The following is a 56,973-nucleotide window of genomic DNA, read 5'->3' as shown; positions in this document are numbered from 1 at the left end:
GAGCGCTCGAAGCGCTCCGATGTTGCGACGCGGCACAGCTGCGATTTCCCGAGGAAGAGGTGAAGGGGCCGGGCAATTCTAGGGGCGGGTTTCATTGGCGATAAGCGCATATTCCTGCGAATCTTTGTTACCAAAACAGCGATAATCCGGCTTTGGTCGGACGTTCTTTTTCGTCACTTCATGTCACAATTTTGTCCTCTAGATCGAGAGTGACCCATGGACACCCTGCAAAACATGCGTGCTTTCAGTTGTGTAGCCCAGCTCGGCAGCTTCACCGCCGCCGCTGCGCAGCTGGATACGACCACCGCCAACGTGTCGCGAGCGGTCTCCAACCTGGAAGCCCATCTGCAAACCCGCTTGCTCAATCGCACCACACGGCGCATCGCCCTGACCGAAGCGGGCAAGCGCTACCTGATGCGCTGCGAACAGATCCTGACCTTCGTCGAGGAGGCCGAAGCCGAGGCCAGCGATGCCCACGCCCGCCCGGCCGGGCAGCTCAAAGTGCATTCGATGACCGGCGTCGGCCAGCATTTCGTGGTCGATGCCATCGCCCGCTACCGCGAAACGCACCCAGACGTCACATTCGACCTGACCATGGCCAACCGCGTGCCCGACCTGCTCGACGAGGGCTATGACGTGTCCATCGTGCTGGCCAGCGAGCTACCGGATTCGGGGTTCGTCTCCCAGCGCCTGGGCATCACCTACAGCATCGTCTGCGCCTCGCCCGACTACATCGCTCGCCACGGCATCGCACACAAGCCTGCCGACCTGCTCAAGCACCAGTGCCTGCGCATGGTCAGCCCGGTGATCCCGCTGGAAAAATGGTTGTTCGACGGCCCGGAAGGTCAGGAGATGGTCAACATCACCAGCTCGCCGTTCCAGGTGAACTCCGCCGACGCGATGAAGACCGCGATCCGCAGTGGCATGGGGGTGGGCGTGCTGCCGATCTACTCTGCCATCGACGGCCTGCGCGACGGCAGCCTGGTGCGGGTGATGCCCGACTATCGCCTGCAGGAGCTGAACCTGTACGCGATCTACCCGTCGCGCCAGTACCTGGATGCCAAGATCAAGACCTGGGTCGAGTACCTGCGCAACTCGCTGCCGGAAATCCTGGCGGCGCATGAAGCGGACCTGAAGACCCATGAATTGCTGATCGCCACCTGAAAAAGCTGCTGCATTGAAGGTGGGGACAATGGTAGGTTGCTAACCAATCGTTGATTCGCGGCGGCCTCTTCGCAAGGCCGCCATCGTCCCACCGCCTTGCAGAGAAGTAGCCCGATGAAAAAGACCGTCCTGGCCTTCAGCCGTATCACCCCGGCCATGGCCGAGCGCCTGCAGCACGACTTCAACGTGATCCTGCCCAATCCCAAGCTGGGCGACATCAATGCCCAGTTCAACGAAGCGCTGCCTGAGGCCCACGGCCTGATCGGCGTCGGCCGCAAGCTCGGCCGCGCGCAGCTCGAAGGTGCGGGCAAGCTGGAGGTGGTGTCGAGCGTGTCGGTCGGCTACGACAACTACGACCTGGACTACTTCAACGAACGCGGCATCGCCCTGACCAACACCCCCGACGTGCTCACCGAAAGCACCGCCGACCTGGGCTTTTCGCTGATCATGGGCTGTGCCCGCCGTACCGCCGAGCTGGACGCCTGGACCAAGGCCGGCAATTGGCAGGCAACCGTAGGTCCGGCACATTTCGGCAGCGACGTGCACGGCAAGACCCTGGGCATCGTCGGCATGGGCAACATCGGCGCCGCCGTGGCACGCCGTGGTCGCCTGGGCTTCAACATGTCGATCCTGTATGCCGGCAACAGCCGCAAGAGCGCGCTGGAGCAGGAACTGGGCGCGCAGTTCCGCAGCCTGGAGCAGTTGCTGGCCGAGTCCGATTTCGTCTGCATCGTGGTGCCGTTGTCCGATGCCACCCGCAAGCTGATCGGCGCCCGTGAGCTGAAGCTGATGAAGCCGAGCGCCTTCCTGATCAACATCGCCCGCGGGCCGGTGGTGGACGAGGCGGCGCTGGTCGAGGCGCTGCAAGCTGGCACCATCCGTGGTGCAGGGCTGGATGTGTACGAGAAGGAGCCGCTGGCCGATTCTCCGCTGTTCAAGCTGCCCAACGCGCTAACCCTGCCGCACATCGGCTCGGCGACTGCCGAGACACGCGATGCCATGGCCAACCGGGCGATGGAGAACCTGCGCGCAGCGTTGCTGGGCGAGCGACCGCGGGACCTGGTGAATCCGCAGGTGTGGAAGGGCTGAGTCTGGCCGCTGACTGTACCGGCCTCTTCGCGGGCAAGCCCGCTCCCACAGGTAACACCACCGTATTCAGAAGCTATGTGGGCTGTTGTGGGAGCGGGCTTGCCCGCGAAGAGGCCAGCACCCATCCAACAGGCTCACCGCGGCTGGCGCCGCCTGCCCAGCACCTTGCGCACCACATACCGCGGCCGGTGCTTGGTCTCCTGGTAGATCCGCCCGACATACTCGCCCAGTATCCCGATCCCGATCAGCTGCACCCCGCCCAGGAACAGGATCGCCGACAGCAACGACGGATACCCTGGCAGGTCGATCCCCCACAGTACCTTCTGCACGATCAGGTACACCGCAAATACCAGCGCGAACAGCGACACCCCCGCGCCGATGTAGGTCCACAACCGCAACGGCACGGTACTGAACGAGGTGATGCCGTCCAGCGCCAGGTTCCACAGCCGCCACAGGCCGAACTTGCTCTCCCCCGCCACCCGCGGCGGGCGGTCGTACTCGATGATCTCGGTGCGAAATCCTACCCACGACAACACGCCCTTCATGAACAACTGCTGCTCCGGTAACTGGCGGATCGCGGCGACCACCTTGCGGTCGAGCAGCCGAAAATCACCGACGTTCTCTTCGATATGAGTGGAGGCGATACGGTTGTGCAGCCGGTAATAAAGGCGTGCGCTCCAGCGCTTGAGCGGGGTGTCGGCATCGCGGCTGCGACGCTTGGCCAGGACCACGTCGGCGCCCTGCTGCCAACGCTCGACCATCTGCGCGATCAGTTCGATGGGATCCTGCAAGTCGACATCGATCGGCACCATGGCATCGCCATCGGCATATTCGAGCCCGGCGAACAGCGCCGACTCCTTGCCGAAGTTGCGCGAGAAGTTGATCACCGTGACCCATTCATCACGTAGCGCAAGCTCGGCGCAGATCGCCTCGGTCTCGTCGCTGCTTCCGTCATTGACGAACAGGATCTCCACCGTCATGCCCTGCAGCGACGGCTCGGCACGCACGGTGCGGTAGAAGTGTTCGAGGGTGTCCTGCTCGTTGTACACCGGCACGATGAGGGTGATGTTCATGGCGTCCTCCGTCTGAAGACCACACTGCGCGAGTAGCTGTAACCCGCTACAAGGCTGACCGTGGAAAAGATCACGAGGGTCAGCCAGGGTGACAGGCGCGCCCAGTCGGAAAGCGCACCCACTGCCACACTCACTGTCCCCATGCCCAGCAGGAACAGCAAGTAGCGCCGCTTGCTGGGCCTGGCCGCGAAGGTGTAGCGGGCGTTGACGTAGTACGACAGGCTCGCCGCAACGGCAAACGCCAGCAGGTTGCTTGGCGCCTGGCGCAACCCCAGCAGCAGGTGCAGCAGGAAGAACACCGACCCGTGCGCCAGGGTGTTGCCCAACCCGACCAGCACATAGCGCCGCATCTGGCCCAACACCCCGCCCGCACCGGCGTTCAAGGCAACGTCCAGGGTTTGGGCTGCGGCTTGGTCACCACATAACCCTGGTCGCCGATGAGGTAGATGCTGTACAGGCGGTTGTCCACTAGCGGTGTGCCGCCGCGGGCCAGCAGGTCATCGGCGCGCCAGGTCGGTGCCGGGCTCTGGTTGGCGGTGCTGTTGATATAGAACTGGCCGATACCGACGCGCGCCATCATCTCCGGCAAGAGTACGAAGTCCGAACTGCGGATGAACTTGAGCAACGGTGCCCGGGCCTGCGCGCCAGCGGCCGCAGGCAACCAACCGTCGGCCTGGTTGCGTTCGAGCAGGTAGAAGGCGCGGGCCTTGTCCAGCGCGGGGTGGCTGAGGATGTCCTGACCGATGTACTGACCGATCGCCGCGAACTGCGCCTTCTGCGCCTCCAGCAGGCGGCCATGGGCGTAGGCCAGCGACAGCATCGACAACAGCGGCAGGCAGAGAAATAGCGCACGATCGGGCGCGCCGTCACCCAGCCCGCGCCTGGCCAGGTAGAGCAGTAGCACCAGCACGCAGGCAAAGCCCATCAGGGTGCGTGCGCCATGAATGAAATAGTCGAATGCCAGCATCACGCCGCTGGTCATCACCACCAGCACCAGCACCGCCAGCAGCAGGCCGGCGACGCGCACGAGCAGGCCTGGCAGGCCGTGCTGCCGATGGATACCTCGAGCATCGCGCCACAGCCCAGCGGCGGCCAGCAGCGCCAGCCCCACCGCCAGGACCAGGTTGCCGGGCGTCAGCAGCAGGGCGACATGCTCGAATGCCGTGCCCAGGCGCGTCATCACTTCGCCCGGCAGGGCAGCATCCACTGCCAGCATGGTCAAACGCTGCGCGGACATCCACGGCATCGCCACCAACAGATACACCAGCGCGCCCAACAGCATCTGCACCACACGCAAGGTCACCACCTTGCCCAGCCGGGCCAGCGGATCGCCGCGCAACAGGCCACGCACCGCGTCGATGCAACACAAGCCGATGAATACGTTCAGCGTCACCTGGTAGAAACCCAGGCCGCAGGCAATCAAGACGGTGCCGGCGAACAACCGGCGTGGATCAAGGCTCGCCGCCAGGATCATCACCGCCAAACCCAGTGCCATGGCGGGCCCGTCGTACTGGTATGCCAGGTTCTGCAGGAAGAACGGGCTGTACCACAGCGGCAACACCACCAGCAGGTCGGTCGGGCGCGGCTGGCCGAAGTAGTGAATGGCCAGGCGCGCCAGGGCATAGGCCGCCACTGGCAGGCTCAACAGCAGCGGCAGGGGGAACAGGTTGATCGCCCCGCCGGCGAAGCTCAGCCCTGCATGCAGCCACTGGGTGAGCAGGCGCCCTTCGGCGGTCCAGTTCCCCGTGGCGGTCTGCGCGCGCCAGACATCGTCGAGGTACATCGAGTCGGCGAGAATCAGCGGCAGCACATGCAGGGCAAGTGCGAGCAGGCAGAGCAGGTGCGCCTGGCGCGGTGTCAGGGGGCGGTTCCACGGCTGGGCTGTCGGCATGGCCTACCTTGCAGGATCAAGGGGTTTGGCCAAGTGTAGACAGCGCAGCGCCAGCGTCTTCTGCAACGGTGTCGGGCACAGGCCTCACTTCATGGCCAACGCTGCCTGGGTGGCCTTGCCAACCCGGGGCTTGCGAAACACCAGCACGTTACCGGCCATCACGGCGACCAGCCCCAGCAATGCCGGTGCCGTCCACTGATAGCCTTCGGCGAATGCCGACACGTTCAGCGCTACCAGCGGGAACAGCACCGTGCAATACGCCGCCCGCTCCGGGCCCATGCGCCCGACGAGGGTAAGGTAGGCAGTAAAGCCAATCACTGAACCTGGAATCACCAGGTACAGCAGCGAACCGATATAGCGGGTGTTCCACTCCATGGCGAAGGGCACGCCATTGACCAGGCAATACACCCCCAGCAGGGTCGCCCCGTACACCATCCCCCAAGCGTTGGTGGTCATCGGCTTGAGGCCAGCCTTCTGTTGCAGGCTGGAAAGCATGTTGCCGGCCGAGAAGCACAGGGTGCCCAGCAACGCCTGGCCCAGGCCGACCAGGGTTTCACGGCCGGCGGCGTGTCCGGACAGTTCGGGCCAGAACAGCAGGCCCAACCCCAGCAAGCCCATGGCGCCACCGCCCAGCACGTTGGCGGCGATCTTCTGGCCGAAGAAGATCCGCGCGTTGAGCGCGTTCCACAGGGTCGCGGTGGAGAACACCACGGCGATCAGGCCGCTGGCGATCCACTGGCTGGCGGTGAGGAAGCACATGAAATTGACACAGAACAGGCAAAGCCCCTGGGCCAGGCAGATCAGGTGCCCACGCCGATTCATCGGTTGCAGGCGACGGGTCAGCAGCAGGATCGCGAACAGGATCAGACCTGCCAGGGCAAAGCGGTAGACGATCGATACCGGGATCTCGACCACACCCAATTGCAGCTTCAGGGCGATCCAGGTGGTGCCCCAGATCAGGACGGTGAGCAAATAGAGCGACAGATTCATGGGCGGGGTCCTTGGGGCTGGCGGTGGTCTGCGGGAGCGGCGGTGGCAGCGGGCTTGCCCGCGAAGAACCCACCGCCGCTCACGAAGTCTGTCCCCCTCGCCCCGCCCCGCGCTTGCACAAACTTGCGCTTTTCCGTCGGCAACCACTCCCCTTGCGCTCGCGCCGCAGTACGATAGCCCTCCAGAGGAATCGCCCATGCCGCCACTTCATCAGTTGCAAGTCTTCAACGCCATGCACAGCTCGCCCAACGCCCGCCTGGAAGCCAGCGCGCAAATGGGCGAGGGCCTGGCCGCAGCCCTGTGGCGCAACCGTGACGATGCGCGTGACTACCTCGCCCCCAGCCACCACACCCTGTCGTGCTACATCGCCGACGGCACCGGCACCTTCCGCCGCCAGCGCCCGGGCGACAAGGGCGCGCCGAACAAACTGTGCATCATGCCCGCCGGTCACGAGTCCAACTGGGTGGTCAACGGCACCATCCGCCTGGCGCACCTGTACATCAGCGAAGAACAGTTCGCCCTCGGCTGCATTCGGCTGCTCGACCGCGAGCCACGGGAAATGCAGCTGCACGAAGCCACCTTCCTCGACGACCCACAGCAGGCCCTGCGCTTTCACCAACTGATCGGGCTTGACTGGAACGAACCTGCCGAGCGCCTGCTGGCCAGCAGCCTGGCCCACGCCATCATCGACCATGCCGTGCTGGGCCAGGCCGGCCTGCGCCAGGGCCTGCGGCTCAAGGGCGGGCTGGCGCCGCACCAGCGTCGGCATCTGGTGGACTACATCGAGGCCAATCTCGACCAGCCGCTTTCACTGAACGAACTGGCGCTGCGCTGCAATCTGTCCGAATACCACTTTGCCCGGATGTTCCGCGCAAGCTTCGGCCTGCCGCCGCACCAGTACCTGCTGGCGCGCCGGCTGCATCAGGCGTGCCGGTTGCTGCGCCAGGGCGACCTGCCGCTGGGGCAGGTGGCATTGCTGTGCGGGTTTGCCAGTGCCAGCCATTTCAGCAATCGCTTCAGGCAGGCGATGGGCGCAACGCCCGGGGAGTATCGTGCTGCGTTGGGCAGAATAGAACTTGCGAGCCGATAAACCTTCGCCTGGGTACCTGATAATTCTGCTAGTTGTGGGCTCCTGATCATGTGTCTAGTTTCAGCAGGCACCTATCGCCCTTCACTGAATCTATCGCCCAGGAGAAAACAATGGAAAAAATCACAGAACTACCCGACAAATCTTATGGTTCATCTGCGCCGGATACATCGCAGGAACCTTACTTTAATCTGAGGTGGTATGGCTTCGAGAGCGAACATACCTCCGAGACCTCGAATGCCAAGATTGATTATGAGTTCTTCGCAGGCTTCACTCAGATCATAGCGCGTATGGCCCTCTCGCTTGACCGGGTCGTTCTGAATGTTCCCAATGGTTCCAAAGATGGGAGTTACCCTTTTGTCACCATGGATGAACATCAAGGCGGGAAAGTCGGCATCATCCCCGGAATCATCCTGGGAGGAACCGCCCTCCGTTCAATAAAAGGTGTTGTCGATCTGAACAACATCGACGGAAGGTGCATCGTCAGCTTCTCTGGAACGGCAGACGGGTTCATCCTCAGAAAAGGGTATTTCAACTTCCCTTACCCGCGTGAACCACGTTGATGATTGAAAGCACTCTAGTTCGCCCTTGAAGTAGAGTGCTGCTGACCTGCCTCAGAACTCCAACGTACTCGATACACTCACCTGCCGTGCGTCGCCAATAGCCACGAAGTACCGGTTCACTGCCGAGCTGTAGTACACCTTGTCGAACAGGTTCTTCACGTTCAACTGCAAACGCACCTTGTGCGCATCCAGCTTGGTCTCGTAGCTGGCGAAGGCGTCGGCCACGGTGTAGGCCGGCAGGTCGAAATCGTTGGTCGGGTTACCTGCCCGCTCACCGACATAACGCGCACCGGCTCCCAAACGTAGACGATCACCACCGAACAGGCTGCCGTAGTCGTACACCGCCGACAGCGAGCCGGTATGGCGCGCCACGTTCTGCAGGCGATTACCCTTGAGGGCCGGGTCCTTGGTCACTTCGGCGTCGGTGAAGGCATAGCTGCCGATCAGGCTCCAGCGTTCGCTGAGCTGGCCGCTCAGGTCCAGTTCGACGCCACGCGAGCTGACTTCGCCGGCATTGCTGTACAGGGTTTCGCCGGTGCGGGTGTCGAAGTTGGCCACCAGGACATTGCGCTTGGTGATGTCGAACAGCGCCAGGGTGCCGGTGATCTGCCCGGGAATGTCGAGCTTGGCCCCCAGTTCCCAGGCCTTGCCCTCCTCCGGGGCAATGGAGGAATCGAGCACCAGCCCGCCGCTCAGCGGGGCGATGCTGGAGTTGGGCTTGAACGACTCGCTGTAGCTGCCATAGAACGACAGTTGCTCGTCGACCTTGTAGACCAGCCCGGCATGCGGGGTCCAGGCGCGGTCGCTGGTGTCGGTGTTGGTGGTGAACGGTCGGCCGCGACCGGCGAGCTGGTCGTACTGTTGCAGGCGCACACCGGCCACGGCGATCCAGTGCTCGTCCAGGTGCACGGCGTCCTGGAAGAACAGCGAGTCGGTGCGCAGCTTGTCGGTCTGGTCGCTATCGCTGGCACGCACGGTGCTGCCTTCAGGCTCCTGGCCGTAGACCGGGTTGAGGTAGCTGAAGGTCGAGCGGCTGGCCTGGCGGATCAGGTCGGCGCGGTAGACCTTGCGGTCTTCATGGTCGAAGCCCAGCAGCAGGTCATGTTGCATCCCGCCCAGTTGCACATTGCCGTTCAGGCTCAGGGTGGCGAACTGGTCGCGGCTCATGGCGCCGTGAGTGCCGTCGATGCTGCGGGTCAGGGTGCCACGGGCGTCGTTGACGCCGGTCACCCGCACCTGGCTGGCGTCGTAGGTTTCACGGTTGAAGCTGTAGCCGAAGTGCAGTTTCCAGTCGTCCGCCAACTGGTGATCGACCTCAAGGCGATACAGGTCCGAGCGGCCTTCCATGTCGTTGAACGGCTCGTCCAGGCGGCGAGTGGCCGGGATGTCCAGCGGGTGATTGGTGCGGTTGCTGATCGCCGTGCCACGGTCGAACGGATACAGGAACTCGCGGTGCTCGTAGGCCAGCAGCACCTGGGTGTCCTCGCCAAACCAGGCCAGCGACGGCGCCACCAGCGACTCGCGGTGCACGCCGTAGTTGCGCCAGTAGTCTTCATCTTCATGATCGACGATCAAGCGATAGGCCAGGTTGCTGTCGCCCAGTGCACCGGTGCTGTCGAAACTGCCACCGCTGCCATTCTTGCCGCTGCCGTAGGTCGAGCCGCGCAGGGTCAGGGCGTTGTATTGCTCGAGCTGCGGGCGCTTGCTGACCACGTTGATGACCCCGCCCGGATCCTGGATACCGTACAGCAGCGACGCCGGCCCCTTGAGCACTTCAACGCGCTCGGTGGTGGCGTTGAGGCTGCGCCCCTGCACGATCGGCATGCCGTCGCGCATGATCGAACCGTCGCGGTTGTCGCCAAAGCCGCGCTTCATCACCGTGTCGGAGGTGCCGCCAAAGTTGTTGCCCTGGGTGATACCGCTGACGTTGGCCAGGGCATCGTCGAGGTTGCGCGGCGCCTGGTCGCGCAGCACCTGGGCCGGAACCACGTTGATGGCGTGGGGCGTTTCCAGGTTCGTCCCCTGGCCGCGCATGATCGAGGGGCTGGCCGGTGGCTGGTAGCTGAAGCTGTCCATCTGCGAGGTCACGGTGGTGGCTTGCAGGTTCAAGGCGCCGGACGTGTCGAGAGGTTCCAGGGTCAGGGTGCGCGCATCGACGCGGCGCCAGGCCAGCCCGGATTGGCCAAGCAGTTGCTGCAAGGCCTGCTCGGCGCTGAACGAGCCGTTGAGCGCTGGCGCCTGCTGGCTGGGGAGCTCGAAGGTGTACACCACGCTTTGCCCGGTAGTGCGGCTGAAGGCGTTGAGGGCCTGGGCCAGTGGTTGGCCCGGCTGGGCGAAGGTATACACCTGAACCTGCTCGGCGGCGCGAGCCAGGGGTGTCAGCGCCACTGCGGACAGGGCGCAGAGACCGAACCAGAGAGGGACGCAACGCGGGGTGAACTTCATGGACGCTGACCTGTGAGAGAACGGATTTATTGCGAATGAATCGCACTTTCACTCACTACACGGATGCCGCGCCGGGTTACCTCACCCCCCCGTGAAAAAAAATTGCGCACACCACCCCCGATAACGGCAAAAGGCCGCTCCCGGGTATCACGCGCCCATCGGCGCATTACCCGGAAGCGGCCTTGTGCCGCAATCTTGCAGGGGATCAGTGGTGTTCGCGGGTCGCGCGGAACTGCACGTCAGGCCAGCGCTCTTCCATCAACGACAGGTTGACCCGGGTCGGTGCCAGGTAGGTCAGGTGGCCACCGCCATCGATGGCGAGGTTCTCCATGGCCTTGTTCTGGAATTCCTCGAGTTTCTTCTTGTCGTCGCAGGCGATCCAGCGTGCCGACCAGACGGTGATCGGCTCGTAGGCACACTCGACCTTGTACTCTTCCTTCAAGCGGCTGGCGACCACATCGAACTGCAGCACACCGACCGCACCGAGGATGATGTCGTTGCTGCGCTCGGGGAAGAACACCTGGGTCGCGCCCTCCTCGGCCAACTGCTGCAGACCCTGGCGCAGCTGCTTGGATTTCAGCGGGTCTTTCAGGCGCACACGGCGGAACAGTTCCGGGGCGAAGTGCGGGATACCGGTGAAGCCCAGCGCTTCGCCTTCGCTGAAGGTGTCGCCGATCTGGATGGTGCCGTGGTTGTGCAGGCCGATGATGTCGCCGGCATATGCCTCTTCGAGCTGTTCACGCTCGGAAGAGAAGAAGGTCAGCGCATCGCCGATGCGCAGGTCCTTGCCCAGGCGCACATGGCGCATCTTCATGCCCTTCTCGTACTTGCCCGAGCAGATACGCATGAAGGCGATACGGTCGCGGTGCTTGGGGTCCATGTTCGCCTGGATCTTGAACACGAAACCGGTGAACTTCTCTTCCACCGGCTCCACGGTGCGCTCGTGCGCCACCCGTGCCAGCGGGCGCGGTGCCCAGTCGACGACGGCATCGAGCACATGGTCGACACCGAAGTTGCCCAGGGCGGTCCCGAAGAACACAGGCGTGAGCTGGCCGTTGATGAACTCGTCCTGGTTGAACTCGTGGCAGGCGCCCTGCACCAGCTCCAGTTGCTCGACGAAGCCATCGTACTGGTCGCCCAGGTGAGCGCGGGCCTCATCGGAATCCAGCTTCTGGATGATCTTGGCTTCGGTGCGCTCGTGGCCGTGGCCCGGGGTGTAGACGATGATGTAGTCACCGGTGAGGTGGTACACGCCCTTGAAGTCGCGGTAGCAACCGATCGGCCAGGTGATCGGCGCGGCCTTGATCTTCAGTACCGCTTCGATTTCGTCGAGCAGTTCGATCGGGTCGCGGATGTCACGGTCGAGTTTGTTGATAAAGCTGACGATGGGCGTGTCGCGCAGGCGGCACACGTCCATCAGGGCGATGGTACGCGGCTCTACACCCTTACCGCCGTCCAGCACCATCAGCGCCGAGTCCACGGCGGTCAGGGTACGGTAGGTATCTTCGGAGAAGTCTTCGTGGCCGGGGGTGTCGAGCAGGTTGATCATGTGCTCGCGGTACGGGAACTGCATCACCGAGGTGGTGATGGAGATGCCGCGCTGCTTCTCCATTTCCATCCAGTCGGAGGTGGCATGGCGGTCGGACTTGCGCGACTTCACGGTCCCCGCGACGGAGATTGCCTTGCCCATCAGCAGGAGCTTCTCGGTGATGGTGGTCTTACCGGCGTCGGGGTGGGAAATGATTGCGAAAGTGCGGCGCTTCGCGACTTCGGCGGCCTGGTTGGTCATGGGAAATCGCCTGAATGGGGATCGAAAAATGGGGCGATATCATACCTGAACTCGGGCCTGGACCAAAGCCGGCTGCACGAGTGATTGCAGAACCGACCTCTTCGCGTGGCACGCCCGCGCCTACCGGTTGGCGATGCCCTGCGAAGAGGCCTGCCTAGTCACTCTAAATTCGTGGCATCGCCCAAAAGCCCTCCACCTTAGTGTTTTCAACGCCTGCAGCGCGACAAATCGCATTTTTCACGCGCCTTTATCCTGCTTAGCCAGTGATTAACACTGGCCAAATGCCGCCTCAGATGGGAACCTTTACGCCCTCGGAGACGTCCACTCCCCTGCAACCCGTTTCGGTTCAGGGCTGGTTTCACCAGCATTCACGAGCCTGACGGGGCTCGACTCATGGCATGAACGCACTGCCTCGCAGGCGTCACGCTGCTACTCGCGAACACACCACCCGCCTCCCGCACGGGCCGGCTACGAAGAAGTGTGTCCGCCGACGACATAAGGAGTCCACCTGTGGCGAAACGCTACGGAAAAGGGCTGATGGGATGGGCCTGCGTGCTCGTCATCCTGGCCCTGCTGATCCACTGGATCGGCACTGACACGATCGCGCGTTACCGCGACGATCTTGGGTTCTACCTGCAAGCGCACCTGGTACTGGTGCTGGCTTCGATGGCGGCGGCGCTGGCCGTGGGCATCCCCGCCGGCATTGCGCTCAGTCGACCGCACCGGGTCGACAAAGCCGAGCGCTTCATGCAGTTCTTCAACGTTGGCAACACCATTCCCCCCCTGGCCGTTCTGGCCATTGCCCTGAGCATTCTGGGCATCGGCGCAGGTCCTGCGATCTTCGCGTTGTTCCTCGCCTCCCTGCTGCCCATCGTGCGCAACACCTACGAGGGCCTGAAAAACGTCCCCGCCTCGCTCAAGGAAGCCGCCACCGGCATCGGCATGACCCCGCGCCAGCAACTCTGGCAGGTGGAGCTGCCCAACGCCGTGCCGATCATCGTCGGCGGCGTGCGCGTGGCCCTGGCGTTGAATGTGGGCACCGCACCACTGGCGTTTCTGATCGGCGCCAACAGCCTTGGCAGCCTGATCTTCCCCGGCATCGCCCTGAACAACCAGCCACAGCTGCTGCTGGGCGCCGCCTGCACGGCGCTCCTGGCCCTGGTACTGGATGCCCTGGTGAGCTTCTCCAGCAAGCGCTGGCTGGAACGCGGCCTGGCCGGATAACAAGAGGGAACCCATGAAAAAGACAATCGCCTTGCTGCTGGGCGCGGCACTGCTATGCGCAGGTTTTGCCCAAGCTGCAGAAAAACCCCTGGTGCGCATCGGCGCGCGGGTGTTCACCGAGCAGACCGTGCTCGCCGAAATCACTGCCCAGTACCTGCGTGCCAACGGCTTCCAGGTCCGAGTCACCGGCGGGTTGGGCAGCAGCCTGGCGCGCCAGGCCCACGAAACCGGGCAGCTCGACCTGATGTGGGAGTACACCGGGGTATCGCTGGTCTCCTACAACCACATCGAGGAGCGCATGCCCAGCGCCGAAGCGACCTACAACAAGGTCAAGGCCCTCGATGCGAAGAAGGACCTGATCTGGCTGACCCCCTCCAAGTTCAGCAACACCTATGCCCTGGCCCTGCCACGCAAGGTCGCCGAAGCCTACCCGCAGGTCACCAGCATCAGCCAGTTGAACCAGGTGCTGCAGGACGAACAGGCGCGCAAGCACCTAGTGGCGCTGGATACCGAGTTCGCCAATCGCCCCGACGGTCTCGATGGCCTGCAGGCGATGTACGGCATGCAACTGGGGCGCGCCAACATCCGCCAGATGGATGCGGGCCTGGTCTACACCGCCCTGCGCAACAACCAAGTGTTCGCCGGCCTGGTCTACACCACCGACGGCCGCCTCAGCGCCTTCGACCTCAAGCTGCTGGACGACGACAAGCACTACTTCCCCGACTACACCGCAGCACCGGTGGTGCGCAAGGCCGTGCTCGACGCCCATCCACAACTGGCCGACCTGCTCAAGCCTCTGGCCGAGACGCTCGACGACGAGACCATGCGCCAGCTCAACGCCAAGGTCGATGTCGAGCACCAGAGCCCGTCCAGCGTGGCGGCCGCTTTCCTGCGTGAACATGCCTTCAGCGAGGTCGCGCGATGAACCTGATCGATACCTTCGCCCATCTCGACTGGGCCCTGGTCCTGCAACTGACCGGGCAACACATCATGCTGGTCGGCATCGCCGTCAGCCTGGCCATTGTCATCGGCGTGCCGCTGGGCATCCTGATGACCCGCTTCCCGGTACTGGCCGGCCCGCTGCAAGCCAGCGCCACGGTGCTGCTGACCATCCCGTCGATTGCCCTGTTCGGCCTGCTGCTGCCGTTCTACAGCAAGTTCGGCCAAGGCCTCGGCCCGCTGCCGGCAATCACGGCGGTGTTCCTTTATTCGCTGCTGCCGATCCTGCGCAACACCTACCTGGCCCTGACCAACGTCGAGCCTGGCATCCGCGAAGCGGCACGCGGCATCGGCATGACCTTCGGCCAGCGCCTGCGCATGGTCGAGCTGCCCATCGCCGTACCTGTGATCCTCGCCGGCGTGCGCACCGCCGTGGTGATGAACATCGGCGTGATGACCATCGCCGCGACCATCGGTGCCGGTGGCCTGGGTGTGCTCATCCTCACCTCCATCAGCCGCAGCGACATGTCGATGCTGCTGGTCGGCGCCGTGCTGGTCAGCCTGCTGGCGATCATCGCCGACCTGCTCCTGCAAACCCTGCAACGTGCCCTGACTCCAGAAGGACTGCGCTCATGATCGAACTCAAGAACCTCAGCAAGACCTTCAACGTCAACGGCAAGGACGTCAAAGCCGTCGACTCGGTCAGCCTCACCGTCAACGAAGGCGAAATCTGCGTGTTCCTCGGCCCTTCCGGCTGCGGCAAGAGCACCACGCTGAAGATGATCAATCGCCTGATCACCCCGACCTCCGGCCAGGTGTTCATCAATGGTGAGGACACCACCGGCCTCGACGAAGTGACCCTGCGTCGGCACATCGGCTACGTGATCCAGCAGATCGGCCTGTTCCCCAACATGACCATCGAGGAGAACATCACCGTGGTGCCGCGCCTGCTCGGCTGGGACAAGCAGCGCTGCCATGACCGCGCCCGCGAGCTGATGAGCATGATCAAGCTCGAGCCCAAGCAATACCTGCAGCGCTACCCGCGCGAGCTGTCGGGTGGTCAGCAGCAGCGCATCGGCGTGATCCGCGCGCTGGCGGCCGAGGCCCCGGTGCTGCTGATGGACGAGCCGTTCGGCGCGGTCGACCCGATCAACCGCGAGATGATCCAGAACGAGTTCTTCGAGATGCAGCGGGCGCTGAACAAGACCGTGATCATGGTCAGCCACGACATCGACGAGGCCATCAAGCTGGGCGACAAGATCGCCATCTTCCGCGCAGGCAAGCTGCTGCAACTGGATCACCCGGACACCCTGCTGGCGCACCCGGTGGACGACTTCGTCAGCAACTTCGTCGGCCAGGACAGCACCCTCAAGCGCCTGCTGCTGGTGCGCGCAGAAGATGCCGCGGACAACGCGCCGTCGGTCAGCCCGGAAACGCCGGTGAGCGAGGCGCTGGAGTTGCTCGACGAGCATGACCGTCGCTACGTGGTAGTCACCGATGCGGCGAACAAGGCGATGGGGTATGTGCGCCGGCGCGACATGCACCGCCAGCAAGGAACCTGTGGGGACTTCCTGCGATCGTTCAATGCCACCGCATCCCATGACGAGCACCTGCGCATCCTGTTGTCGCGCATGTACGAGTTCAATCGGGCCTGGTTGCCGGTGCTGGATGCCGAGCAGGTGTTTCTCGGCGAGGTGACCCAGGAGTCCATTGCGGCCTACCTGAGTTCCGGGCGCTCGCGCGGAGCCAAGACCAGCATCGTGTCGCCTGCCGAGGCGGTGGCCCTCTAGATTGCCGGGGGCGCTTTGCGCCCCGGCAATGTCGAAGCAAATCCTGGATAGGTAGTGTTTGTACCGGCCTATTCGCGGGCAAGCCCGCTCCTACAGGGATTGCGCTGGACCCTGTGGGAGCGGCGGTGCGGCGATCCGACTTGCCCGCGAATGGGGCGACTCGGTATCAGAACCCTACACTGGCCTGCACATAGAAGGTGCGCGGCTCACCCACGTACAACCCGGCGTTGTTGTCGCTGGAACGGGTGTAGTACTGCTTGTCGAAGATGTTCTTCACCCCCGCCGCCAGCTTCAGGTTCGACAGCTGCGGGCCGAAGTCATAGCCACCACGCGCATGCCAGGTCACATAGCCCGGAATGTTGCCGTACTGTCCATCGGCGCTAGGCTGGGTGATGTAGTTGCCGGTGAAGCTGCCGTCGGCATTGACCCCGGTGCCCGGTGCGCGCTGCTTGGATTGGGCATAGGCATCCAGGTTCCAGGTCCAGCGGTTGATCTGGTAACGCAGCCCGGCCGTGGCCACCTGGCGCGAGTAGAACGGCAGGTCGCGGCCCTTGAAGCCAGGGATCTCACCTTCATAGGTGGCACGGGTGTAGGTGAAGCCGGCATTGGCCGACAGGCCGTCCAGTCGCGGATCCAGGCCGGCCAGGTCATAGCGCACCGACGCCTCGATACCCTGGTGCTTGGTCGCCCCCAGGTTGGTCCAGCCCACGTCGTTGCTGATGTACTGCAGTTCGTCGTCGAAGTCGATGTAGAACGCAGTCAGCTCGCCAGCGAAGTGGCCGTCGTCATAGCGGGTACCGATCTCGTAGGTCTTGGCTTTCTCCGGCTCCAGACCGTTGGCGGTGTTGTCACCCGAGCCGCCCTGGCCCAGCTGGAAGTACTGCAGGCTACCGAACGACGTCTCGTAGTTGGCGAACAATTTCCACGCCTCGGACATGTGGTACATCACGCTCAGGGCCGGCAGCGGCTCGTTGCTGGTGATGCTGCGGTTCTTCTCCGGGACCGGGCGGTTGTTGGTGTCCAGCACCGGACGGTCGCGCCAGTCGGTGTTGATGTGCTCGAAGCGGATGCCCGGGGTGATGGTCCAGTTGCCGACGTCGATCTTGTCATCGATGTAGTAGGCACTGGCCTCGGTACCGCCAGTACGGTCCTGGTAGACGTGGCCATCGGAGGTCGGGGTGACGGTCGGCACGTTGTCGATCAGCGCCAGGCGCGATGCCTGCTCGCGCATGGTTTCCTTCAGGTAGCGATAACCGACGCTGACTTCCTGAGTCACAGGCCCGGTGAAGAAGACCCGCGACACGCGTGGCTCGATACCGAAGGTGGTGTAGTTGCGCGGGAACGACGACAGGGTGCGCTGGTCGCGGGCGGCAATGGCGCTGCCGCGGAAGCTGTCGGTGTAGTAGGTCAGCACTTCGAATTGAGTGGCTTCGTCGAGCTGGCGCTGCCACTTGAACGAGACGTCCTTGCGACGGCCGCTGAAGTAGTCGTAGTCGCGCACAGACTGGTACGGATCGCGGTCGAACTGCGCCTGGGTCAGGCCACCGGGCATGTCGGCGCGGCCGTCATAGTAGTGGAAGTTGAGCCAGAACTCGTCGCTGTCGGTGGGTGCCCAGTGGGTCTTGAGCAGCACGTCATCGATGTCGTTGTCGTTGTTGCTGCGGCGGTAGCCGTTACCGTTGACGCCGGAGTACAGCAACGCGACGCCGATGCCGTTGTCGGCAGTACCGCCGACGAAGGCCGACTCTGTGTGTTTCCAGCCACCGTACCTGGAGGTTTCCAGGGTGGTGCCCAGCTCGGCCGTGGCTTTTTCCGGGATCGCCCGGGTGACGAAGTTGATGACCCCGCCGACGTTCTGCGGGCCATAACGCACCGAGCCTGCACCGCGGACCACGTCGATGCTGTCGAGGTTGCCCGAGGAGATCGGCGCCATCGACAACTGCGGCTGGCCATAAGGAGCAAAGGCCGCCGGCACGCCGTCGATCAGCACGGTCGAGCGTGGCGACAGGCGCGAGGTCAGGCCGCGCACCCCGACGTTGAGCGACAGGTCACTGCCGCCGGTGCCGTTGGAGTCCTGTACCTGCACGCCTGGGATGCCACGCAGCGCGTCGCGCACGTTCATGGTGCCCTGCTCGACCATTTCCTGGCGGCGCACTACGGTACGCGCGCCGGGGTGGTTCTGCACCACGGTCTGGTCGGCATCGCCCAACCAGTCACCCACCACCTTCACATCCGTAGGCGCCAGTTCCAGGCTACCGGTGGTCAAGGTGCCAGCGCTCTGCACCGGCTTGACCACCACGGTGTCCTGGGACATCTCGTAGGTCAGCCCGCTGCCTTGCAGCAACTGTTGCAGCGCCTGCTCGGGGGCCAGGTTACCGGACACCGCCGGCGCCTGTTTGCCGGCCACCAGGTCCGGGCTGAAGAACAGCTGCAGGTTGGTCTGCTGGCCGAGCTGGGCCAAAGCCTGGGCCAGCGGTTGGGCCTGGATCTGGATGGCGGCCGGGGCCTGGGCGGCATAACCGTGGGTGGCAGCGGCGCTGACCGCCAGGGCTAGCGCCAGGCGGCGCAGATGAAGCAGGGGCTTGTTGTTGTTCACGTCTTCGATCAGTCCTGAAAGTCGGGATGAATGCCAACCGCATGCAAATGTAAATGCTTGGCAGTTGCAGCTGGCGGGGAAGACGAACGAGGCGAAAAAAACCTGAATTTATTTCGCGATTATTTCGCTGGAGCCGTCGGAGTGGGTTTTCACGGCCACCGGCAAGATGTTCGGCAGAGCCCGCAGCAGCGCATCCGGATCGTCGGTGCTGAAGGTGCTGGAAAGGCGCAGGTTGGCCACCTTGCCCGGTGCGACATACAGCGGATGGCGGCGGTAGCGCGAGACTTCACTGACCACTTCGGCGAGGGTGGCGTTGTCGAACACCAGCTTGCCCTGGCGCCAGGCGGTGAGCGTGGCGGCGTTGATCGTGTAGGGCGCGGCGACCTTGCCCTGGTGGTCGATATGCGCGCCCTGCCCTGCCCCCAACTGCGCCAGCGAGCCCGCCGCGCCCTCGACCTTCACCGAACCCTGCTCGACGGCAACCCGGGTCAGGCCGCTGTCCTGGCGCACATCGAAACGGGTGCCGGTGACGGTGACACTACCTTGCGCGGTATCGACCACGAACGGTCGGCTGCTGTCGTGGGCGACGCTGAACATCGCCTCACCGGCCAGCAGCCGCAGTTGCCGGCGCCCGGCGCTGAACGCAACGTCGATGCGCGTGGCACTGTTGAGCTCCAGGCGCGAGCCGTCCGGGAGCTCGAACATGCGCCGCTCGCCCGCCTGCGTGGCGAGCACGTCGTGGTGGTTCATTTGCTGGTACTGCCAGCCGCCCCAACCCAGGCCAAGCGCAGCCAGCGCCACCCCCGCGGCCAGGGCCTGGCGCAGCAGGCGCCTGCGCGGCAGTTGGCGCACAGGCTCCGGTTCGCACAATGCTTCGAGGCGCTCGGGAGGGATGAAATCGGCTGCACACCACAACCTGCCGAGCAGTTCGTATTCCTGGCGGTGCTCGGGGCGCTCGTCCAGCCAATGCTGCAGACGCTCGCGCAGGGCACTGTCATCGGGCGCGTCCTGCATGCGAACAAACCAGGCGGCGGCCTGTTCGCGCGGGTTGTCGGCGCCTTGCTGATTCATCGAAAGGGTCTCCTGACTCATCTGGTGGTCACGTCCAGGTGCTCACGCAGATGTCGGAGCGTGCGAATCATATACTTTTCGACCATGTTCTTGGTCAAACCCATGCGTTCGGCGATCTCGGCCTGGGTCAAGCCTTCGAGCTTCTGCCAGATGAACACTCGCCGACAGTTGACCGGCAGCTGCGCCAGCGCCCGCTCGACCGTGTCGGCCAACTCCAGCGCGTGCATATAGGCTTCCGGGTCGCCGCTATGGCCGGTGCCTTCATCGAACAGTTCAATTTCCAGGGCCTGACGGCGGTCTTCGCGACGGAAACCATCCACCGCAATATTGCGTGCGGTCTGGTGCAGATAGGCGCGCGGCTGCTCGACCTGCTCGCGCGGATTTTCCAGCACGCGGACGAAGGCATCGTGGGCGAGATCCTCGGCCTGCTGACGACTGCGCAACTTGCGCGTCCAGGTGCCGATCAGCTCGTGATAGTGGTCGAGGAAGCCTTTGTGTCCGGACACGGTCTGGCTCGTCAGGGAGGCGGGGACAAGAAGTCGCAAATAGTAATACTTCTTATTAAAAGCGGCAAATCGGCGTGTGCCTGTTCGACCGAGGGCATTTTTTTGCCTTGGTAACAAAAAATTTATCGATGGATTCCGGCACGGATGTACCCGCTCTGCGTGGCCATAAATATGAACACCCAAGTGCTTTTCGCGAACGAGCACGGCGCCGCCCAAACACCGTGACGCCTATGAAAACGGGTTCGCTGGCGAACGGGCCGACATGCTCCATTCCACAATTCTTTACGCTGGAATTGGCCTGGGGAACATCTGCCGGTCACACGAGTCGGTTATTCAAATGGCTGCTCGTCGATTGCACCGGAACACGCCGGGATTGCGGGTTGATTCTGCATTCCTCACGCCCTAAAGTGCGCGCCGAACGTCCATGCTGGAAACGATCCATCCGGCTCAAGTACTGACGACGAGACAGCAAGGCCGCCGCTTTTTACAGCGACCTTTTTGCTTTCGGCGACATGCCTTGGGAAGTAGGCGAACCAAAGTGGGGATACGGAGGACGTTCAGTTTGCAGCCACTTATCTTTTCAGTTTGCCCATGGAGTCCCTAAGCATGTCGATCCAGGTCGAAGACTATTTCGCGCGCGATACCTTCCAGAAAATGAAGGCGTTCGCCGACAAGCAGGAAACCCCGTTCGTACTCATCGACACCCAGATGATCAGCCAGGCCTACGACGACCTGCGCGCGGGCTTCGAATTCGCCAAGGTCTACTACGCAGTCAAGGCCAACCCGGCGGTCGAGATCATCGACCTGCTCAAGGATAAAGGCTCGAGCTTCGACATCGCCTCGATCTACGAGCTGGACAAGGTGCTGGGCCGTGGTGTCAGCGCCGACCGCATCAGCTACGGCAACACCATCAAGAAGTCCAAGGACATCCGCTACTTCTACGAGAAGGGCGTGCGTCTCTACGCCACCGACTCCGAAGCCGACCTGCGCAACATCGCCAAGGCCGCGCCGGGCTCGAAAGTGTACGTGCGTATCCTCACCGAAGGCTCGACCACTGCCGACTGGCCGCTGTCGCGTAAATTCGGTTGCCAGACCGACATGGCCATGGACCTGCTGATCCTGGCCCGTGACCTGGGCCTGGTGCCCTACGGCATCTCCTTCCACGTCGGTTCCCAGCAGCGCGACATCAGCGTCTGGGACGCGGCCATCGCCAAGGTCAAGGTGATCTTCGAACGCCTGAAGGAAGAAGACGGCATCGAGCTGAAGCTGATCAACATGGGCGGTGGCTTCCCGGCCAACTACATCACCCGCACCAACAGCCTGGAAACCTACGCCGAAGAGATCATCCGCTTCCTCAAGGAAGACTTCGGTGACGATCTCCCGGAAATCATCCTGGAGCCGGGCCGTTCGCTGATCGCCAACGCCGGTATCCTGGTCAGCGAAGTGGTGCTGGTGGCGCGCAAGTCGCGCACCGCCGTCGAGCGCTGGATCTACACCGACGTGGGCAAGTTCTCCGGCCTGATCGAAACCATGGACGAAGCCATCAAGTTCCCGATCTGGACCGAGAAGAAAGGTGAAGCCGAAGAAGTGGTGATCGCCGGCCCGACCTGCGACAGCGCCGATATCATGTACGAGAACTACAAGTACGGCCTGCCGCTGAACCTGGCCATCGGCGACCGCCTGTACTGGCTGTCGACCGGCGCCTACACCACCAGCTACAGCGCGGTGGAGTTCAACGGTTTCCCGCCGCTGAAGGCCTTCTACCTGTAATGCGAAACGGGGCCGAAAGGCCCCGTTTTCGTTTGTGGGCGGCCTGTACTGGCCCCTTCGCGGGTAAACCCGCTCCCACAGGGACCGCGCCACATTGAAATCTGGCGCTGTACCTGTGGGAGCGGGTTCACCCGCGAAGAGGCCCTCACAGGCGACATCAGGCCTCGCGCCGCTCCAGTTCCTCGGCATAGCGCGCGGCAAAGCTCATCAGCACCGGCCCTGCGTTCTGCAACGTCACCAACGCACTGCGCAGAAAGCTCAGGTTGCCCTCCCCTCGCGCCCGCTCGAACCATGGCCCAGCCTCGGCGATCTCACCCCGCTCCACCAGCACCAGCGCCAAACTGAACATTCCGCGAAAATCCCCCGCCTCGGCCGAACGCCGATACCAGCGCACCGCCCGCACCGGGCTCGCGGTCGTGGCGATGCCCTGCTCCAGGTAACGTCCGTACAGGTTCATCGACTTGGCATGTCCCATGTGCGCCGCCTTCTCGTAGCAGAACAGCGCCTGCGCCTGGTTCACCGGCACCCCACGTCCGGTAGCCAGCAGGTTGCCCAGATTGTAGAGGCCCCACTCGGAGTCGGCATCGGCGGCCTGTGCGTAATGGATGGCCGCCTGGGTCAGGTCGATCTCCCCACCCCAGCCGTGCTCCAGGCAACGCCCCAGCATGTTGAAGGCCATGGCATTGCCAGCCTGCGCGGCAATGGCGAACCAATGCCGCGCCAGGCGCTCATCCTGTTCGATACCGTGCCCGTCGAGCAGGATCTGCCCAAGCAATGCCTGCGCCTCGACCACACCCTGCCCCGCTGCGGCAAGAATCGCCTGGGCGGCCTTGCCAGGGCTGTGCTCGAGCATGGCCTTGAGCCCGGCGACATTGACCACGTCCTCACGGCGCAACTGATACGACATGCTCAAACCTCCGCCCAGCGACGCAACAGGTTGTGGTAGGTGCCGGTCAGTTGCAGCAGCGACGGATGATCGGGCACATCGGCACCGAGCTGGCGTATGGCGTTGTCCATCTCGAACAGCAGCGTGCGCTGGCCATCGTCGCGCACCAGGCTCTGGGTCCAGAAGAACGCCGCGTAACGCTCGCCACGGGTCACCGGGTTGACCTTGTGCAGGCTGGTGCCCGGATACAGCACCATGTCGCCTGCAGCCAGCTTGACCTGCTGCACACCGTAGGTGTCCTGGATCACCAGTTCGCCGCCGTCGTAGCTGTCCGGCTCACTGAGAAACAGCGTGGACGAAAGGTCGGTGCGCACCCGCTCGGGGCTGCCCTTGGGCTGGCGCAATGCATTGTCGATGTGGAAGCCGAAGTTGCCACCCTCGCGGTAGCAATTGACCAGCGGCGGGAACACCTTGTGCGGCAACGCCGCCGACATGAACAGAGGATTGCGCCATAGCCGGTCGATCAGCGCGCTGCCGATCTCCTTGGCCAGGGCGTGGCCTTCGGGCAGTTGCAGGTTGTGCTTGGCCTTGGCCGACTGGTAGCCGGCAGTGACCTTGCCATCGGCCCAGTCGGCCTGCTCCAGCGCCTGGCGGATGCGGGAAATCTCGTCGGCGTCGAACAGGCCGGGGATGTGCAGAAGCATGCGCGGGTTACCTGGCAGAGGGCAAAGGCCCCAATGATATTGATTCCCTTTTGCGACAGGCAAGTGCCGTTTGGGCAATCCCTTTGGTACAGATGGCGGGCGCAGACGCATGAACCCGGAAAAACCGTAAGGGCAAAATGTAAAGATTGTAAGTTTCTTGCGAATGGTAACGAGTCTCAATTGTTACTTACAATTGCTTACATTAACATCCGCGGCCTTCACACCTTGGGGAAGGTCAAAAACAACATGCGCCACGTACCATCCGCTGTCAGCTCTCCACGCCTGCTCACCTGCGCCATCGGCGTCGCCATCAGCGCGACCTCGGCCTATGCCGCCGACCCCGCAGCCCAGCCAGTGACGCTCGACGCCACCAGCGTCAACGGCAAGGCCGAACAGGCGAGCACCGAGTACAAGGTCGAGAAAGCCTCCTCGCAGAAATACACTGCGCCGCTGGTGGATACCCCGCGCTCGGTCACGGTGATCCCGCAGCAGGTGATCAAGGACACCAACGCCCTGAGCCTGCAGGATGCACTGCGCACCGTGCCAGGTATCACCTTCGGCGCCGGCGAAGGCGGCAACCCGCAAGGCGACCGCCCCTTCATCCGCGGCTTTGACGCCCAGGGCGATACCTACCTGGACGGCGTGCGCGACACGGGTGCACAGACACGCGAGATCTTCGCCATCGAATCGGTGGAAGTGGCCAAGGGCCCGAACTCTGCGATTGGCGGGCGCGGCGCGGCAGGCGGCACCATCAACCTGGTGAGCAAGCGCGCACACCTGGGCAACTCGCTCGACGTTGCCTGGACCTGGGGCAGCGACCAGACCCAGCGCTACACCTTCGATGGCAACTACCAGTTCAGCGACAGCGTGGCCGGGCGCCTCAACCTGATGACCCACGAGAGCAACGTCGCCGGGCGCGACAAAGTCAATTACGACCGTTGGGGCATCGCCCCGTCGCTGGCCTTCGGCCTGGGCACCCCGACCCGCGTCAACCTCGACTACTACCACCTGGAAAGCGACGACCTGCCGGATTCGGGCATCCCCTACACCGTACCGGCCGGCGGCACCGGCGCCCGTACCTCGGCCAACCCGAGCAAGCCTTACGCAGGTGGCGACCACGACAACTTCTACGGCCTGACCGGCCGCGACTTCCGCAAGTCGCGGGTAGACATCGCCACCATCGCCGTCGAACACGACCTGTCGGACTCGCTGACCATCAAGAACACCCTGCGCCACGGCAACAGCATGCAGGACTACATCCTCACCCAGCCGGACGACAGCAAGGGCAACGTCAACAACGGCAGTGTCTGGCGCCGCGCCAACACCCGCGTGGGCAATACCGCCACGACCACCAACCAGACCGACCTGTTCGGCGAGTTCTACCTGGGCGGCCTGAAGAACAGCTTCTCCACCGGCATCGAGCTGAGCCGCGAAGAAAGCGAACGGTCCTCCTACAACGTCAACACCGACACCACGCCAGCCTCGCCCGGCAACGCCAGCACCAACTGCACCCCGGGCATGATCGTCTCCAGCGGTTACAACTGCACCTCGCTGAGCAACCCCAACCCGGACGACCCGTGGAACGGCGCGATCTCGCGCAACTACGCCGGCACCACCACCAACAGCAAGACCCGCGCGCTGTACGTCTTCGACACCCTCGAACTGACCCCGCAGTGGCTGCTGAACATGGGCCTGCGCTACGACCACTTCGACACCGACTACAAGACCTATACCGCAGCCGGCGCCACCACTGCCAAAGGCCGCGACAAGAGCGAGTTCATCACCGGCCAGTTGGGCCTGGTGTGGAAACCGGCCGACAACGGCAGCATCTACGTGTCCTACGCCACCTCCGCCACGCCACCGGGCGCGATGCTCGGCGAAGGCCAGGAAGGCAACCCGCTGCCGGGCACCCCGGACCGCTCGGGCAACCTGCTGTCCAGCGACCTGGAACCTGAAGAAACCACCAACTACGAGATCGGTACCAAGTGGGACCTGCTTGACCAGCGCTTGTCCCTGGCCGCTGCGCTGTTCCGCACCGAAAAGGAAAACGCCCGCGTCCAGGTGAACACCACCACCTACGAGAACGTCGGCGAAACCCGCGTGCAGGGCATCGAGCTGTCGGCCAGCGGCAAGCTCACCGACAAGTGGCAGGTGTTCGCCGGCTACACCTACATGCAGGCACGCCAGATCGACGGTGGCCCGCTGGGCAAGGCCAACGACGGCAACCAGCTGCCGAATACGCCGAACAACAGCGCCAGCCTCTGGACCACCTACGCCATCACACCGAAGCTGACCGTTGGCGGCGGCGCCTTCTATGTGGATGACGTGTATGGCAGCGTGGCCAACACCACCATGGTCGACAGCTACGTGCGCTACGACGCCATGGCAGCGTACAAGCTGACCAAGAACGTCGATCTGCAACTGAACGTGCAGAACCTGACCAACGAGGTGTACTACGACAAGGCCTTCTCCACCCACTTCGCCAACCAGGCGGCCGGGCGCACGGCGCTGCTGACCACCAGCGTCCACTTCTGATGATGGGACTGGGCTAGTCTGCACCGGCCTCTTCGCGGGCAAGCCCGCTCCCACAGGGACACCACAATCCTCAAATCTGTGGAACACCTGTGGGAGCGGGCTTGCCCGCGAAGAGGCCGGTGCAGTCGAGCACTAAACAGAACGCCCCCCGCCCCGATCATTCCTGTGAGCGGGGCTTTTACGTATCAAGGCATAATGCACGCCGCGCGGTCTGTGGCAGCAACACAAGGTGATCGATGTGGTGAAGAAGTCGCTTTTCCAACTGCACTGGTTCTTTGGCATCACCGCCGGCCTGGTGCTGGCGCTGATGGGCATCACCGGTGCGATCTGGTCGTTCCAGGAAGAACTGCTGCGCCTGTTCAACGCCGATGTGCTCAAGGTCGAGGTGCGCCAGGAGGGTGTGCTGCCGCTGCCGGAACTGGTGCGCCGCGCGGAACTGGCCCAGGGTGACAAGGTGGCGATGCTCTGGGTCGATACCCACGCCGACACTGCCGCACGCCTCTTCTTCACCCCGCCGCCCGGCGAACGCCGCGGTGAGCTGCGTTATGCCGACCCGTACACTGGCGAGCTCAAGGGTGAAGTGACGGGCCTAGGCTTCTTCAACCTCATGCTGCAGTTGCACCGCTTCCTGGCCATGGGCGATACCGGCCGGCAGATCACCGGTGCCTGCACCCTGATGCTGATCTTCTTCTGCCTCTCCGGCCTTTACCTGCGCTGGCCGCGCCGGGCCCTGAACTGGCGGGTCTGGCTGAGCTTCGACTGGGCCAAGAAAGGCCGCGCCTTCAACTGGGACCTGCACGCCGTCGCCGGGACCTGGTGCCTGCTGTTCTACCTGCTGTTTGCCCTGACTGGCCTGTTCTGGTCCTACGACTGGTACCGCGAGGGCCTGAACAAACTGCTCGCCGACAAACCCGCAGCCGGCGAGCAGCATCAGCGCGGCGCAGGTCGCGGCCGGCCCGGGCCACAAGCAGCGGATGCCAAGGCGGCGCCGCTGGTGGTCGACTACGACGCCATCTGGAGCAATCTGAAGGATGCCGCAGGCCCACGCCTTGCCAGCTACAACCTGCGCCTGCCACCTGGCGGCGGGCAGCCGGCGACGCTGTTCTACCTGCTCGATGATTCGGCCCACGAACGCGCCTTCAACACCGTGACGCTTGACCCCGCCACCGGCCAGATCAAACGTCACGAGCGCTACACCGACAAGTCGTTCAAAGCCCAACTGCTACAGAGCGTCTACGCCCTGCACGTGGGCAGCTATTTCGGTTTGCCGGGCAGGATCATCCTCACCATCGCCAGCCTGACCATGCCGCTGTTCTTCGTCACCGGCTGGCTGCTGTATCTCGATCGCCGCCGCAAGAAGCGCCAGGTCCGTGCCGCCCGAGGCTCGGTCGACACCGCCAACGCCAGCGGCGACAGCTGGCTGATCGGCTTCGCCAGCCAGAGTGGCCTGGCCGAGCAACTGGCCTGGCAGAGCGCAGGGCAGTTGCAGGCGGCGGGCTTGCCGGTACAGGTGCGCTCGCTCGCCGAGCTGGGCGAGGACGAGCTACGCCAGGCCCGTCGCGCACTGTTCGTGGTCAGCACCTTCGGTGACGGCGAGGCGCCTGACAGCGCCCGCGGCTTCGAGCGCAAGGTGCTGGGCCAGCCCTGGGCCCTGCAACACCTGAACTACGCCCTGCTCGCCCTGGGCGATCGACAGTATCCGCATTTCTGCGGTTTCGCCCGGCGTCTGCAGGCCTGGCTGGCCGAGCGTGGCGCGACCACCGCGTTCAGCCCGATCGAAGTCGACAGTGCCGACCAGAACGCCCTGCAACAATGGCAGCAGGCCCTGGGGCAACTGACCGGCGCACGTCCGCTCGCCGCCTGGCAACCGCCCAGCTACGGCAACTGGCGCCTGGTACGACGCGAGCGCCTCAACCCCGGAAGCCAGGGCGCACCGGTGTACTTGCTGGGCCTGAGTGCCGAACACCCAAGCGTCTGGGACGCTGGCGACCTGGTCGAGGTGCTGCCCCGCCACAGCCAGGCGCGTATCGATGCCTTCCTGCAAGGGTTGGGGCTCGATGCGAATCTGCCGGTGCAACTTGAGGGTCTTGTCGAACCGCTTGGGCAGGCGCTGGCCAGCCGCCAGTTGCCAACCAGCCGCGAGCATCTGGTCGGCCTGCACGCCCAGGCGCTGGTCGATTCGCTGATTCCACTCGGTGCCCGCGAATACTCCATCGCCTCGATCGCGAGCGACGGCGTGCTGGAGCTGATCGTGCGCCAGGAGCGTCATGCCGATGGCAGCCTCGGGCTGGGCTCCGGCTGGCTGACCGAATACCTGCCCATGGACGGCCATGCCAGCCTGCGTCTGCGCCGCAACAGCAGCTTCCACCTGCCGGCCGCCTCGGTACCGATGGTGCTGATCGGCAACGGGACTGGCCTGGCAGGCCTGCGCAGCCTGCTCAAGGCCCGGATCGCAGGTGGTGAGCAGGGCAACTGGCTGCTGTTCGGCGAACGCAACCGCGCCCACGACCTGCTCTGCGGCCGCGAGCTGCAAGGCTGGCTGGACAGCGGCGATCTGACACGATTGGACCTGGCGTTCTCGCGAGACCAGGCGGAAAAGGTGTATGTGCAGGATGTGCTGTTGCAGCAAGGCGAAGAGCTGCGCCGCTGGATCGACGAGGGTGCCTGTGTGAATGTCTGCGGCAGCCTGCAGGGGATGGCAGGCGGCGTGGATGCAGCGCTGAAGGGGCTTCTGGGTGAAGAGCTCGTCGAGCGGCTGATCGAGGATGGGCGCTATCGGCGGGATGTGTACTGACCAGCGCCTGATGTATCGGTCTTTTCGCGGGCAAGCCCGCTCCCACAGGTAAAGCATTGAGTAACGCTTTACCTGTGGGAGCGGGCTTGCCCGCGAAAAGAGCACTGCAGTTTCAATGCAGCTCGAAGGTGTCGGCATCCAGGTTCGCCGGGAACTTGGCCCGATACGCCGCCAGGTCAGCGGCGCTCAACACCGCGCTGAACACCCCGTCGGCTTCCCCCGCACTCAGCAGGCTCTCGCCCTGGAAGTCCAGCACCTGGCTGTCCCCCGAATAGGCAAAGCCTTTGCCGTCGGTCCCCACTCGATTCACCGCAGCCACGTAGCACAGGTTCTCGATCCCCCGCGCCGGCAGCAGCCGGTTCCAGTGCTGGCGCCGCGCGGCCGGCCAGTTCGCCGTGTACAGCAGCAGGTCGGTGTCCTGGGCGTCGCGGCTCCACACCGGGAAGCGCAGGTCGTAGCAGATCAGCGGGCGAACTCGCCAGCCCTTGAGCTCGAACTGCACCTGGCGCTCGCCAGGCGTGTAGTGCTTGTGCTCACCCGCCATGCGGAACAGGTGGCGCTTGTCGTAATGCAGCACCTCGCCGTCCGGTCGCGCCCACAGCAGGCGATTGCGATGGCTGCCGTCGGCGGCCTGGATGATCACACTGCCGGTGATCACCGCATCGATCTTCTTTGCCTGTGCCTTGAGCCACTTGTAGGTCGGACCCTGCTCGGGCTCGGCAAGGCGTTCGGACTCCATCGAGAAGCCAGTGGTGAACATCTCCGGCAGGATCACCAGGTCAGCGCCACGGGCCTGCTCCAGCAATACCTCGAAATGCGCATGGTTGCCCTCGCGGTCATGCCAGGCCAGGGTGGTCTGCACCAGGGCGAGCTTCAGGTTCGGCAGTTGACTCAGATCGCGCATAGTTTTTCCGCCGCCTGACGCAGCGTCTCCTCACGTTTGGCAAAGCACAGGCGCACCAGGCGTTGCTCGGGGATGGGGCGCTGGTAGAACACCGACACCGGGATGGTCGCCACGCCGTGTTCGCGGGTCAGCCACAGGGCCATCTCCACATCATTGAGGTCGGGACGGATCGCCGAGTAGTCCACCAACTGGAAATAGGTGCCCGCGGTGCGGGTGAAGGCAAATCGCGATGTTTGCAGCAGGTCGCAGAACAGGTCGCGCTTGGCCTGGTAGAAGCCTGGCAGTTCGTCGATATGCTCCGGGTGTTCGGCCATGAAGTCGGCCAGCGCCCATTGCAGCGGCGTCACGCCGCAGAAGTTGACGTACTGGTGGACCTTGCGCAGCTCGGCGCTCAGCACAGGCGGTGCAATCACATAGCCGGTCTTCCAGCCGGTGACGTGGTAGGTCTTGCCGAACGAGCTGACCACGAAGGCCCTCGCATACAGCTGCGGGTGAGCCAGCACGCTGGCATGGCGTACGCCGTCGTAGACCAGGTGCTCGTAGACCTCGTCGCTCACCAGGTAGATTTCGCGCTCGGCAATCAAGGCGGCAAGCTGGTCGAGGTCTTCACGGGTGATCAGGGCACCGCTGGGGTTGTGCGGCGAGTTGAGGATGACCATGCGCGTGCGCGGGGTCAGGGCATCGCTGAACTTCTGCCAGTCGATGCGAAAATCGCCATCGCTCAGTTGCACATGCACGCAGCGACCACCGGCCAGCTCTACCGACGGCTCGTAGCTGTCGTACGACGGGTCGAAGACGATCACCTCGTCGCCAGCCTGGATCACCGCCTGGATCGCACAGAAGATCGCCTCGGTGGCGCCCGGCGTGATGGTCACTTCCTGATCGGCGTCCACCTGGGCGCCATAAAGCCGGGCGATCTTCGCCGCGACCTGCTGCCGCAACACCGGCAACCCGGTCATCGGCGCGTACTGGTTGTTGCCAGCGGCCACGTGTCGGCCGACCGCATCGAGCAGCGGCTGCGGGCCATTGAAATCGGGGAAACCCTGGGACAGGTTGAGCGCGCCGGTTTGCGCGGCGAGCTGGGACATGGTGGTGAAGATGGTCGTGCCGACGTTCGGCAGTTTGCTGCGGATCATGGAGCCCTCTTTCCTGCGGGGTGGTCCGGCACGGGGTGGAGTCCGAGCATAGCGGATCGGGCAGGCAGGAAAAAGGTTGAAACATTTAAAGGCTCATTCGTGGGCAAGCCAGCTCCACAGGTCGTTCACAGATCTCAATGCCTGTGCCATACCCAATGGGAGCGGGCTTGCCCGCGAAGAAGCAGACGCGAGAATCAGCGCTTGTCTTTGCGCTTCTTCTCAGCCTTCTTGTGGTGCGACATCAAGCGACGCTTCTTGTTGACCTGGCGATCGGTGAGGGTGTTCTTGTTGCCCTCGTACGGGTTCTCGCCGCCCTTGTACTCGATGCGGATCGGCGTACCGACCAGCTTCAGCACACGGCGGTAGGTGTTTTCCAGGTAGCGCGAGTAGGAACGCGGGATCTTGTCGGTCTGGTTACCGTGAATCACGATCAGCGGCGGGTTGGCGCCACCCAGGTGGGCATAGCGCAGCTTGATCCGACGACCATTGACCAGCGGCGGCTGGTGCTCGCTGATCGCATCTTCGAGGATCTGGGTCAGGCGGCTGGTCGGCCAGCGGGTGACCGCCGACTTGAACGCGGCCTGCACCGACTTGTACAGGTGGCCAACGCCAGTGCCGTGCAGGGCGGAGATGAAGTGGATATCGGCAAAGTCGACGAAGAACAGCCGGCGCTCCAGCTCGGTCTTCACGTAGTCGCGCTCGCCCGGCTCCATGCCGTCCCACTTGTTCAGGGCAATGACGATGGCACGGCCGGCGTCCAGGGCGAAGCCCAGCAGGTTCAGGTCATGGTCGACCACACCCTCGCGCGCGTCCATGACGAAGATCACCACGTTGGCGTCCTTGATCGCCTGCAGCGTCTTGACCACCGAGAACTTCTCGACTTCCTCGTGGATCTTGCCGCGTTTGCGCACCCCGGCAGTGTCGATGAAGGTGTACTTCTCGCCATCACGCTCGAACGGGATGTAGATACTGTCGCGGGTGGTGCCCGGCTGATCGTAGACCACCACGCGCTCTTCACCGAGCATGCGGTTGACCAGCGTGGACTTGCCGACGTTGGGGCGACCAATGATGGCGATCTTGATGCCATCCTTCTCGCTTGGGCCTGGGATACGCACCGCTTCCTCGCCTTCGGCGACCTCGGCATCCAGCGCTTCCTCGACCTGGTCGCGCGGGATGTGGCCAAGCACGGCTTCCATCAGCGCGTTGATACCACGGCCTTGCGAGCCAGCGACCGGAATGGCGTTGCCCATACCCAGCGGCGAGAACTCGGCGCGGGCGACATCGGCATCGATGTTGTCGATCTTGTTGGCGACCAGGATCGCCTCTTTGTTCCGCTTGCGCAGGTGCTCGGCGATCATCTGGTCAGCGGCGGTCATGCCGGCGCGGGCATCGACCAGGAACAGCACATAGTCCGCTTCTTCGATGGCCATCAGCGACTGCTCGGCCATCTTCTCGTCCATGCCCACTTCGTCGCCGGTGATACCGCCGGTGTCGATGAGGATGAACGAACGACCCTGCCAACTGGCATCGCCGTACTGGCGGTCACGGGTCAGGCCCGACAGGTCGCCGACGATGGCATCGCGGGTCTTGGTCAGGCGGTTGAACATGGTGGATTTGCCGACGTTCGGCCGTCCCACCAGGGCGATTACGGGAACCATGCGGCTCTCCATTCGTGAATTCTTGAAAATGCAAAGGCCGCTGCAAGGCAGCGGCCGGAGTTCGGGCGGCGCTTCCTGCGCCGCAGCCTGAAACCGATGACGGTCTCAAGCATAGCTTCAGCGGATGGTCAGTGCCTCGAGCTTGCCGCTGTTGCCATAGACATAAATGGTGTCGCCGACCACCAGGGGACGGGCGCGCAGGCCATCGCTGTCGATACGCTCACGGCCGACGAAGCGACCATCGACCTGGCTGAGCAGGTGCAGGTAACCCTCGAAGTCACCCACCGCGACATAGCTGGAGAACACTTCCGGTGCCGACAGTTGGCGACGGGCCATGGAGTCGTTGGTCCACAGCGCCGAAGACGAACGCTCATCGACGCTCTCGACGGTGCCCGAAGCTTCGCTCACGTAGACGTTGCCAAAGCCCTGGGCGACACCGACGTAGCTGGAGGCATCGCGCTGCCACAGTACACGGCCGCTTTCCAGGTCCAGGCCCGCGACGCGACCCTGGTAGCTGGTGACGTACAGGGTACCACCGGACAGCAGCAAGCCACCGTCGATGTCCACCACGCGGTCCAGCTCGGAACGGCCTTGCGGCACGGCCACGCGGGCTTCCCACACCGGCACGCCGTTCTGCGTGTCGACTGCAATCACCTTGCCGGTGGACAGACCAGCCACCGCCAGGCGGTTGGTGACGATCGGCGCGCCGGTACCACGAAGAGTGAGTACCGCAGGCGAGCTCTCGTAGATCCAGCGGCGATCACCGGTGCTGAAGTCCAGGCCGATCAGACGGTCGTCCTGGGTCTGCACCACCACCACATCACCGTTGGTCGCCGGCGGAGCCAGCACTTCGCTGGTGACGCGCGAGCGCCAGCGCTCTTCACCGGTGCTGGAGTCCAGGGCGATGACTTCACCCTTGAGGGTACCCATCATCAACAGGCCGTAACCCACGCCGACAGCGCCGGAAACCGGCACCTCCAGGTCCTTCTTCCACACCACGTCACCGTTGCTGCGGTTCAGGGCGAAGACCTTGCCGTTGACGTCGGCGGCGTAGATGCGGTCGTTCTCGATGGCCGGCACCAGGGTGTTGTACTTGTCACCCTGGCCGTCACCGATCGAACGGCTCCACTGCTTCTTGAGCACCACCTCTTCGGTGAACTTGGTCAGTTCGGCCGGGGGCAGTTCCTTCTTGCTGTTGCTGCTGCAACCCGCGGCCAGCACGGCCAGGGCGAGCACTGCTGCTTGTTTCCAACCGGTCACTTCACGCGTCCCCTTTGGCCAGGTCATCCAGCTTCAGTTGCAGGCCACCGATCGCGGCGTCGTCGGACAGCGCGGCCTTGGCTTTTTCATACGCACCGTGGGCATCGTCGGCACGGCCCAACTGGACCAGCAAGTCACCCTTGAGCTCCTCGCGGCTGGCCAGGAACGCCTTGTCGGCATCACCGTCGAGCAGCTTGAGGGCCTCCTCGGCCTTGTCCTGGGCAGCGAGCACACGGGCCAGACGCTGGCGCGCGATCTCGCCGAGGGTGGCATCGGCCGGCTTGTCCATCACGTTCTTGAGCTCGGCGGCGGCATCGTCCAGCTTGCCGCTGTCGACCGCGACCTTGGCCACGAACAGGCTGCCGTACTGGGCATAGGCCGAACCGCCAAATTCGCTCTTGAGCTTGCCGGACAATTCGGCGACCTTGGTCGCATCCGGCTTGCCGTCAGGCGTCAGGGTAGTTTCCAGCAACGCCTGGTACAGCGCCGAAGCGCCTTGCGACTGGTTGCTCTGGTACTTGTGCCAGGCCTGCCAGCCCATCACCACCGCGGCGGCGAGCAGGGCACCGGTCAGCAGCGGCTTGCCGTTGCGGTTCCACCAGTCCTTGGCTGCGGCCAGGCCATCATCATCGGTACTCGACACCCCAATACTCCTTTTCAGCAATTCGGCTGTTTGACCGCTTCACGCCTGCGCGAGAGCAGCTTGCAGGTGCTCGGCCAGAGCATCCCAGGCAATGTTCTGTTGTTCGCCCTGGCCACGCAGGGGCTTGAAACCTACCACTTGTTGCGCCAGCTCGTCGTCCCCCAGGATCAGGGCGAACAGCGCCCCGCTCTTGTCGGCCTTCTTGAACTGGTTCTTGAAGTTGCCACCACCGGCGTTGACCGCCAGGCGCAGGCCCGGCAGGCGATCGCGCAGTTGCTCGCTGATCTTCAGGCCCGCCAGCTCCGCCTGCTCGCCGAAGGCGCACAGATAGACATCCAGCGTGCGGCTGATCGACTCAGGCACCTTGCCCAGCGTCTCGATCAGCAACAGCAGGCGCTCGATACCCATGGCGAAGCCCACGCCAGCCGTCGGCTTGCCGCCCATCTGCTCGACCAGGCCATCGTAGCGGCCACCAGCGCAGACAGTGCCCTGGGCACCGAGCTTGTCGGTCACCCACTCGAACACGGTCTTGCTGTAGTAGTCCAGGCCACGCACCAGTTTGGTGTTGATCACGAACGGGATTCCGGCAGCGTCCAGGCGGGCCTTCACGCCCTCGAAGTGCACGCGGGACTCTTCGTCCAGGTACTCTTCGAGCTTCGGAGCGCCCACCAGGGCGGCCTGGGTACCTTCGTTCTTGCTGTCGAGGATGCGCAGCGGGTTGCTCTGCAAACGACGCTTGCTGTCGTCGTCCAGCTGATCGATACGTTCGCTGAGGAACTCGACCAGCGCGTCGCGATAGCGCGCACGGGCTTCGCTGGTGCCCAGGCTGTTGAGCTCGAGCGTGACCGCGTCCTGGATACCCAGGCGCGCCCAGAGGCGCCAGGTGAGCATGATCAGTTCGGCGTCGATGTCCGGACCGGCCAGGTTGAATACCTCTACGCCGATCTGGTGGAACTGGCGATAGCGCCCCAGTTGCGGGCGCTCGTGGCGGAACATCGGGCCGACATACCAGAGTTTCTGGACCTGGCCGTTGCCGATGATGCCGTGCTCGAGCACAGCACGCACACAGGCGGCAGTGCCTTCGGGACGCAAGGTCAGCGAGTCCTTGTTGTCCTGGAAGGTGTACATCTCTTTTTCGACGATATCGGTGACTTCACCGATCGAGCGCTTGAACAGCTCGGTGAACTCGACGATCGGCGTGCGGATCTGGCTGTAGCCGTAGCCGTCCAGCAGGCCGGCCACGGTGCCTTCGAAGTAGCGCCACAGGGGCGACTGCTCGGGCAGGATGTCGTTCATGCCACGGATGGCTTGCAGCGATTTGCTCACGAAAAGTCCTTACGAATCTGTGTATCAGCCGCGGGCGATCAGCGCCGCGTCGGCCTCGACCTTTTCGGCCGCTTTCTGGCGGATGAGCTTTTCCAGCTCATCGACCAGGTTGTCATTGGTCAGCTTCTGCGCCGGCTTGCCATCGATGTACACCAGGTTCGGGGTACCACCGGTCAGGCCGACGTGGGATTCCTTGGCTTCGCCCGGGCCGTTGACCACGCAGCCGATCACCGCGACGTCCAGCGGTACCAGCAGGTCTTCCAGGCGCCCTTCAAGCTCGTTCATGGTCTTGACCACATCGAAATTCTGCCGGGAACAGCTCGGGCAGGCGATGAAGTTGATGCCACGCGAACGCAGGTGCAGCGACTTGAGGATGTCGTAGCCGACCTTCACTTCCTCGACCGGATCGGCAGCAAGCGAGATGCGAATGGTATCGCCAATGCCTTCGGCAAGCAGCATACCGAGGCCGACGGCGGATTTCACCGTCCCCGAGCGCAGACCACCGGCTTCGGTGATGCCCAGGTGCAGCGGCTGCACGATCTGCCTGGCCAGCAGGCGGTAGGCTTCGACGGCCATGAACACGTCGGAGGCCTTGACGCTGACCTTGAAGTCCTGGAAGTCGAGGCGGTCAAGGTGCTCGACATGGCGCAGCGCCGACTCGACCAGCGCAGCCGGGGTCGGTTCGCCGTACTTCTTCTGCAGGTCCTTTTCCAGCGAGCCGGCATTGACGCCGATGCGAATCGGGATACCGCGGTCGCGAGCGGCATCGACCACCGCGCGTACGCGGTCTTCACGGCCGATGTTGCCCGGGTTGATGCGCAGGCAGTCAACACCAAGCTCGGCGACGCGCAGGGCAATCTTGTAGTCGAAATGGATGTCGGCGACCAATGGCACGCTGACCAGTTGCTTGATCTTGCCGAAGGCTTCGGCCGCGTCCATGTCTGGCACCGAGACGCGGACGATGTCGACACCGGCGTCGACCAGGCGCTGGATCTGCCCAACGGTGGCGGCGACATCATTGGTGTCGGTGTTGGTCATGCTCTGTACCGCGATGGGTGCATCACCACCCACCGGCACATTGCCGACCCAGATTTTGCGGGATTCGCGACGTTTGATCGGAGATTCGCCGTGCATGACTTACTGTCCCAACTTCAGGCGAGCGGTCTCGCCACTGGTGAACGGGGCGACATCGACGGCCTGACCGTTGTAGCTGACCTGAGCGCCGCGGGCAAAGCCCAGGCGGACCGCAAACGGCGGCTTGCCGGTCAGTTCCAGGCTGTCACCCTTGCGCTTGATCGCGCTGAACAGCACCTTGCCGTTGCCATCGGTGACCTGGGTCCAGCAATCGGCGGTGAATTGAATGGCGACCTTGCCATCGCCAGCAGCAACCACGGCAGGCTCGGCAGCAGCGGGAGCGGTCGGTGCGGCGTGGGTGGCAGGCGCGGTCGGTGCGGGCATGGTGGCCGGCGTGTGGGTCTGGGCAGGAGCCTGGGCAACCGGAGCGGCTGGAGCGGCGGCTGATGCCGAGGTGGCCGGGTCGCTCTGCACAGGCGCCTCGGCGGCGGGTTCGGTCGGAGCCTGCTCAAGCGGCAGTGGCGCGCTTTCAGGCTGCTGGCCAGCAGTCACGGCCTGATCTTCCGGCTCGTCAAGCGGGTGGATCTGGGTGGTACCGTCGGCGCTTTCGACCTCGACATGCTCCAGGGCGATCTTGGCCAGGTCCTTGCCACGCAGGCTGCTCTGGTCCTGCCACCAGAAGAAGCCGCCACCGACCACAGCTACCAGCAGCAACAGGCTGACGACACGCAGGATGTTGTGCGAAAGGCGCACCGGCTCCTCGATACGACCAAGGGCGTGCACTTCGCTGCCCTTGGCGTGAGTCCCGGTGATCTGGTCGAAAGCCTCGACGAGCGGCGCCTGATCCATGTCCATGAGCTTGGCGTAGGCGCGGATATAGCCGCGCGCGAACGTGTGTCCGGGAAGCTTGTCGAAGGCGCCGGTTTCCAGGTTGTTCAGCGAAGTGACCGTGAGATTCAGCTTACGGGCGACCTCGGCCTGCGACCAGTTCCGGTTCTCGCGGGCCTGGCGCAAGACATCACCGGGATTCTGCTGAATCGCTGCTGCTGCTTCGGGGTGCGCGGCTTTCATCGTTGCTCCGACAGGTATTGCTGATATTCCGGCGTACCGGGATAAAGTCGTTGTAATTTCTTGCCCAGCTCGGCCGCGGTGCCGTGCTCTTCGAAGACTCGGGCGAGGCGGCTGCCCAACAACAGACTGCGGGCGTCATGATCGCCTTGCTGGCTGAAACGTTCGTAGTAGTCCCGGGCCGGCACATAATGCCTGTTTTCGTAGGACAACTCAGCCATTTCCAGCAGCGCTCGTGGTTGCCGTTGATTGAGCCGCAGGGCCTTGTCCAGGTATTCGTGCGCCTGCTCGCGGCGCCCCTGCTTGAGTGCGGTCAGGCCAAGGTTCTCGTACACCCGGGAGCGCTCAGGATACAGGGTATCGGCGGCGGCTTGGCGAAACATCTGCTCTGCCTGGCGAAAATGCCCTTGAGCATATAGGAAACTGCCGTAGTTGTTGCGAATCCGCGTGTCATCCGGGTGTTGCGACAAGGCTTCGCGGAAATGGCCATCCGCCAGATCGGGCTCGCCCTGGGCCTGAAAGACCAGGGCCAGGGCGGCGTGTGCATCGGCATCACGGCTGTTCAACGCAAGCGCCCTTGCCAGCGGGGCCTTGGCTTGCTCAGTCATGCCTTGTTGCAAATACCCCAGGCCCAACTGCACGTAGGCACGCCCTGCCTCCGCCCTGCCCTGTCGGCTGGAAAGCGGATCACCTGCACCGCCGGACACGCAGCCGGCCAGCAGCAAAAGCGACAGGATCGACAGCGCGGCGCGCAGGGTCATCGGCGGAGTCCGTCAGTGGCGCGCAGCGCTGTCTTGCAGCTCGCTGCCATCGGCGTTGATCTGGCGCACGGCGATGTAGCGTTCGCTGCGGCGGGTGCGGTCCATTACCTGCCCCACCAACTGGCCACAGGCCGCGTCGATATCTTCGCCGCGGGTGGTGCGGGTGGTGACGTTGAAGCCGCCGTGGTGCAGCAGATCCTGGAAGCGACGGATCGCATTGTTGCTGGGGCGCTCGTAACCGGAGTGCGGGAACGGGTTGAACGGAATCAGGTTGATCTTGCACGGCACGTCACGCAGCAATTCGATCATCTGCGCGGCATGCTCAGGCTGATCGTTGACGTCCTTGAGCAAGGTGTACTCGATGGTGAGCACCCGCTTGCCACCGAGCGTGGACATATAGCCCATGCAGGACTCGAGCAGCATCTTGAGCGGGTACTTCTTGTTGATCGGGACCAACTGGTTGCGCAGCGCGTCGTTGGGCGCATGCAGCGACAACGCCAGCGACACGTCGATGTGCTTGGCCAGCTCGTTGATCATCGGCACGACACCCGAGGTGGACAGGGTGACGCGACGCTTGGAAATGCCATAGCCCAGATCGTCCATCATGATCTTCATCGCGGCGATGACATTGTCGAAGTTCAGCAAGGGCTCGCCCATGCCCATCATGACCACGTTAGTGATAGCGCGGTCGATCTTGGCCGGGACGGTCCCGAAGGATTTGTTGGCAAGCCACACCTGGCCAATCACTTCGGCGGCGGTGAGGTTGCTGTTGAAGCCTTGCTTGCCGGTGGAGCAGAAACTGCAGTCCAGGGCACAGCCGGCTTGCGAAGAAACGCAGAGGGTACCGCGGTCGTCGGTGGGAATGTAGACGGTCTCGACGCAGCTGCCGGAGGCAACGCGGACTACCCATTTACGGGTACCGTCGGCGGAAATGTCCTCGCTGACCACTTCCGGGGGGCGAATCTCGGCAACGGCCTCGAGCTTTTCGCGCAAGACCTTGCCAACGTTGGTCATGTCCGCAAAGTCGGACACGCCAAAATGGTGAATCCATTTCATCACCTGACCGGCACGGAAGCGCTTCTCCCCGATCGAGTCGAAGAACTGTTCCATTTCCGGCAGGGTCAGCCCCAACAGGTTGATTTTGCCAGTAGATGTCGTCATGGATTCACCCTCACTCGTAAGCTTTCGCTTAGCGAGTGGTTACCTCGGTAGCAGCGAAGAAGTAAGCGATTTCGCGAGCTGCAGCGGCTTCGGAGTCCGAACCGTGAACGGCGTTGGCGTCGATCGACTCGGCGAAGTCGGCACGGATGGTGCCTGGAGCGGCTTCTTTAGGGTTGGTGGCGCCCATCAGCTCACGGTTCAGAGCGATGGCGTTCTCGCCTTCCAGCACCTGGACAACGACCGGGCCGGAAGTCATGAAGGCAACCAGATCACCGAAGAAGCCACGAGCGCTGTGCTCGGCGTAGAAGCCTTCGGCTTCGGCCTTGGACAGCTGCTTGATTTTCGAAGCGACGATTTTCAGGCCGGCTTCTTCGAAGCGAGTGGTGATCTTGCCGATGACATTCTTGGCAACTGCGTCAGGCTTGATGATGGAGAAAGTACGTTGAACAGCCATGGAAAACTCCAGAATTTGAGTGTTGCGAAAAATTAAACCCGCGAATTATACGCGGGTTCCAGGGGATTGCCTAACCTGCAGAGACGCTCAGTCGGCTTCTTCGATCCAGGCCGCCTGGATGGCCTCGAGCACTTTCTCACCGCCGCGTGACGGATCGTCGCTGAACTCTGGCAAAGCCAGCACCCAACGGTGCAGATCGACGAAATTCACATATTTAGGATCGACGTCCGGCTTGCTTTCCGCAAGCTGGATGGCGATCTCAAGTACATCAATCCATTTCAGGCTCATGCTGAAAACCTCAGTGCGGCGCTTCGGCAGCGTGGTTGAGCGAGTATTTCGGAATCTCGATGGTGATGTCTTCATCACCCACGATCACCTGGCACGCCAGGCGAGACTGCGCTTCCAGGCCCCAGGCCTTGTCCAGCATGTCTTCTTCCAGCTCGTCGGCTTCTTCCAGCGAGTCGAAACCTTCACGCACGATGCAGTGGCAGGTGGTGCAGGCACACACGCCACCGCAGGCGCTTTCCATCTCGATATGGTGCTCGTGGGCCAACTCCAGGATGTTGGTCCCTGGCTCCACTTCGACCACCAGCCCATCCGGGCAGAACTTCTCATGCGGCAGGAAAATCACCTGGGGCATCGGTTACTCCTCGATCTCATTCAGGTTGCGCCCGGCCAGTGCGGCTTTGACCGTCGAATCAAGGCGACGGGCGGCAAAGGCATCGGTCACCTGCGACAGACGCTTGGTCTGTTGCTCGATGGCAGCGCCATCGGTGCCGCTAAGCAAATCACGCAATTCTTGCATCTGGAAGGCGATGGCCTCGCGCTCGTCAGCACTGAGCAGACGCTCGCCATCGGCATCCAGGGCGCCCTGCACCGCTTCGAGCAAGCGCTCGGCATCGACCTGGTGCTCGCGCAACTGGCGCGCCTGCTTGTCGGAGCCTGCGTGCTCGAAGGAGTCCTTGAGCATACGAGCGATCTCGCCGTCGGTCAGGCCGTACGACGGCTTGACCTGGATGCTCGACTCCACGCCCGAGCCCAGCTCGCGGGCCGCGACGCTGAGCAGGCCGTCGGCATCGACCTGGAAGGTCACGCGGATCTTCGCTGCACCGGCCACCATGGCCGGGATGCCGCGCAGCTCGAAGCGGGCCAGCGAACGACAGTCGCTGATCAGCTCGCGCTCGCCCTGCAGGACGTGAATCATCATGGCCGACTGGCCATCCTTGTAGGTGGTGAACTCCTGGGCGCGAGCCACGGGAATCGTGGTGTTGCGTGGAATCACCTTCTCCATCAACCCGCCCATGGTCTCAAGACCCAACGACAGCGGGATGACGTCCAGAAGTAACAATTCGCCACCCTCGCGGCGATTACCGGCCAGGGTGTCGGCCTGGATCGCGGCACCAATGGCGACGACCTGGTCCGGATCGATCGAGGTCAGCGGAGCGCGGCCGAACAGCGTGCCGACGGCTTCACGCACACGCGGCACGCGCGTCGAGCCACCGACCATCACCACCGCGCCGACCTCTTCCAGCTCGACACCGCTGTCGCGCACGGCGCGGCGGCAGGCCTTGAGGCTGCGGGCGATCAGAGGTTCGATCATGGCTTCGAAGGTGGCACGGCTGAGCTCGCCCTGCCAGGCGCCATGGGCGACGCTGACGGTATCGGCGTCGGTCAAGGCCTCTTTGGCGGTACAGGCCGTCTGCAGCAGTTGACGCTGGGTCGCCGGGTCGAGATCGGCGGACAGACCGGCCTGCTCGATGATCCAGCCGGCGATGGCGTGGTCGAAGTCATCGCCGCCCAGAGCAGTGTCGCCCCCCGTGGCCAGCACTTCGAAGACGCCCGCGGTCAGGCGCAGGATCGAAATATCGAAAGTGCCGCCCCCCAGGTCGAAGATCGCCACCACGCCTTCGGCGTTCTGGTCCAGGCCATAGGCCACGGCGGCAGCGGTCGGCTCGTTGAGCAGGCGCAACACGTTCAGGCCAGCCAGACGCGCCGCGTCCTTGGTGGCCTGGCGTTGGGCGTCGTCGAAATAGGCCGGCACGGTGATGACCGCCCCCACCAGTTCGCCACCGAGGGTTTGCTCGGCGCGCAGACGCAGGACCTTGAGAATGTCGGCTGACACCTCCACCGGGCTCTTCGGCCCCTGGACGGTGTCGATGAACGGCATGTGAGACTCGCCGCCAACGAAGCGATAGGGCAGTTGCTCGCCCAACTGCTTGACGTCGGCAAGACCGCGCCCCATCAGGCGCTTGACCGAAAGCACGGTGTTCAGCGGGTCGCTGGCGGCTGCATCACGAGCCGCCTGGCCAACGTCGCTGTGCCCGGGCAAATAGCGCACTGCGGACGGCAGGATGACGTTGCCCTGGGCGTCGGGCAGGGGCTCGCTGCGACCGCTGCGCACCGCAGCGACGAGAGAGTTGGTAGTACCCAGGTCGATACCCACCGCCAGGCGACGCTGGTGCGGCTGGGGGCTCTGACCGGGTTCGGCGATCTGCAGTAGGGCCATGCTTATCTGAATACCTTAGGCGTCATCACGGGCAACGCCGGGGTTAATCGTCGAGGCGCTCTTCGAGTTGGCGCACTTCTTGGGCGAGCTTGTCGAGAAACTGCATGCGGCGCATCAGGCGCTCGGCCCTGTCGCGCTCGGCAGCTTGATCCCAGCAGGCGGCGAAATCCTCGTTGAGCGTGTCCTGGGCGACCTTCAGGCGCTTCTTGAACACGGCAACACCGTCGAGGTCGGCTTCGTCCTGCAGCTCTTCGAGTTCTTCGCGCCACTGCATCTGCTGCAGCAGGAAGTCGGGGTCGTGGACCGTGACTTCCTGGGGCACTTCGTGACCGCTGACGGCCAGCAGATAACGCGCGCGACGCGGCGCGCTGCGCAGCGTCTGGTAGGCGTCGTTGAGTGCTGCGGACTTTTCCAGGGCGACACGCTGCTCACGCTCGGAGGCGTCAGCGAAGCGGTCCGGATGGACCTCGCGGGCCAGCTCACGATAACGGGTGGCCAGCTTGTCGAGGTCCAGGCGAAAGCCCGGCTGCAGGTCGAACAGGGCGAAATGGCAAGGAGTACCCACGTCAAGCCTCAGACATTGAAGCTTTCGCCGCAGCCACACTCACCGCGCACGTTGGGGTTGTTGAACTTGAAGCCTTCGTTCAACCCTTCCTTGACGAAATCCAGTTCGGTGCCATCGAGATACACCAGGCTCTTCGGGTCGATGATGACCTTCACGCCATGGTTCTCGAACACCTGGTCCTCGTCGGCCAGCTCGTCGACGAACTCCAGCACGTAGGCCAGGCCCGAGCAGCCGGTGGTGCGCACGCCCAGGCGGATGCCTTCACCCTTGCCGCGCCCGTCGAGGGAGCGGCGAATGTGGTTGGCGGCGGCTTCTGTCATGCTGATAGCCATCGGAACTCCTTACCTCGCGGCGACTTAGATCAAGCCTTTCTTCTGCTTGTAATCGCGAACGGCTGCCTTGATGGCATCCTCGGCGAGTACCGAGCAGTGGATCTTGACCGGCGGCAACGCCAGTTCTTCGGCCAGCTGGGTGTTCTTGATGGTTTCGGCTTCGTCCAGGGTCTTGCCCTTCATCCACTCGGTGGCCAGGGAGCTGGAGGCGATGGCCGAACCGCAGCCGTAGGTCTTGAACTTGGCATCTTCGATGATGCCTTGCTCGTTGACCTTGATCTGCAGACGCATCACGTCACCGCAAGCCGGGGCGCCGACCATGCCGGTACCGACGTCCGGATCTTCGGCGTCCATCTTGCCGACGTTGCGCGGGTTTTCGTAGTGGTCGATGACCTTTTCACTGTATGCCATGGTGCAATTCCTTCCTCATCAGGGAGCCGCTCTTGCTGGCGACTGCTTAGTGGGCGGCCCACTCGATCTTGGAGATGTCGACGCCGTCTTTGTACATGTCCCACAGCGGCGACAGTTCACGCAGCTTGTTCACTGCCTTGCAGACTTCCTGCGCGGCGTAGTCGACTTCTTCTTCAGTGGTGAAGCGACCGAAGGAGAAGCGGATCGAGCTGTGCGCCAGCTCGTCGTTGCGGCCCAGGGCGCGCAGTACATAAGACGGCTCGAGCGACGCGGAGGTGCAGGCCGAACCGGAAGAGACGGCGATGTCCTTGAGCGACATCAGCAGCGACTCGCCTTCGACGTAGTTGAAGCTCAGGTTCAGGTTGTGCGGAACGCGCTGGGTCTGGCTGCCGTTGACGTACAGCTCTTCAAGGTCGGAGACCTGCTTGAAGAAGCGGTCGCTCAACGCCTTGATGCGCACGTTTTCAGCGGCCATTTCCTGCTTGGCGATGGCGAAGGCCTCGCCCATGCCCACGATCTGGTGGGTCGGCAGGGTGCCCGAACGCATGCCGCGCTCATGGCCACCGCCGTGAATGATGGCTTCCAGGCGCACACGCGGCTTGCGGCTCACGTACAGCGCGCCGATGCCCTTCGGGCCGTAGACCTTGTGCGCCGAGAACGACATCAGGTCGACCTTGGTCTTCTGCACGTCGATTTCGACCTTGCCGGCCGACTGAGCGGCATCGACGTGGAACAGCACACCGCGCGAGCGGGTCAGTTCACCGATGGCGGCGATATCGTTGATCGAGCCGACTTCGTTGTTCACATGCATCAGCGAGACGAGGATGGTGTCGTCGCGCAGCACTGCCTCGACCATCGCCGGGGTGACGATACCGTCTTCACCGGGTTCGAGGTAGGTGACTTCGAAACCTTCGCGCTCGAGCTGGCGAGCGGTGTCGAGGACCGCCTTGTGCTCGATCTTGGAGGTGATGATGTGCTTGCCCTTGGTCTGATAGAAGTGCGCGACACCCTTGAGCGCGAGGTTGTCGGACTCGGTGGCACCGCTGGTCCAGACGATTTCGCGCGGGTCGGCGTTGATCAGCTCGGCGACCTGGCGGCGGCCATTCTCGACCGCCTCTTCAGCGCGCCAGCCGAACACGTGGGAACGCGAGGCCGGGTTACCGAAGTTTCCGTCGACCAGCAGGCAGTCGGCCATCTTCTGGGCGACGCGGGGATCGACCGGGGTGGTCGCGGAGTAATCGAGGTAGATCGGCAACTTCATTGAGTATCTCCTATCAGGCGTTGGCGTCGCTCGTCGCTGCATCAGTCGACGGCGGACGTCTCAATCTTGTCCAGCTGGGCAACGCGACCGGCGACTCGACGCAGGTCCTGGCGCTGGGCGACTTCCTGCACCTCACGGCGCATGACGAGGTCGGACAGGCTGATGCCGCTGAGGAATTCGTGGATCTGCTGGCTGAGGTCGCACCACAGGTGGTGGGTCAGGCAGGTATCACCGGCGTGGCAATCCCCGAGGCCTTGGCAGCGAGTGGCGTCTACCGACTCGTTGACCGCGTCGATTACCTGCGCCACCTGGATGGTTTCCATGCCCCGCGACAGCTGGTAGCCGCCACCCGGACCGCGCACGCTGGATACCAGGCTGCTGCGGCGCAGCTTGGCGAACAGCTGTTCCAGATAGGAGAGGGAGATGCCCTGGCGCTCGGAAATGTCGGCCAAGGATACCGGCCCATGCTGCGCGTGCAACGCCAGGTCGAGCATGGCGGTGACGGCGTAACGGCCTTTGGTAGTCAATCGCATGGCTATGGGTACCACGGGAGTTACAGGATGTGTGCGAGTATGCGATTCCCGAGCATTTAAGTCAACTATAAGACCTAGTGCTTTAGTCGGGTTTGCATGCGGGAAGCGGGCGCGATGATAGCAGACAAGGGGCGCGAGCACACGCCCCGTGTATCAGCCGGGCGTAATCAATGCGACGGAGTGTCGCTCTGCGCAGCCTGCTTGACCTCGGCGAAGTCTTCTTCCGGCAGCGCCGGCAGGGCCTTGGCACAGTAGTCACTGCCCAGGTTGGTCAGCGCCCCGCACATGCCCTCCAGGCGCTCGTCGACCGCCTGCAGGTGGTCGAGCATCTGGCCGATGGCGCGCGCTACCGGGTCGGGCATGTCGCCACTGACGCCGTAGGCATCGAAGCCGATCTTCTCGGCCATGGCCTTGCGCTTGGCCTCGACCTCACTGTCTTCGGTCTTGACGATGATCCGCCCCGGGATCCCGACTGCCGTGGCGCCGGCCGGCACGGCCTTGGTCACCACCGCATTGGAGCCGATCTTGGCCCCGGCGCCAACCGTGAACGGGCCGAGCACCTTGGCGCCCGCCCCCACCACTACGCCGTTTTCCAGGGTCGGGTGTCGCTTGCCCTTGTTCCAGCTGGTGCCGCCGAGGGTAACGCCCTGGTAGAGCGTGACATCATCGCCGATCTCGGCGGTCTCGCCGATGACGATGCCCATGCCATGATCGATGAAGAAGCGCCGGCCAATGGTGGCGCCCGGATGGATCTCGATGCCGGTCATCCAGCGCCCGAAGTTCGACACCAGGCGCGCCAGCCATTTGAAGTCGCGTTTCCACAGGGTATTGCCCAGGCGATGCAGCCAGATGGCATGCATCCCGGGGTAGCAGGTCAGTACCTCGAAGGCATTGCGCGCCGCCGGGTCACGATGAAACACACTCTGGATATCTTCACGCAGACGCTCGAACATTGTTTCTAGTCCTTCCGCTTGTGCGCATCACCCCGTGCGACCTTCTGGGTCTCGGTGAGGATGCCGCGCAAAATGCTCATTTCCGAACGATTGACCGAGCTGCGCCCATACAACCGGCGCAGGCGCGCCATCAGGTGCTTGGGCTTCTCAGGGTCAAGAAAGCTGATGTCCACCAGGGTCTTTTCCAGGTGTTCGTAGAACAGCTCCATTTCGTCCAGGGTGGCCAGCTCATCGCTGGCATCGACCTTCTCGACCTTCGCCGGCGCACCTTGCGCCGCCAGCCATGCGGTACGCACCTCGTAGGCGAGCACCTGGACCGCGGCGGCAAGATTCAGCGAGCTGAAATCGGGGTTCGATGGAATGTGCACGTGGAAGTGACATCGCTGCAGTTCGTCATTGGTCAGGCCTGCGTGTTCACGACCGAACACCAGGGCGATCTCCTCGCCAGCGGCCGCACGCGCGACGCTCTGCACCCCGCATTCGCGCGGGTCGAGCATCGGCCACGGCATGCTGCGATCACGGGCGCTGGTACCAATCGCCAGGCTGCAACCGGCCAGCGCCTGCTCGAGCGTATCGACCACAATGGCGCCGTCCAGCACATCGTCGGCACCAGAGGCACGGGCACTGGCGTCTGCCGCGGGGAAATCCAGTGGCTGGACCAGCACCAGGCGCGACAAGCCCATGTTTTTCATGGCACGAGCAGCGCCGCCGATGTTGCCGGGGTGGCTGGTATTGACCAGAACAACACGAATATTCTGCAGCAAGGTGTCGAGCTCACGGATGCCTATAAAGGGGGGAACGATCTTACCTAAGCGACGGGCGTAACGCCACGAATGCGAATGTCACCCTTCTGCCGGAACAGTTTTCTGATAGACTAGGCGGCTTTCTTCTTTAACATCTCCAGGTGAAACGCCCATGCAGCCTATGCTGAATATCGCCCTGCGCGCCGCTCGCAGCGCCAGTGAACTGATTTTCCGCTCCATCGAACGCCTGGACAGCATCAAGGTCGACGAGAAAGAGGCCAAGGATTACGTCTCCGAGGTCGATCGCGCCGCCGAGCAGACCATCGTCAACGCCCTGCGCAAGGCTTACCCGAACCACTCGATCCAGGGTGAAGAGACTGGCCTGCACGCCGGCTCCGGTGAGGAAGGCAAGGACTACCTGTGGATCATCGATCCACTGGATGGCACCACCAACTTCCTGCGTGGCGTTCCGCACTTCGCGGTCAGCATCGCCTGCAAATACCGCGGCCGCCTTGAGCACGCGGTCATCGTCGACCCGGTCCGCCAGGAAGAATTCACCGCCAGCCGCGGTCGTGGCGCCCAGCTCAACGGTCGTCGCCTGCGTGTCAGCTCGCGCACCAGCCTGGAAGGCGCCCTGCTGGGTACCGGCTTCCCGTTCCGCGACAGCCAGATGGCTGACCTGGACAACTACCTCGGCATGTTCCGCGCCCTCACCGGCCAGACCGCCGGCATCCGTCGCGCGGGTTCCGCCGCCCTGGACCTGGCCTACGTTGCCGCTGGTCGTTTCGACGCCTTCTGGGAGTCAGGCCTGTCCGAGTGGGACATGGCCGCAGGCGTACTGCTGATCCAGGAAGCGGGCGGCCTGGTGAGCGACTTCAACGGTGGCCACGACTTCCTCGACAAAGGCCACATCGTTGCCGGCAACATCAAGTGCTTCAAGGCGGTACTGACCGCCATCCAGCCGCACCTGCCGGAAAACCTCAAGCGCTGAGCCAGGGCTTAGGATGCAAAAAAAGCACCCCGTGGGGTGCTTTTTTGTGCCTGTTTTCCCTGGTTCTGCTGGCCCGCGACGAAGCCAGCATCCAGATCACTGGCCGGGCTGCGCCTGGCTCAGCACCAGCTTGCCGTTCTTGTCCAGCGGAATGGTCGAACCTGGCTCGTGGTCCATCTTCACCACACCAGCCTGGTCACCGATGGTGTACTTCACGGTGTAGCCCACCACCTTGTCGCTGATGTCGTTGACCGTGTTGCAGCGCGTTTGCGTGGTGGTGTAGGTGTCACGCTCCTGCATGCCTTCCTGCACCTTGTTGCCGGCATAACCACCACCCACCGCACCTGCGACCGTGGCGATCTTCTTGCCGGTGCCGCCACCGATCTGGTTACCCAGCAGGCCACCGGCCAGGGCGCCCACCACGGTACCGGCGATCTGGTGCTGGTCCTGCACCGGACGCTGGCGCGTCACGGTCACGTCCTTGCACACTTCGCGCGGCGTCTTCACCTGCTGCTTGATCGGTTGTACGTCAGTGACCTGGGCGTATTCCGGCCCTTTGTTCACCAAGCTGTAGGTCGCCACAGCACCTCCGGCTGTAACACCGACAGCACCCAGAACCGCACCCACCAGCATTGATTTGTTCACGTGGAATCTCCTGATCATACCCGCGGGACATTGCCCGCCTTCTCCCTGCCTTGGAGCAAAAAAAAAGGCGCGAGTTCAACACTCGCGCCTCTCTTTACGCCAAACGGCGTAGGACAAGCCCTTACGGACGGTCGTCCACACCCTCGGCCTTGACCGGCGGGATCAGGTCTTCACTGTTCAGGTTCAGCCAGATCAGCACCACGTTGGCGATGTAGATCGACGAGTAGGTACCCGCCATGACGCCCAGGAACAGCGCCAGCGAGAAGCCGAACAGGTTGTCGCCACCGAAGAACAGCAGCGCTGCGATCGCCAGCAAGGTCGACACCGAGGTGGCGATGGTGCGCAGCAGGGTCTGGGTGGTCGAGACGTTGATGTTCTCGATCAGCGACGCCTTGCGCATGACGCGGAAGTTCTCACGCACGCGGTCGAACACGACGATGGTGTCGTTGAGCGAGTAGCCGATGATCGCCAGCACTGCCGCCAGTACCGTCAGGTCGAAGGTGATCTGGAAGAACGAGAGGATGCCCACGGTCACGATCACGTCGTGAATCAGCGAGACGATCGCCCCCACCGCGAACTTCCACTGGAAGCGGAACGCCAGGTAGATCAGTACCCCGCCCAGCGCCAGCAGCATGCCCAGGCCGCCCTGGTCACGCAGTTCTTCACCGACCTGCGGGCCGACGAACTCGACACGCTTGACGGTGGCCGGGTTGTCGCCGCCCACTTTCTGCAGCGCCTGGGCAACCTGATTGCCCAGTTGCGGGTCATCGCCAGGCATGCGCACCAGCAGGTCGGTGGTGGCACCGAAGCTCTGCACGATGGCCTCGTGGAAGCCGGAGTCGACCAGCTCGGCACGCACCGCCTTGAGGTCGGCCGGACGCTCGTAGGTCAGCTCGATGAGCGTACCGCCGGTGAAGTCCAGGCCGAAGTTCAAGCCCTTGTGCCACCAGCTGAACAGCGCCAGTACGGTCAGCAGGACAGTGACGGCGAACGCAACGTTGCGCACGCCCATGAAGTTGATGGTTTTCATCGCAGCTCCCTCAAACCCACAGCTTCTTGATGTCACGCCCGCCACAGGTCAGGTTGACCATTGCGCGGGTCACCATGACGGCGGTGAACATCGAGGTGAAAATCCCGAGGGACATGGTGACCGCGAAGCCCTTGACCGGGCCGGTACCCATGGCGAACAGGATGCCGCCGACCAGCAGGCTGGTCAGGTTGGCGTCGATGATCGCGGTGTAGGCACGGTTGAAGCCTTCGTGGATGGCGCGCTGCACCGACATGCCGTTTTTCAGCTCCTCGCGAATCCGCGAGAAGATCAGCACGTTGGCGTCGACCGCCATACCCATGGTCAACACGATACCGGCGATACCCGGCAGCGTCAGGGTCGCGCCCAACAGCGACATCAGCGCCAGCAGCAGCACCATGTTGCCCGCCAGGGCGATGGTGGCGATCACGCCGAAGCCACGGTAGATGGCGATGATGAACAGCGAGACGAACAACATGCCCCACAGCGATGCATCGACACCCTTGGTGATGTTGTCGGCACCCAGGCTTGGGCCGATGGTACGTTCTTCGGCGAAGTACATCGGTGCGGCCAGACCACCGGCACGCAGCAGCAGGGCCAGTTCGGACGACTCACCCTGGCCGTTCAGGCCGGTAATACGGAACTGGCTGCCCAGCGGCGACTGGATGGTCGCCAGGCTGATGATCTTCTTCTCTTCCTGGAAGCTCTGTACCGCCACTTCCTTCTCGACGCCATCAACGGTCTGCTTGACGTAGCGGGTCACCGGCTTCTGCTCGATGAAGATCACCGCCATGCTGCGACCGACGTTGCTGCGCGTGGCGCGGCTCATCAACTCGCCACCGTGGCCATCCAGGCGGATGTTCACCTGCGGACGACCGTGCTCGTCGAAGCTCGCCTGGGCATCGGTAACCTGGTCACCGGTGATGATCAAGCCACGCTCGACCGCAGCCGAACGGTTGCCGTCACGGAACTCGAAGACCTCGGTGGTCGCTTTCGAAGCACCTGGCTCAGCGCCGAAGCGGAACTCCAGGTTGGCCGTCTTGCCGAGGATACGCTTGGCTTCGGCAGTGTCCTGCACGCCCGGCAGCTCGACCACGATACGGTTGGCGCCCTGGCGCTGAACCAGCGGCTCGGCCACGCCCAGCTCGTTCACACGGTTGCGGACGGTGGTCAGGTTCTGCTTGATGGAGTATTCGCGGATTTCGGCGACCTTGGCCTGAGTCAGCGCCAGACGCAGCACGGAGAGCTCGTTGCGCTCGGTGGTGGTGATGTCGAAATCATTGAAATTCTTGCGGACCAGGGCACGTGCCTGTTCGCGAGTAGCATCGTCGGCGAAGCCCAGCATGATGCTGCCGTCCTGCTGGGGCAGGCTACGGTAGCGCACGCGCTCTTTGCGCAGCAGGGTCTTCACTTCGCCATCGTAGACCTTCAGGCGGGCGCTCATGGCCTTGTCCATGTCCACTTCCAGCAGGAAGTGCACACCACCGGACAGGTCCAGGCCCAGCTTCATCGGGCTGGCACCCAGGTTGCGCAGCCACTGCGGGGTGGTCTGGGCCAGGTTCAGTGCGACGACGTAGTCGTCACCCAAGGTCTTGCGCACCACATCCTTGGCCGGCAGTTGGTCTTCCTGGTTGGTCAGGCGCACCAGCGCACTGCCCTTCTCGCCCAGGCTGCCACCCTTGACGGTGATACCGGCATCGGCCAGCGCCTTGGTGGCGCGGTCGAGGTCGGCCTGGCTCACGTGCAGCGCGGAACTTGCACCGCTGATCTGCACCGCCGGGTCATCCGGGTAGAGGTTGGGAGCGGAATAAATAAAGCCGACCGCCAGTACCACCAGGATCAGCAGGTATTTCCACAGAGGGTATTTGTTCAGCATCACGCCGCCCGTTCAAGACGCGGGGCGCTTTGCGCGCCCCGACTGGAAAAAATGAAACCGGTAACTCAGATAGCCTTGAGCGTACCTTTTGGCAGGGTCGCGGCGATGGCGCCCTTCTGGAACTTCAGCTCGACGTTGTCGGACACTTCCAGCACCACGAAGTCGTCGGAAACTTTGACGATCTTGCCGGCGATACCGCCGTTGGTGACCACTTCGTCACCCTTCTGCAGGGCGCCGAGCAGGTTCTTCTGCTCTTTGGCACGCTTGGCCTGCGGGCGCCAGATCATCAGGTAGAAGATGACCAGGAAACCGACCAGGAAGATCCACTCGAAGCCGGTACCGGCTGGGCCGGCGGCAGGGGCTGCAGCGTCCGCGTAAGCGGCGGGAATCAGAAAGCTCATGTAGCACTCCAGTTGCTGAATTTAGTTATGTGTGCGAACAGTCAGTCCAAAGGCGGAACGGGAAGTCCGCGCTTGGCATAGAAGGCGTCGACAAAGGCGGCCAATTTACCCTGTTGAATAGCCTCGCGTAAACCGGCCATCAAGCGCTGGTAATGGCGCAAGTTGTGGATGGTATTCAGCATGCTGCTCAACATTTCGCCGCACTTGTCCAGGTGATGCAGATAAGCGCGGGAGAAGTTGGTGCAGGTATAGCAGTCACAGGTCGGATCCAGCGGCGAATCATCGTGGCGATGGAACGCATTGCGGATCTTGATCACCCCTGTATCGACGAACAGATGGCCGTTGCGCGCGTTGCGCGTGGGCATCACGCAGTCGAACATGTCGACGCCGCGGCGCACACCCTCAACCAGATCTTCCGGTTTGCCTACCCCCATAAGGTAACGAGGTTTGTCAGCAGGCATTTGTGCCGGCAGGTAATCCAGCACCTTGATCATCTCGTGCTTGGGTTCGCCCACCGACAGACCGCCGATGGCCAGGCCGTCGAAGTCGATATTGACCAGCGCCTCCAGCGAGCGCATGCGCAGGTCCTGGTACATGCCCCCCTGAACGATGCCGAACAGTGCCGCGGTGTTGTCGCCGTGGGCGTTCTTCGAGCGCTGGGCCCAACGCAGCGACAGCTCCATGGAGGTGCGCGCCACATCGTGCTCGGCCGGGTACGGCGTGCACTCGTCGAAGATCATCACGATGTCCGAGCCCAGGTCACGCTGCACCTGCATCGACTCTTCCGGGCCCATGAACACCTTGGAGCCGTCGACCGGCGAGGCGAAGGTCACGCCCTCTTCCTTGATCTTGCGCATCGCGCCCAGGCTGAACACCTGGAAACCGCCGGAGTCGGTGAGGATCGGGCCTTTCCACTGCATGAAGTCGTGCAGGCCGTTGTGCTTCTTGATCACCTCGGTGCCCGGGCGCAGCCACAGGTGGAAGGTGTTGCCCAGGATGATCTCGGCGCCGATGGCCTCGATGTCCCGCGGCAACATGCCCTTGACCGTGCCATAGGTGCCCACCGGCATGAACGCTGGGGTTTCCACGGTGCCACGGGGGAAGGTCAGCCGACCGCGACGGGCCTTGCCGTCGGTGGCCAGCAGTTCGAAGGACATTCGACAGGTGCGACTCATGCTTGATCCTCGGGGCCGCGCGGCGCCGGATTGCGGGTGATGAACATGGCATCACCGTAACTGAAGAAGCGGTATCCCTGCTCGACCGCCGCGGCGTATGCGGCCATGGTCTCGGGATACCCCGCAAAGGCCGAGACCAGCATCAGCAGCGTGGACTCGGGCAAATGGAAGTTGGTCACCAGCGCATCGACCACGTGGAACGGCCGACCGGGGTAGATGAAGATGTCGGTGTCGCCACTGAACGCCTTGAGCACACCATCGCGCGCCGCACTCTCCAGCGAGCGCACGCTGGTGGTACCGACCGCGATCACCCGCCCGCCACGGGCGCGGCAGGCCTCGATGGCATCGACCACATCCTGGCTCACTTCGAGCCACTCTTTATGCATGTGGTGATCTTCGATCTTGTCGACCCGCACCGGCTGGAAGGTGCCGGCACCTACATGCAGGGTGACGAAGGCGCGCTCGACGCCCTTGGCGGCGATCTGCTCCAGCAGCGCCTCGTCGAAATGCAGGCCCGCCGTAGGTGCAGCAACCGCACCGGCACGCTCGGCGTAAACGGTCTGGTAGCGCTCACGGTCGGCGCCTTCATCCGGGCGGTCGATATACGGCGGCAGCGGCATATGACCGACGCGATCGAGCAGTGGCAGCACCTCTTCGGTGAAGCGCAGCTCGAACAGCGTCTCATGGCGCGCGACCATCTCGGCCTCGCCACCGCCATCGATCAGCACCGTGGCGCCGACCTTCAGTGCCTTGCTGGCACGCACATGGGCCAGTACCCGATGGCTGTCGAGCACCCGCTCGATCAGCACTTCCAGCTTGCCGCCGGAAGCTTTCTGACCGAACAGCCGCGCCGGAATCACCCGAGTGTTGTTGAACACCATCAGGTCGCCCGGGCGCAGGTACTCGAGCAAATCGGTGAAGCGCCGGTGCGCCAGCTCCCCGCTCGGCCCGTCAAGGACCAGCAGACGGCTGCCATGGCGCTCGGCCAGGGGATGGCGGGCGATGAGGGAATCGGGGAGTTCGAAGGAAAAATCGGCGACGCGCATGATCGTGTTCGGCTTGGCAGGGCCGGGAAGTTTAGCCCAATGCATGAAAATTGACCATGAAAGCCGATTGACCGACTGCAGGAGCCTCTCTATACTGCGGCGCCACAAGCCCTGATGGCGGAATTGGTAGACGCGGCGGATTCAAAATCCGTTTTCGAAAGGAGTGGGAGTTCGAGTCTCCCTCGGGGCACCATCACATAGTTCCAAGCGGTCCCTACCAGACCTGGAACAACAAGAAACCGGCCAACGAGCCGGTTTTTTTGTGCCTGTTGTCAGTGCAGCCCTACCATCATTGTCGTCCAGTTACCTGATCAGTTGATTGATGCACCTTTTTTGGTACAATCCCATTCATGGACGAACCCCTTATCAAGCTGAACGTCAGATTTTTCCGCACGGAGGCAGGAAATGAACCCGTGCGTGAATGGCTGACAGAGCTGGACCGTGAAAGTCGCCGACTCATTGGAGTCGACATCAAGACCGTGCAGCTTGGGTGGCCGATCGGGATGCCTGTCGTACGCAAGATGGAGCCAGGACTCTGGGAAGTAAGGACGAGCTTGGTCGATACCATCGCCAGGGTTTTGTTTGCGGTAGAAGGTCAGACCATGGTCCTGCTTCACGGCTTCATCAAAAAAAGTGAGAAAACACCGGCGTCTGACCTGGCCACTGCCAGAAAGCGCAAAGCAACACTCAAGAGGAACAAGCAATGAACCAGCACATCGGCTCCGACTTCGATGATTTCCTTGCAGAGCAAGGGCTCGCAGAAGAAGTGTCTGCTGCTGCCCTCAAGCGAGTCATCTCTTGGCAGATCGCTGAAGCCATGAAGCGCCAGAAGATGACGAAGAAAGCACTGGCCATGCGCATGCATACCAGCCGTACCGCAGTAGATCGCGCGCTCGATCAGGACGATCCAGGAATGACCTTGGCGACCCTGGCTAGCGCCGCCCGCGCGCTCGGTCAGCGCGTCGAGGTGCGGCTGGTTCCAGAAAAAGAAACAGCCCACGCCTGACCCGTAGTCGATAAAGCTTTGAGTTTGTTTTTCTCAAGCTCAAATCGAATGGTCTATGCCAATACTGCGACGCCATGAAGAACCGACCAAAAGGTCGGTTCTTTTTTTAACTAGGTTTTGGCGATCTCAGCGCCGACTCAACGCCAGACGCGCCGCAAACAACACAAACACCAGTCCCGTCGCCCGATCCATCCACTGAATCACTTTCCCTTTGCGCAGCACACCCGCCATGGATTGTGTCGCACTGATCAACCCCATCGCCCAGATCAACCCCAGCAGCACATGAATGCCCACAAGCCCGAAGGTCCATGCAATCAGCGGCTGGCCTTGCGGAATGAATTGCGGCAGAAACGACACGTAGAAAATCCCGACCTTGGGATTGAGCAGATTGCCCATCATGCCCTTGAGGAACCAGTTCGCTGCCGGTCGCCTCTCGGCCTCGGCAGGCGCCAGCGACTGGCGTGGGCGCAGGAGCATGTTCACGCCCAACCATGCCAGATAGGCCGCGCCGCAGTACTTGAGGATGTCGTACGCCAGCTCGGAGACGGCGATCAATGCACCAAGGCCGAAGGCGACCGCCGCGCCCCAGAGCAGGCAGCCGGCGTTGATGCCCAGGGCCGCGCGCAGCCCCTGCTTGCGTCCTTCGACGGCGGAGGTTCTGAGGATCAAGGCGGTGTCGAGGCCGGGGGTTACCGTCAGCAGGGTAGCCGCGAGTGTGAAGGCAATCAGATTGTCGGCGATGGACATGGGGGCTCTACCTGGGCAGGAAGTTGCCCTAGATTAGCTTGGGCGACGCTTTTTTCGTTGTGGATAAGTGGCTCGATTTTCAGTTTTTCCCCATTCCCTGTAGTCCGTTTCCCAAACATACTCTCGGCCGCCTAAAGCCGTTGCGGTGCCATGGGGCGCGTTCTAGTCTCGCCCGGTCGTTGCTCATCAACGACCGGCTTTGACAGGCCGCATGCTCAAGTCCAAACGGCTGACCTCAATGGCAGCTGTACGTGGGGCACATTCGTGTGCGCCGGGTTCTTGAGCCTCCGGTCTGTCAACCCACGTACGGTTGCCTCCATTCGTTTGACAGCGATGGTTCGCAACTCCTGAAAACGGCTCAAGGAGTTACCATGTTAAAGATCGTCCCCGATCCCCCCTTCGCC

The 56,973-nt window shown here is 63.3% G+C and carries 54 protein-coding genes and 1 tRNA gene (1 of these 55 only partly in view); 15 read left to right on the top strand and 40 right to left on the bottom strand.

Annotated features, from left to right (window positions below; genetic code table 11):
* Positions 1 to 36, bottom strand: partial view of an efflux transporter outer membrane subunit gene (locus IAE40_RS21925; protein ID WP_200603860.1) — the start only. The gene continues 1,479 nt to the left of window position 1, outside the view; the window shows 36 of its 1,515 coding nt (coding positions 1-36); the start codon lies at positions 34 to 36; the stop codon falls past the left edge of the window.
* Positions 37 to 216: 180 nt separating this feature from the next.
* On the opposite strand from IAE40_RS21925, the gene IAE40_RS21920 reads away from it, so the two are divergent.
* Both IAE40_RS21920 and IAE40_RS21915 read left to right on the top strand, forming a co-directional pair.
* Positions 217 to 1,164, top strand: coding sequence for a LysR family transcriptional regulator (locus IAE40_RS21920; RefSeq protein WP_054894897.1), 948 nt, complete (start codon positions 217 to 219; stop codon positions 1,162 to 1,164).
* A gap of 114 nt (positions 1,165 to 1,278) precedes the next feature.
* Positions 1,279 to 2,253, top strand: coding sequence for a 2-hydroxyacid dehydrogenase (locus IAE40_RS21915; protein ID WP_054894896.1), 975 nt, complete (start codon positions 1,279 to 1,281; stop codon positions 2,251 to 2,253).
* Between the two features lie 134 nt (positions 2,254 to 2,387).
* On the opposite strand, the gene IAE40_RS21910 is transcribed toward IAE40_RS21915, so the two are convergent.
* From IAE40_RS21910 to IAE40_RS21895, 4 genes are all read right to left on the bottom strand, one after another.
* Positions 2,388 to 3,326, bottom strand: coding sequence for a glycosyltransferase family 2 protein (locus tag IAE40_RS21910; RefSeq protein WP_063546050.1), 939 nt, complete (start codon positions 3,324 to 3,326; stop codon positions 2,388 to 2,390).
* Positions 3,323 to 3,709 (bottom strand): GtrA family protein, encoded by a 387-nt coding sequence (locus IAE40_RS21905; protein ID WP_325167291.1) that lies wholly within the window; start codon positions 3,707 to 3,709, stop codon positions 3,323 to 3,325. The genes IAE40_RS21910 and IAE40_RS21905 overlap by 4 nt, the downstream gene beginning before the upstream one ends.
* Positions 3,706 to 5,217: a glucosyltransferase domain-containing protein gene (locus tag IAE40_RS21900; RefSeq protein ID WP_200603859.1), complete on the bottom strand. Its 1,512-nt coding sequence runs from the start codon at positions 5,215 to 5,217 to the stop codon at positions 3,706 to 3,708. Before IAE40_RS21900 ends, IAE40_RS21905 begins: the two co-directional genes overlap by 4 nt.
* Positions 5,218 to 5,301: 84 nt before the next feature.
* Positions 5,302 to 6,207, bottom strand: coding sequence for a DMT family transporter (locus tag IAE40_RS21895; protein WP_200603858.1), 906 nt, complete (start codon positions 6,205 to 6,207; stop codon positions 5,302 to 5,304).
* 196 nt (positions 6,208 to 6,403) lie between these two features.
* On the opposite strand from IAE40_RS21895, the gene IAE40_RS21890 reads away from it, so the two are divergent.
* Positions 6,404 to 7,297: a helix-turn-helix domain-containing protein gene (locus tag IAE40_RS21890; RefSeq protein ID WP_063546053.1), complete on the top strand. Its 894-nt coding sequence runs from the start codon at positions 6,404 to 6,406 to the stop codon at positions 7,295 to 7,297.
* Between the two features lie 110 nt (positions 7,298 to 7,407).
* Positions 7,408 to 7,857, top strand: coding sequence for a hypothetical protein (locus IAE40_RS21885; protein ID WP_197892290.1), 450 nt, complete (start codon positions 7,408 to 7,410; stop codon positions 7,855 to 7,857).
* 51 nt (positions 7,858 to 7,908) lie between these two features.
* Here the strand turns inward: IAE40_RS21885 and IAE40_RS21880 are convergent, their stop codons facing one another.
* Complete coding sequence (locus IAE40_RS21880) at positions 7,909 to 10,302, bottom strand: TonB-dependent siderophore receptor (RefSeq protein ID WP_200603857.1); 2,394 nt, start codon at positions 10,300 to 10,302, stop codon at positions 7,909 to 7,911.
* A 205-nt stretch (positions 10,303 to 10,507) separates the two neighbouring features.
* A complete protein-coding gene (locus IAE40_RS21875) occupies positions 10,508 to 12,091 on the bottom strand; it encodes a peptide chain release factor 3 (protein ID WP_054892572.1) in 1,584 nt (527 codons plus the stop codon).
* A 510-nt stretch (positions 12,092 to 12,601) separates the two neighbouring features.
* Between IAE40_RS21875 and IAE40_RS21870 the strand changes: the two genes are divergently transcribed.
* The 4 genes from IAE40_RS21870 to IAE40_RS21855 are packed head-to-tail and all read left to right on the top strand — an operon-like array spanning position 12,602 to position 16,044.
* Positions 12,602 to 13,315 (top strand): ABC transporter permease, encoded by a 714-nt coding sequence (locus tag IAE40_RS21870; RefSeq protein WP_054892571.1) that lies wholly within the window; start codon positions 12,602 to 12,604, stop codon positions 13,313 to 13,315.
* A gap of 13 nt (positions 13,316 to 13,328) precedes the next feature.
* Positions 13,329 to 14,240: a glycine betaine ABC transporter substrate-binding protein gene (locus IAE40_RS21865; protein WP_186710993.1), complete on the top strand. Its 912-nt coding sequence runs from the start codon at positions 13,329 to 13,331 to the stop codon at positions 14,238 to 14,240.
* Positions 14,237 to 14,890, top strand: coding sequence for an ABC transporter permease (locus tag IAE40_RS21860; RefSeq protein WP_054892569.1), 654 nt, complete (start codon positions 14,237 to 14,239; stop codon positions 14,888 to 14,890). The genes IAE40_RS21865 and IAE40_RS21860 overlap by 4 nt, the downstream gene beginning before the upstream one ends.
* The gene (locus IAE40_RS21855; protein WP_112899114.1) at positions 14,887 to 16,044 is read left to right on the top strand and encodes an osmoprotectant ABC transporter ATP-binding protein OsmV; all 1,158 of its coding nucleotides are present in this window, start codon (positions 14,887 to 14,889) and stop codon (positions 16,042 to 16,044) included. Before IAE40_RS21860 ends, IAE40_RS21855 begins: the two co-directional genes overlap by 4 nt.
* Positions 16,045 to 16,210: 166 nt before the next feature.
* Here the strand turns inward: IAE40_RS21855 and IAE40_RS21850 are convergent, their stop codons facing one another.
* From IAE40_RS21850 to IAE40_RS21840, 3 genes are all read right to left on the bottom strand, one after another.
* On the bottom strand, positions 16,211 to 18,640 hold the full coding sequence (locus IAE40_RS21850; protein WP_054892567.1) for a TonB-dependent siderophore receptor: 2,430 nt from the start codon (positions 18,638 to 18,640) through the stop codon (positions 16,211 to 16,213).
* A 108-nt stretch (positions 18,641 to 18,748) separates the two neighbouring features.
* Complete coding sequence (locus IAE40_RS21845) at positions 18,749 to 19,711, bottom strand: FecR family protein (protein ID WP_200603856.1); 963 nt, start codon at positions 19,709 to 19,711, stop codon at positions 18,749 to 18,751.
* Between the two features lie 17 nt (positions 19,712 to 19,728).
* Positions 19,729 to 20,217 (bottom strand): sigma-70 family RNA polymerase sigma factor, encoded by a 489-nt coding sequence (locus IAE40_RS21840; protein WP_200603855.1) that lies wholly within the window; start codon positions 20,215 to 20,217, stop codon positions 19,729 to 19,731.
* A 606-nt stretch (positions 20,218 to 20,823) separates the two neighbouring features.
* Between IAE40_RS21840 and IAE40_RS21835 the strand changes: the two genes are divergently transcribed.
* Positions 20,824 to 21,987, top strand: coding sequence for a type III PLP-dependent enzyme (locus IAE40_RS21835; RefSeq protein ID WP_054892564.1), 1,164 nt, complete (start codon positions 20,824 to 20,826; stop codon positions 21,985 to 21,987).
* A gap of 157 nt (positions 21,988 to 22,144) precedes the next feature.
* Here the strand turns inward: IAE40_RS21835 and IAE40_RS21830 are convergent, their stop codons facing one another.
* Positions 22,145 to 22,894: a tetratricopeptide repeat protein gene (locus IAE40_RS21830; RefSeq protein ID WP_200603854.1), complete on the bottom strand. Its 750-nt coding sequence runs from the start codon at positions 22,892 to 22,894 to the stop codon at positions 22,145 to 22,147.
* Between the two features lie 2 nt (positions 22,895 to 22,896).
* Complete coding sequence (locus IAE40_RS21825) at positions 22,897 to 23,577, bottom strand: Fe2+-dependent dioxygenase (RefSeq protein ID WP_065864131.1); 681 nt, start codon at positions 23,575 to 23,577, stop codon at positions 22,897 to 22,899.
* 246 nt (positions 23,578 to 23,823) lie between these two features.
* Here IAE40_RS21825 and IAE40_RS21820 point away from each other — a divergent pair, with 246 nt between their 5' ends.
* Together IAE40_RS21820 and IAE40_RS21815 are read left to right on the top strand one after the other, a co-directional pair.
* Complete coding sequence (locus tag IAE40_RS21820; RefSeq protein WP_200603853.1) at positions 23,824 to 26,112, top strand: TonB-dependent receptor; 2,289 nt, start codon at positions 23,824 to 23,826, stop codon at positions 26,110 to 26,112.
* 238 nt (positions 26,113 to 26,350) lie between these two features.
* Positions 26,351 to 28,906, top strand: coding sequence for a PepSY domain-containing protein (locus tag IAE40_RS21815; protein ID WP_200603852.1), 2,556 nt, complete (start codon positions 26,351 to 26,353; stop codon positions 28,904 to 28,906).
* 112 nt (positions 28,907 to 29,018) lie between these two features.
* On the opposite strand, the gene IAE40_RS21810 is transcribed toward IAE40_RS21815, so the two are convergent.
* The 21 genes from IAE40_RS21810 to trmJ form a co-directional block, all read right to left on the bottom strand.
* On the bottom strand, positions 29,019 to 29,810 hold the full coding sequence (locus tag IAE40_RS21810) for an amidohydrolase (RefSeq protein WP_063546062.1): 792 nt from the start codon (positions 29,808 to 29,810) through the stop codon (positions 29,019 to 29,021).
* Entirely contained in the window at positions 29,798 to 30,946 is a 1,149-nt protein-coding gene (locus IAE40_RS21805) for a pyridoxal phosphate-dependent aminotransferase (RefSeq protein WP_197892307.1), read from the bottom strand. The genes IAE40_RS21810 and IAE40_RS21805 overlap by 13 nt, the downstream gene beginning before the upstream one ends.
* Before the next feature lie 194 nt (positions 30,947 to 31,140).
* Entirely contained in the window at positions 31,141 to 32,604 is a 1,464-nt protein-coding gene (gene der, locus IAE40_RS21800; protein ID WP_054892576.1) for a ribosome biogenesis GTPase Der, read from the bottom strand.
* Positions 32,605 to 32,721: 117 nt separating this feature from the next.
* Positions 32,722 to 33,864, bottom strand: coding sequence for an outer membrane protein assembly factor BamB (gene bamB, locus IAE40_RS21795; RefSeq protein WP_054892575.1), 1,143 nt, complete (start codon positions 33,862 to 33,864; stop codon positions 32,722 to 32,724).
* A gap of 1 nt (position 33,865) precedes the next feature.
* The gene (locus IAE40_RS21790; RefSeq protein ID WP_153773236.1) at positions 33,866 to 34,507 is read right to left on the bottom strand and encodes a tetratricopeptide repeat protein; all 642 of its coding nucleotides are present in this window, start codon (positions 34,505 to 34,507) and stop codon (positions 33,866 to 33,868) included.
* 39 nt (positions 34,508 to 34,546) lie between these two features.
* Positions 34,547 to 35,833: a histidine--tRNA ligase gene (hisS, locus tag IAE40_RS21785; protein WP_054892557.1), complete on the bottom strand. Its 1,287-nt coding sequence runs from the start codon at positions 35,831 to 35,833 to the stop codon at positions 34,547 to 34,549.
* A gap of 24 nt (positions 35,834 to 35,857) precedes the next feature.
* The gene (ispG, locus tag IAE40_RS21780; RefSeq protein ID WP_054892556.1) at positions 35,858 to 36,967 is read right to left on the bottom strand and encodes a flavodoxin-dependent (E)-4-hydroxy-3-methylbut-2-enyl-diphosphate synthase; all 1,110 of its coding nucleotides are present in this window, start codon (positions 36,965 to 36,967) and stop codon (positions 35,858 to 35,860) included.
* 3 nt (positions 36,968 to 36,970) lie between these two features.
* The gene (locus IAE40_RS21775; RefSeq protein WP_197892309.1) at positions 36,971 to 37,978 is read right to left on the bottom strand and encodes a RodZ domain-containing protein; all 1,008 of its coding nucleotides are present in this window, start codon (positions 37,976 to 37,978) and stop codon (positions 36,971 to 36,973) included.
* Complete coding sequence (gene pilW / locus IAE40_RS21770; protein ID WP_197892311.1) at positions 37,975 to 38,736, bottom strand: type IV pilus biogenesis/stability protein PilW; 762 nt, start codon at positions 38,734 to 38,736, stop codon at positions 37,975 to 37,977. The genes IAE40_RS21775 and pilW overlap by 4 nt, the downstream gene beginning before the upstream one ends.
* 12 nt (positions 38,737 to 38,748) lie before the next feature.
* Complete coding sequence (gene rlmN, locus IAE40_RS21765) at positions 38,749 to 39,897, bottom strand: 23S rRNA (adenine(2503)-C(2))-methyltransferase RlmN (RefSeq protein ID WP_054892553.1); 1,149 nt, start codon at positions 39,895 to 39,897, stop codon at positions 38,749 to 38,751.
* A gap of 28 nt (positions 39,898 to 39,925) precedes the next feature.
* Positions 39,926 to 40,351 carry a nucleoside-diphosphate kinase gene (ndk, locus tag IAE40_RS21760; RefSeq protein WP_011532343.1) on the bottom strand — a complete coding sequence of 142 codons (426 nt, stop codon included), beginning with the start codon at positions 40,349 to 40,351 and terminating at the stop codon, positions 39,926 to 39,928.
* 87 nt (positions 40,352 to 40,438) lie between these two features.
* Positions 40,439 to 40,639: a Fe-S cluster assembly protein IscX gene (gene iscX / locus IAE40_RS21755; RefSeq protein ID WP_027920277.1), complete on the bottom strand. Its 201-nt coding sequence runs from the start codon at positions 40,637 to 40,639 to the stop codon at positions 40,439 to 40,441.
* Positions 40,640 to 40,649: 10 nt separating this feature from the next.
* Positions 40,650 to 40,991, bottom strand: coding sequence for an ISC system 2Fe-2S type ferredoxin (gene fdx, locus IAE40_RS21750; protein WP_063546067.1), 342 nt, complete (start codon positions 40,989 to 40,991; stop codon positions 40,650 to 40,652).
* 3 nt (positions 40,992 to 40,994) lie between these two features.
* The gene (gene hscA, locus IAE40_RS21745; protein ID WP_200603851.1) at positions 40,995 to 42,857 is read right to left on the bottom strand and encodes a Fe-S protein assembly chaperone HscA; all 1,863 of its coding nucleotides are present in this window, start codon (positions 42,855 to 42,857) and stop codon (positions 40,995 to 40,997) included.
* A gap of 43 nt (positions 42,858 to 42,900) precedes the next feature.
* Positions 42,901 to 43,422 carry a co-chaperone HscB gene (gene hscB / locus IAE40_RS21740; RefSeq protein ID WP_054892551.1) on the bottom strand — a complete coding sequence of 174 codons (522 nt, stop codon included), beginning with the start codon at positions 43,420 to 43,422 and terminating at the stop codon, positions 42,901 to 42,903.
* 8 nt (positions 43,423 to 43,430) lie between these two features.
* Positions 43,431 to 43,754, bottom strand: coding sequence for an iron-sulfur cluster assembly protein IscA (gene iscA / locus IAE40_RS21735; RefSeq protein WP_003248536.1), 324 nt, complete (start codon positions 43,752 to 43,754; stop codon positions 43,431 to 43,433).
* A 24-nt stretch (positions 43,755 to 43,778) separates the two neighbouring features.
* Positions 43,779 to 44,165 (bottom strand): Fe-S cluster assembly scaffold IscU, encoded by a 387-nt coding sequence (gene iscU, locus IAE40_RS21730; RefSeq protein WP_003443374.1) that lies wholly within the window; start codon positions 44,163 to 44,165, stop codon positions 43,779 to 43,781.
* A gap of 46 nt (positions 44,166 to 44,211) precedes the next feature.
* Positions 44,212 to 45,426, bottom strand: coding sequence for an IscS subfamily cysteine desulfurase (locus IAE40_RS21725; RefSeq protein WP_054925565.1), 1,215 nt, complete (start codon positions 45,424 to 45,426; stop codon positions 44,212 to 44,214).
* A gap of 41 nt (positions 45,427 to 45,467) precedes the next feature.
* The gene (gene iscR / locus IAE40_RS21720; protein WP_054892549.1) at positions 45,468 to 45,959 is read right to left on the bottom strand and encodes a Fe-S cluster assembly transcriptional regulator IscR; all 492 of its coding nucleotides are present in this window, start codon (positions 45,957 to 45,959) and stop codon (positions 45,468 to 45,470) included.
* A gap of 167 nt (positions 45,960 to 46,126) precedes the next feature.
* Entirely contained in the window at positions 46,127 to 46,912 is a 786-nt protein-coding gene (gene cysE / locus IAE40_RS21715) for a serine O-acetyltransferase (RefSeq protein WP_200603850.1), read from the bottom strand.
* Positions 46,913 to 46,917: 5 nt separating this feature from the next.
* Entirely contained in the window at positions 46,918 to 47,676 is a 759-nt protein-coding gene (gene trmJ / locus IAE40_RS21710) for a tRNA (cytosine(32)/uridine(32)-2'-O)-methyltransferase TrmJ (RefSeq protein ID WP_054892547.1), read from the bottom strand.
* 151 nt (positions 47,677 to 47,827) lie between these two features.
* Between trmJ and suhB the strand changes: the two genes are divergently transcribed.
* Positions 47,828 to 48,646, top strand: a complete 819-nt coding sequence (suhB, locus tag IAE40_RS21705; protein WP_054892546.1) for a type III secretion system regulator SuhB — start codon at positions 47,828 to 47,830, stop codon at positions 48,644 to 48,646.
* A 96-nt stretch (positions 48,647 to 48,742) separates the two neighbouring features.
* On the opposite strand, the gene IAE40_RS21700 is transcribed toward suhB, so the two are convergent.
* The 6 genes from IAE40_RS21700 to queA form a co-directional block, all read right to left on the bottom strand.
* Entirely contained in the window at positions 48,743 to 49,291 is a 549-nt protein-coding gene (locus tag IAE40_RS21700; RefSeq protein WP_054892545.1) for a glycine zipper 2TM domain-containing protein, read from the bottom strand.
* Between the two features lie 121 nt (positions 49,292 to 49,412).
* Positions 49,413 to 50,321, bottom strand: coding sequence for a protein translocase subunit SecF (gene secF, locus IAE40_RS21695; protein ID WP_197892313.1), 909 nt, complete (start codon positions 50,319 to 50,321; stop codon positions 49,413 to 49,415).
* A gap of 10 nt (positions 50,322 to 50,331) precedes the next feature.
* Positions 50,332 to 52,194, bottom strand: a complete 1,863-nt coding sequence (gene secD, locus IAE40_RS21690; protein ID WP_054925563.1) for a protein translocase subunit SecD — start codon at positions 52,192 to 52,194, stop codon at positions 50,332 to 50,334.
* Positions 52,195 to 52,259: 65 nt separating this feature from the next.
* Positions 52,260 to 52,595, bottom strand: a complete 336-nt coding sequence (yajC, locus tag IAE40_RS21685) for a preprotein translocase subunit YajC (protein ID WP_054892542.1) — start codon at positions 52,593 to 52,595, stop codon at positions 52,260 to 52,262.
* A gap of 41 nt (positions 52,596 to 52,636) precedes the next feature.
* The gene (gene tgt / locus IAE40_RS21680; protein ID WP_162144435.1) at positions 52,637 to 53,752 is read right to left on the bottom strand and encodes a tRNA guanosine(34) transglycosylase Tgt; all 1,116 of its coding nucleotides are present in this window, start codon (positions 53,750 to 53,752) and stop codon (positions 52,637 to 52,639) included.
* Positions 53,753 to 53,766: 14 nt separating this feature from the next.
* Positions 53,767 to 54,816, bottom strand: a complete 1,050-nt coding sequence (gene queA, locus IAE40_RS21675) for a tRNA preQ1(34) S-adenosylmethionine ribosyltransferase-isomerase QueA (RefSeq protein WP_063546071.1) — start codon at positions 54,814 to 54,816, stop codon at positions 53,767 to 53,769.
* 108 nt (positions 54,817 to 54,924) lie between these two features.
* Between queA and IAE40_RS21670 the strand changes: the two genes are divergently transcribed.
* The 3 genes from IAE40_RS21670 (at position 54,925) to IAE40_RS21660 (ending at position 55,822) form a co-directional block, all read left to right on the top strand.
* Positions 54,925 to 55,009, top strand: a tRNA-Leu gene (locus IAE40_RS21670).
* A 157-nt stretch (positions 55,010 to 55,166) separates the two neighbouring features.
* A complete protein-coding gene (locus IAE40_RS21665; RefSeq protein ID WP_153773241.1) occupies positions 55,167 to 55,523 on the top strand; it encodes a type II toxin-antitoxin system RelE/ParE family toxin in 357 nt (118 codons plus the stop codon).
* A complete protein-coding gene (locus IAE40_RS21660) occupies positions 55,520 to 55,822 on the top strand; it encodes an XRE family transcriptional regulator (protein WP_197892317.1) in 303 nt (100 codons plus the stop codon). Before IAE40_RS21665 ends, IAE40_RS21660 begins: the two co-directional genes overlap by 4 nt.
* 126 nt (positions 55,823 to 55,948) lie before the next feature.
* Here IAE40_RS21660 and IAE40_RS21655 read toward each other — a convergent pair whose 3' ends face one another.
* Positions 55,949 to 56,569 carry a LysE family translocator gene (locus tag IAE40_RS21655; RefSeq protein WP_200603849.1) on the bottom strand — a complete coding sequence of 207 codons (621 nt, stop codon included), beginning with the start codon at positions 56,567 to 56,569 and terminating at the stop codon, positions 55,949 to 55,951.
* Positions 56,570 to 56,973: the final 404 nt, after the last annotated feature.

The sequence above is a fragment of the Pseudomonas sp. S44 genome (assembly GCF_016624805.1).
Taxonomy (GTDB): Bacteria; Pseudomonadota; Gammaproteobacteria; order Pseudomonadales; family Pseudomonadaceae; genus Aquipseudomonas; species Aquipseudomonas machongensis.
Note: the sequence above shows the minus strand (reverse complement) of the source record. Positions and strands in the feature narration are given on the sequence as shown.

Coding starts and splice junctions, on each gene's coding strand:
- IAE40_RS21920 (WP_054894897.1), top strand. CDS start 217: ATGGACACCCTGCAAAACATGCGTGCTTTCAGTTGTGTAGCCCAGCTC.
- IAE40_RS21915 (WP_054894896.1), top strand. CDS start 1,279: ATGAAAAAGACCGTCCTGGCCTTCAGCCGTATCACCCCGGCCATGGCC.
- IAE40_RS21910 (WP_063546050.1), bottom strand. CDS start 3,326: ATGAACATCACCCTCATCGTGCCGGTGTACAACGAGCAGGACACCCTC.
- IAE40_RS21900 (WP_200603859.1), bottom strand. CDS start 5,217: ATGCCGACAGCCCAGCCGTGGAACCGCCCCCTGACACCGCGCCAGGCG.
- IAE40_RS21895 (WP_200603858.1), bottom strand. CDS start 6,207: ATGAATCTGTCGCTCTATTTGCTCACCGTCCTGATCTGGGGCACCACC.
- IAE40_RS21890 (WP_063546053.1), top strand. CDS start 6,404: ATGCCGCCACTTCATCAGTTGCAAGTCTTCAACGCCATGCACAGCTCG.
- IAE40_RS21885 (WP_197892290.1), top strand. CDS start 7,408: ATGGAAAAAATCACAGAACTACCCGACAAATCTTATGGTTCATCTGCG.
- IAE40_RS21880 (WP_200603857.1), bottom strand. CDS start 10,302: ATGAAGTTCACCCCGCGTTGCGTCCCTCTCTGGTTCGGTCTCTGCGCC.
- IAE40_RS21875 (WP_054892572.1), bottom strand. CDS start 12,091: ATGACCAACCAGGCCGCCGAAGTCGCGAAGCGCCGCACTTTCGCAATC.
- IAE40_RS21865 (WP_186710993.1), top strand. CDS start 13,329: ATGAAAAAGACAATCGCCTTGCTGCTGGGCGCGGCACTGCTATGCGCA.
- IAE40_RS21860 (WP_054892569.1), top strand. CDS start 14,237: ATGAACCTGATCGATACCTTCGCCCATCTCGACTGGGCCCTGGTCCTG.
- IAE40_RS21855 (WP_112899114.1), top strand. CDS start 14,887: ATGATCGAACTCAAGAACCTCAGCAAGACCTTCAACGTCAACGGCAAG.
- IAE40_RS21845 (WP_200603856.1), bottom strand. CDS start 19,711: ATGAATCAGCAAGGCGCCGACAACCCGCGCGAACAGGCCGCCGCCTGG.
- IAE40_RS21835 (WP_054892564.1), top strand. CDS start 20,824: ATGTCGATCCAGGTCGAAGACTATTTCGCGCGCGATACCTTCCAGAAA.
- IAE40_RS21830 (WP_200603854.1), bottom strand. CDS start 22,894: ATGTCGTATCAGTTGCGCCGTGAGGACGTGGTCAATGTCGCCGGGCTC.
- IAE40_RS21825 (WP_065864131.1), bottom strand. CDS start 23,577: ATGCTTCTGCACATCCCCGGCCTGTTCGACGCCGACGAGATTTCCCGC.
- IAE40_RS21820 (WP_200603853.1), top strand. CDS start 23,824: ATGCGCCACGTACCATCCGCTGTCAGCTCTCCACGCCTGCTCACCTGC.
- IAE40_RS21810 (WP_063546062.1), bottom strand. CDS start 29,810: ATGCGCGATCTGAGTCAACTGCCGAACCTGAAGCTCGCCCTGGTGCAG.
- IAE40_RS21805 (WP_197892307.1), bottom strand. CDS start 30,946: ATGATCCGCAGCAAACTGCCGAACGTCGGCACGACCATCTTCACCACC.
- der (WP_054892576.1), bottom strand. CDS start 32,604: ATGGTTCCCGTAATCGCCCTGGTGGGACGGCCGAACGTCGGCAAATCC.
- ispG (WP_054892556.1), bottom strand. CDS start 36,967: ATGCACGGCGAATCTCCGATCAAACGTCGCGAATCCCGCAAAATCTGG.
- IAE40_RS21775 (WP_197892309.1), bottom strand. CDS start 37,978: ATGAAAGCCGCGCACCCCGAAGCAGCAGCAGCGATTCAGCAGAATCCC.
- pilW (WP_197892311.1), bottom strand. CDS start 38,736: ATGACCCTGCGCGCCGCGCTGTCGATCCTGTCGCTTTTGCTGCTGGCC.
- rlmN (WP_054892553.1), bottom strand. CDS start 39,897: ATGACGACATCTACTGGCAAAATCAACCTGTTGGGGCTGACCCTGCCG.
- ndk (WP_011532343.1), bottom strand. CDS start 40,351: ATGGCTGTTCAACGTACTTTCTCCATCATCAAGCCTGACGCAGTTGCC.
- iscX (WP_027920277.1), bottom strand. CDS start 40,639: ATGAGCCTGAAATGGATTGATGTACTTGAGATCGCCATCCAGCTTGCG.
- fdx (WP_063546067.1), bottom strand. CDS start 40,991: ATGCCCCAGGTGATTTTCCTGCCGCATGAGAAGTTCTGCCCGGATGGG.
- hscA (WP_200603851.1), bottom strand. CDS start 42,857: ATGGCCCTACTGCAGATCGCCGAACCCGGTCAGAGCCCCCAGCCGCAC.
- iscA (WP_003248536.1), bottom strand. CDS start 43,754: ATGGCTATCAGCATGACAGAAGCCGCCGCCAACCACATTCGCCGCTCC.
- iscU (WP_003443374.1), bottom strand. CDS start 44,165: ATGGCATACAGTGAAAAGGTCATCGACCACTACGAAAACCCGCGCAAC.
- IAE40_RS21725 (WP_054925565.1), bottom strand. CDS start 45,426: ATGAAGTTGCCGATCTACCTCGATTACTCCGCGACCACCCCGGTCGAT.
- iscR (WP_054892549.1), bottom strand. CDS start 45,959: ATGCGATTGACTACCAAAGGCCGTTACGCCGTCACCGCCATGCTCGAC.
- cysE (WP_200603850.1), bottom strand. CDS start 46,912: ATGTTCGAGCGTCTGCGTGAAGATATCCAGAGTGTGTTTCATCGTGAC.
- suhB (WP_054892546.1), top strand. CDS start 47,828: ATGCAGCCTATGCTGAATATCGCCCTGCGCGCCGCTCGCAGCGCCAGT.
- secF (WP_197892313.1), bottom strand. CDS start 50,321: ATGAAAACCATCAACTTCATGGGCGTGCGCAACGTTGCGTTCGCCGTC.
- secD (WP_054925563.1), bottom strand. CDS start 52,194: ATGCTGAACAAATACCCTCTGTGGAAATACCTGCTGATCCTGGTGGTA.
- yajC (WP_054892542.1), bottom strand. CDS start 52,595: ATGAGCTTTCTGATTCCCGCCGCTTACGCGGACGCTGCAGCCCCTGCC.
- tgt (WP_162144435.1), bottom strand. CDS start 53,752: ATGTCCTTCGAACTGCTGGCCACCGACGGCAAGGCCCGTCGCGGTCGG.
- queA (WP_063546071.1), bottom strand. CDS start 54,816: ATGCGCGTCGCCGATTTTTCCTTCGAACTCCCCGATTCCCTCATCGCC.
- IAE40_RS21665 (WP_153773241.1), top strand. CDS start 55,167: ATGGACGAACCCCTTATCAAGCTGAACGTCAGATTTTTCCGCACGGAG.
- IAE40_RS21660 (WP_197892317.1), top strand. CDS start 55,520: ATGAACCAGCACATCGGCTCCGACTTCGATGATTTCCTTGCAGAGCAA.
- IAE40_RS21655 (WP_200603849.1), bottom strand. CDS start 56,569: ATGTCCATCGCCGACAATCTGATTGCCTTCACACTCGCGGCTACCCTG.